At 69.3% G+C, this 56,315-nt stretch carries 53 protein-coding genes (2 of these 53 running past the window's edge); 25 read left to right on the top strand and 28 right to left on the bottom strand.

The genetic code is table 11. The features are described 5' to 3' along the window. The 4 genes from AB0L64_RS35120 to AB0L64_RS35135 form a co-directional block, all read right to left on the bottom strand. On the bottom strand, positions 1-627 hold the 5' portion of the coding sequence (locus AB0L64_RS35120; protein ID WP_363717310.1) for a glycoside hydrolase family 172 protein. Its footprint begins 399 nt before the window's first position; the window shows 627 of its 1,026 coding nt (coding positions 1-627); its start codon is at positions 625-627; the stop codon falls past the left edge of the window. A 9-nt stretch (positions 628-636) separates the two neighbouring features. Next, on the bottom strand, positions 637-1,434 hold the full coding sequence (locus AB0L64_RS35125; RefSeq protein WP_363717311.1) for a carbohydrate ABC transporter permease: 798 nt from the start codon (positions 1,432-1,434) through the stop codon (positions 637-639). Beyond that, positions 1,424-2,311, bottom strand: a complete 888-nt coding sequence (locus tag AB0L64_RS35130) for a sugar ABC transporter permease (protein ID WP_363717312.1) — start codon at positions 2,309-2,311, stop codon at positions 1,424-1,426. Before AB0L64_RS35130 ends, AB0L64_RS35125 begins: the two co-directional genes overlap by 11 nt. Positions 2,312-2,376: 65 nt before the next feature. Continuing rightward, on the bottom strand, positions 2,377-3,738 hold the full coding sequence (locus tag AB0L64_RS35135) for a sugar ABC transporter substrate-binding protein (protein ID WP_363717313.1): 1,362 nt from the start codon (positions 3,736-3,738) through the stop codon (positions 2,377-2,379). A 231-nt stretch (positions 3,739-3,969) separates the two neighbouring features. Between AB0L64_RS35135 and AB0L64_RS35140 the strand changes: the two genes are divergently transcribed. The 3 genes from AB0L64_RS35140 (at position 3,970) to AB0L64_RS35150 (ending at position 6,635) form a co-directional block, all read left to right on the top strand. Beyond that, positions 3,970-4,632, top strand: coding sequence for an SIS domain-containing protein (locus tag AB0L64_RS35140; RefSeq protein WP_363717314.1), 663 nt, complete (start codon positions 3,970-3,972; stop codon positions 4,630-4,632). Continuing rightward, positions 4,629-5,567, top strand: a complete 939-nt coding sequence (locus AB0L64_RS35145) for a ribokinase (RefSeq protein ID WP_363717315.1) — start codon at positions 4,629-4,631, stop codon at positions 5,565-5,567. Before AB0L64_RS35140 ends, AB0L64_RS35145 begins: the two co-directional genes overlap by 4 nt. A gap of 69 nt (positions 5,568-5,636) precedes the next feature. Further along, entirely contained in the window at positions 5,637-6,635 is a 999-nt protein-coding gene (locus tag AB0L64_RS35150; RefSeq protein WP_363717316.1) for a LacI family DNA-binding transcriptional regulator, read from the top strand. A 21-nt stretch (positions 6,636-6,656) separates the two neighbouring features. Here AB0L64_RS35150 and AB0L64_RS35155 read toward each other — a convergent pair whose 3' ends face one another. The 3 genes from AB0L64_RS35155 to AB0L64_RS35165 form a co-directional block, all read right to left on the bottom strand. After that, positions 6,657-9,677: a GH92 family glycosyl hydrolase gene (locus AB0L64_RS35155; RefSeq protein ID WP_363717317.1), complete on the bottom strand. Its 3,021-nt coding sequence runs from the start codon at positions 9,675-9,677 to the stop codon at positions 6,657-6,659. 79 nt (positions 9,678-9,756) lie between these two features. Next, positions 9,757-10,650: an NAD-dependent dehydratase gene (locus AB0L64_RS35160; protein ID WP_363717318.1), complete on the bottom strand. Its 894-nt coding sequence runs from the start codon at positions 10,648-10,650 to the stop codon at positions 9,757-9,759. Further along, positions 10,647-11,477 carry a phosphotransferase gene (locus tag AB0L64_RS35165; RefSeq protein WP_363717319.1) on the bottom strand — a complete coding sequence of 277 codons (831 nt, stop codon included), beginning with the start codon at positions 11,475-11,477 and terminating at the stop codon, positions 10,647-10,649. Before AB0L64_RS35165 ends, AB0L64_RS35160 begins: the two co-directional genes overlap by 4 nt. 54 nt (positions 11,478-11,531) lie before the next feature. On the opposite strand from AB0L64_RS35165, the gene dapD reads away from it, so the two are divergent. Both dapD and AB0L64_RS35175 read left to right on the top strand, forming a co-directional pair. Continuing rightward, complete coding sequence (gene dapD / locus AB0L64_RS35170) at positions 11,532-12,470, top strand: 2,3,4,5-tetrahydropyridine-2,6-dicarboxylate N-succinyltransferase (protein WP_359926122.1); 939 nt, start codon at positions 11,532-11,534, stop codon at positions 12,468-12,470. A gap of 100 nt (positions 12,471-12,570) precedes the next feature. Further along, positions 12,571-13,548 (top strand): hypothetical protein, encoded by a 978-nt coding sequence (locus AB0L64_RS35175; RefSeq protein WP_363717320.1) that lies wholly within the window; start codon positions 12,571-12,573, stop codon positions 13,546-13,548. Between the two features lie 45 nt (positions 13,549-13,593). Here the strand turns inward: AB0L64_RS35175 and fdxA are convergent, their stop codons facing one another. After that, positions 13,594-13,920: a ferredoxin gene (fdxA, locus tag AB0L64_RS35180; RefSeq protein ID WP_012923087.1), complete on the bottom strand. Its 327-nt coding sequence runs from the start codon at positions 13,918-13,920 to the stop codon at positions 13,594-13,596. Positions 13,921-14,047: 127 nt separating this feature from the next. Between fdxA and AB0L64_RS35185 the strand changes: the two genes are divergently transcribed. Beyond that, a complete protein-coding gene (locus AB0L64_RS35185) occupies positions 14,048-14,974 on the top strand; it encodes a GNAT family N-acetyltransferase (protein ID WP_363717322.1) in 927 nt (308 codons plus the stop codon). Here the strand turns inward: AB0L64_RS35185 and AB0L64_RS35190 are convergent. Then, positions 14,956-16,320, bottom strand: a complete 1,365-nt coding sequence (locus AB0L64_RS35190; RefSeq protein ID WP_363717323.1) for an MFS transporter — start codon at positions 16,318-16,320, stop codon at positions 14,956-14,958. The genes AB0L64_RS35185 and AB0L64_RS35190 overlap by 19 nt on opposite strands. Before the next feature lie 54 nt (positions 16,321-16,374). Here AB0L64_RS35190 and AB0L64_RS35195 point away from each other — a divergent pair, with 54 nt between their 5' ends. Next, on the top strand, positions 16,375-16,812 hold the full coding sequence (locus tag AB0L64_RS35195) for a type II toxin-antitoxin system PemK/MazF family toxin (RefSeq protein WP_363717324.1): 438 nt from the start codon (positions 16,375-16,377) through the stop codon (positions 16,810-16,812). 16 nt (positions 16,813-16,828) lie between these two features. Here the strand turns inward: AB0L64_RS35195 and AB0L64_RS35200 are convergent, their stop codons facing one another. Further along, positions 16,829-18,613 carry a VanW family protein gene (locus AB0L64_RS35200; RefSeq protein ID WP_363717325.1) on the bottom strand — a complete coding sequence of 595 codons (1,785 nt, stop codon included), beginning with the start codon at positions 18,611-18,613 and terminating at the stop codon, positions 16,829-16,831. Positions 18,614-18,725: 112 nt separating this feature from the next. Then, positions 18,726-19,244 carry a flavin reductase family protein gene (locus AB0L64_RS35205; RefSeq protein WP_363717326.1) on the bottom strand — a complete coding sequence of 173 codons (519 nt, stop codon included), beginning with the start codon at positions 19,242-19,244 and terminating at the stop codon, positions 18,726-18,728. A 102-nt stretch (positions 19,245-19,346) separates the two neighbouring features. On the opposite strand from AB0L64_RS35205, the gene AB0L64_RS35210 reads away from it, so the two are divergent. Continuing rightward, positions 19,347-20,291 carry a DMT family transporter gene (locus tag AB0L64_RS35210; RefSeq protein WP_363717327.1) on the top strand — a complete coding sequence of 315 codons (945 nt, stop codon included), beginning with the start codon at positions 19,347-19,349 and terminating at the stop codon, positions 20,289-20,291. Here AB0L64_RS35210 and mshB read toward each other — a convergent pair. From mshB to AB0L64_RS35250, 8 genes are all read right to left on the bottom strand, one after another. Continuing rightward, a complete protein-coding gene (gene mshB / locus AB0L64_RS35215; protein WP_363717328.1) occupies positions 20,230-21,141 on the bottom strand; it encodes an N-acetyl-1-D-myo-inositol-2-amino-2-deoxy-alpha-D-glucopyranoside deacetylase in 912 nt (303 codons plus the stop codon). The genes AB0L64_RS35210 and mshB overlap by 62 nt on opposite strands. A 58-nt stretch (positions 21,142-21,199) precedes the next feature. Beyond that, the gene (locus AB0L64_RS35220; RefSeq protein WP_363717329.1) at positions 21,200-21,487 is read right to left on the bottom strand and encodes a LuxR C-terminal-related transcriptional regulator; all 288 of its coding nucleotides are present in this window, start codon (positions 21,485-21,487) and stop codon (positions 21,200-21,202) included. A gap of 164 nt (positions 21,488-21,651) precedes the next feature. After that, positions 21,652-23,325 (bottom strand): ABC transporter substrate-binding protein, encoded by a 1,674-nt coding sequence (locus AB0L64_RS35225; RefSeq protein WP_363717330.1) that lies wholly within the window; start codon positions 23,323-23,325, stop codon positions 21,652-21,654. A 211-nt stretch (positions 23,326-23,536) separates the two neighbouring features. Beyond that, the gene (locus AB0L64_RS35230; protein WP_363717331.1) at positions 23,537-24,580 is read right to left on the bottom strand and encodes a dipeptide ABC transporter ATP-binding protein; all 1,044 of its coding nucleotides are present in this window, start codon (positions 24,578-24,580) and stop codon (positions 23,537-23,539) included. Between the two features lie 16 nt (positions 24,581-24,596). Further along, positions 24,597-25,667 carry an ABC transporter ATP-binding protein gene (locus AB0L64_RS35235; protein WP_363717332.1) on the bottom strand — a complete coding sequence of 357 codons (1,071 nt, stop codon included), beginning with the start codon at positions 25,665-25,667 and terminating at the stop codon, positions 24,597-24,599. Between the two features lie 13 nt (positions 25,668-25,680). Continuing rightward, complete coding sequence (locus tag AB0L64_RS35240; RefSeq protein ID WP_363717333.1) at positions 25,681-26,685, bottom strand: ABC transporter permease; 1,005 nt, start codon at positions 26,683-26,685, stop codon at positions 25,681-25,683. 3 nt (positions 26,686-26,688) lie between these two features. Beyond that, complete coding sequence (locus AB0L64_RS35245) at positions 26,689-27,735, bottom strand: ABC transporter permease (protein WP_363717334.1); 1,047 nt, start codon at positions 27,733-27,735, stop codon at positions 26,689-26,691. A 146-nt stretch (positions 27,736-27,881) separates the two neighbouring features. Then, positions 27,882-28,250, bottom strand: coding sequence for a (deoxy)nucleoside triphosphate pyrophosphohydrolase (locus AB0L64_RS35250; protein WP_363717335.1), 369 nt, complete (start codon positions 28,248-28,250; stop codon positions 27,882-27,884). A gap of 17 nt (positions 28,251-28,267) precedes the next feature. On the opposite strand from AB0L64_RS35250, the gene AB0L64_RS35255 reads away from it, so the two are divergent. The 9 genes from AB0L64_RS35255 (at position 28,268) to AB0L64_RS35295 (ending at position 38,159) form a co-directional block, all read left to right on the top strand. Beyond that, positions 28,268-28,882, top strand: coding sequence for a hypothetical protein (locus AB0L64_RS35255; RefSeq protein WP_363717336.1), 615 nt, complete (start codon positions 28,268-28,270; stop codon positions 28,880-28,882). A gap of 102 nt (positions 28,883-28,984) precedes the next feature. Continuing rightward, complete coding sequence (locus AB0L64_RS35260; RefSeq protein ID WP_131285659.1) at positions 28,985-29,287, top strand: hypothetical protein; 303 nt, start codon at positions 28,985-28,987, stop codon at positions 29,285-29,287. Positions 29,288-29,363: 76 nt separating this feature from the next. Continuing rightward, on the top strand, positions 29,364-30,164 hold the full coding sequence (locus AB0L64_RS35265; RefSeq protein ID WP_359926166.1) for a hypothetical protein: 801 nt from the start codon (positions 29,364-29,366) through the stop codon (positions 30,162-30,164). 18 nt (positions 30,165-30,182) lie between these two features. After that, positions 30,183-32,060, top strand: coding sequence for a fumarate reductase/succinate dehydrogenase flavoprotein subunit (locus tag AB0L64_RS35270; RefSeq protein WP_363717337.1), 1,878 nt, complete (start codon positions 30,183-30,185; stop codon positions 32,058-32,060). Continuing rightward, positions 32,057-32,809: a succinate dehydrogenase/fumarate reductase iron-sulfur subunit gene (locus AB0L64_RS35275; RefSeq protein ID WP_355701204.1), complete on the top strand. Its 753-nt coding sequence runs from the start codon at positions 32,057-32,059 to the stop codon at positions 32,807-32,809. Before AB0L64_RS35270 ends, AB0L64_RS35275 begins: the two co-directional genes overlap by 4 nt. A 205-nt stretch (positions 32,810-33,014) precedes the next feature. Continuing rightward, on the top strand, positions 33,015-34,991 hold the full coding sequence (locus tag AB0L64_RS35280) for an AarF/UbiB family protein (RefSeq protein ID WP_363717338.1): 1,977 nt from the start codon (positions 33,015-33,017) through the stop codon (positions 34,989-34,991). A gap of 34 nt (positions 34,992-35,025) precedes the next feature. Further along, on the top strand, positions 35,026-36,411 hold the full coding sequence (locus tag AB0L64_RS35285) for an MFS transporter (RefSeq protein ID WP_363717339.1): 1,386 nt from the start codon (positions 35,026-35,028) through the stop codon (positions 36,409-36,411). 313 nt (positions 36,412-36,724) lie between these two features. Further along, positions 36,725-37,012, top strand: a complete 288-nt coding sequence (locus tag AB0L64_RS35290; protein ID WP_359926180.1) for a 4a-hydroxytetrahydrobiopterin dehydratase — start codon at positions 36,725-36,727, stop codon at positions 37,010-37,012. 76 nt (positions 37,013-37,088) lie between these two features. Then, positions 37,089-38,159 (top strand): hypothetical protein, encoded by a 1,071-nt coding sequence (locus tag AB0L64_RS35295; protein ID WP_363717340.1) that lies wholly within the window; start codon positions 37,089-37,091, stop codon positions 38,157-38,159. Between the two features lie 940 nt (positions 38,160-39,099). Here the strand turns inward: AB0L64_RS35295 and AB0L64_RS35300 are convergent. Continuing rightward, positions 39,100-41,022, bottom strand: coding sequence for a DUF222 domain-containing protein (locus tag AB0L64_RS35300; RefSeq protein ID WP_363717341.1), 1,923 nt, complete (start codon positions 41,020-41,022; stop codon positions 39,100-39,102). A 535-nt stretch (positions 41,023-41,557) separates the two neighbouring features. On the opposite strand from AB0L64_RS35300, the gene AB0L64_RS35305 reads away from it, so the two are divergent. Next, positions 41,558-42,382 carry an acyltransferase domain-containing protein gene (locus AB0L64_RS35305; protein WP_363717342.1) on the top strand — a complete coding sequence of 275 codons (825 nt, stop codon included), beginning with the start codon at positions 41,558-41,560 and terminating at the stop codon, positions 42,380-42,382. On the opposite strand, the gene AB0L64_RS35310 is transcribed toward AB0L64_RS35305, so the two are convergent. The 4 genes from AB0L64_RS35310 to AB0L64_RS35325 all read right to left on the bottom strand — a co-directional run bounded on the left by AB0L64_RS35310 (position 42,377) and on the right by AB0L64_RS35325 (position 48,332). Continuing rightward, a complete protein-coding gene (locus AB0L64_RS35310; RefSeq protein WP_363717343.1) occupies positions 42,377-43,582 on the bottom strand; it encodes a hypothetical protein in 1,206 nt (401 codons plus the stop codon). The two genes, AB0L64_RS35305 and AB0L64_RS35310, sit on opposite strands and share 6 nt — an antisense overlap. A 141-nt stretch (positions 43,583-43,723) precedes the next feature. Then, on the bottom strand, positions 43,724-44,353 hold the full coding sequence (locus AB0L64_RS35315) for a DedA family protein (protein ID WP_363717344.1): 630 nt from the start codon (positions 44,351-44,353) through the stop codon (positions 43,724-43,726). A 97-nt stretch (positions 44,354-44,450) separates the two neighbouring features. Further along, positions 44,451-45,632: a cytochrome P450 gene (locus tag AB0L64_RS35320; RefSeq protein WP_363717345.1), complete on the bottom strand. Its 1,182-nt coding sequence runs from the start codon at positions 45,630-45,632 to the stop codon at positions 44,451-44,453. 9 nt (positions 45,633-45,641) lie between these two features. Next, complete coding sequence (locus tag AB0L64_RS35325) at positions 45,642-48,332, bottom strand: AAA family ATPase (RefSeq protein ID WP_363717346.1); 2,691 nt, start codon at positions 48,330-48,332, stop codon at positions 45,642-45,644. 94 nt (positions 48,333-48,426) lie between these two features. Here AB0L64_RS35325 and AB0L64_RS35330 point away from each other — a divergent pair, with 94 nt between their 5' ends. The 3 genes from AB0L64_RS35330 to AB0L64_RS35340 are packed head-to-tail and all read left to right on the top strand — an operon-like array spanning position 48,427 to position 50,247. Next, positions 48,427-49,491, top strand: a complete 1,065-nt coding sequence (locus AB0L64_RS35330; RefSeq protein WP_363717347.1) for a class I SAM-dependent methyltransferase — start codon at positions 48,427-48,429, stop codon at positions 49,489-49,491. A gap of 32 nt (positions 49,492-49,523) precedes the next feature. Next, complete coding sequence (locus AB0L64_RS35335) at positions 49,524-49,841, top strand: metalloregulator ArsR/SmtB family transcription factor (RefSeq protein WP_363717349.1); 318 nt, start codon at positions 49,524-49,526, stop codon at positions 49,839-49,841. Further along, a complete protein-coding gene (locus AB0L64_RS35340; protein ID WP_363717350.1) occupies positions 49,831-50,247 on the top strand; it encodes an SRPBCC domain-containing protein in 417 nt (138 codons plus the stop codon). The genes AB0L64_RS35335 and AB0L64_RS35340 overlap by 11 nt, the downstream gene beginning before the upstream one ends. Before the next feature lie 64 nt (positions 50,248-50,311). Here the strand turns inward: AB0L64_RS35340 and AB0L64_RS35345 are convergent, their stop codons facing one another. Next, a complete protein-coding gene (locus AB0L64_RS35345; protein WP_359926208.1) occupies positions 50,312-50,488 on the bottom strand; it encodes a DUF5302 domain-containing protein in 177 nt (58 codons plus the stop codon). Between the two features lie 145 nt (positions 50,489-50,633). On the opposite strand from AB0L64_RS35345, the gene AB0L64_RS35350 reads away from it, so the two are divergent. From AB0L64_RS35350 to AB0L64_RS35360, 3 genes are read left to right on the top strand one after another with little or no spacing between them, the layout of a single operon-like run. After that, positions 50,634-51,284, top strand: a complete 651-nt coding sequence (locus tag AB0L64_RS35350) for a LysE family translocator (protein ID WP_363717351.1) — start codon at positions 50,634-50,636, stop codon at positions 51,282-51,284. A gap of 33 nt (positions 51,285-51,317) precedes the next feature. After that, entirely contained in the window at positions 51,318-51,983 is a 666-nt protein-coding gene (locus tag AB0L64_RS35355; RefSeq protein WP_363717352.1) for a hypothetical protein, read from the top strand. A gap of 44 nt (positions 51,984-52,027) precedes the next feature. After that, entirely contained in the window at positions 52,028-52,921 is an 894-nt protein-coding gene (locus tag AB0L64_RS35360) for an aminoglycoside phosphotransferase family protein (protein ID WP_363717444.1), read from the top strand. Between the two features lie 100 nt (positions 52,922-53,021). On the opposite strand, the gene AB0L64_RS35365 is transcribed toward AB0L64_RS35360, so the two are convergent. From AB0L64_RS35365 to AB0L64_RS35375, 3 genes are read right to left on the bottom strand one after another with little or no spacing between them, the layout of a single operon-like run. Then, positions 53,022-53,807, bottom strand: a complete 786-nt coding sequence (locus AB0L64_RS35365; protein ID WP_363717353.1) for an ABC-2 family transporter protein — start codon at positions 53,805-53,807, stop codon at positions 53,022-53,024. Further along, on the bottom strand, positions 53,804-54,559 hold the full coding sequence (locus tag AB0L64_RS35370; protein ID WP_363717354.1) for an ABC-2 family transporter protein: 756 nt from the start codon (positions 54,557-54,559) through the stop codon (positions 53,804-53,806). Before AB0L64_RS35370 ends, AB0L64_RS35365 begins: the two co-directional genes overlap by 4 nt. Next, on the bottom strand, positions 54,556-55,524 hold the full coding sequence (locus AB0L64_RS35375) for an ATP-binding cassette domain-containing protein (RefSeq protein WP_363717355.1): 969 nt from the start codon (positions 55,522-55,524) through the stop codon (positions 54,556-54,558). Before AB0L64_RS35375 ends, AB0L64_RS35370 begins: the two co-directional genes overlap by 4 nt. Before the next feature lie 62 nt (positions 55,525-55,586). Between AB0L64_RS35375 and AB0L64_RS35380 the strand changes: the two genes are divergently transcribed. Then, positions 55,587-56,315, top strand: partial view of a WYL domain-containing protein gene (locus tag AB0L64_RS35380; protein WP_363717357.1) — the 5' portion only. It continues 261 nt past the right edge of the window; only the first 729 of its 990 coding nucleotides appear in the window; the start codon lies at positions 55,587-55,589; its stop codon lies off the right edge, out of view.

The following is a 56,315-nucleotide window of genomic DNA, read 5'->3' on the forward strand; positions in this document are numbered from 1 at the left end:
GTTCCCGTCGCCGGTGAGGTTGGTGCCTTCCACCTGGTACTGCCGCAGCGTCTCGGAGCCCTGCAGTACGCCGTCGGTCGGGTGCTGCCGGTTGTACGACGCATGGAAGTACCCGAGCCCGTCCTGCGCGCCGTCGAACAGCTCGTAGTCGACGTAGTAGTAGAAGAACACCGGCGCCGCGGACAGCTCGGACACGATCTCCAGACGTGCACGGGACGCGAACGGCATGTGGAACCAGCAGTTGAAGCCCTTCCCGTCCTGCGGGCTCATCTGCAGCGGCGCGCTCACGAAGTTGACGGTCTTCCCGTGCCCGACCCCGAAGAAGTCGCCGAGCGGCACGAGCACACTCGGCTGGTCGGAGTCCTCCCAGGTGATGCGCAGGATCAACTTCCGCAGGTAGTCGCCGTCCATCTCGTCCGGCCCCCACGGGCTGTCCCGTGCGACGGTGCACCAGATGTGGTTGATCGATCCCGGTCCCTCGAGGTCCGCGAGTACGGCGGTCTCACCGGGGCGGATAGTCAGCCGGTCGTCGTTCCCACCGGTCCGGTCCCAGCTGGACGCCCTGCGGCGCTTGGAGTCCCGCAATCGAGGCAGATCACGCAGACTGCTCCCGTAGTCGCCGTACATGTGAGCCTTTCACTTGAGGCCGGTTGTCTTCATCGCGTCGACCAGCCGGCGCTGGCCCGCGACGAACACCACGACCGTCGGGACGGCCGCGATCACCGCGGCCGCGAGAATGAGGTTCCACGCGGAGGCGTACTGCCCCTGCATGCCGGAGACGCCGAGCTGGATCACTCGCAGGTCCGGGTTGCGGGTGATGGTCAGCGGCCAGAGGAACGCGTTCCAGTTGGCCAGGAAGAACAGCACCGACAGCGACGCGAGAACCGGGCGGCTGAGCGGCAGGATGACGCTCCAGTACCGCCGCCAGTACCCGCAGCCGTCCAGGTCGGCCGCTTCCTCGAGCTCCCGTGGGATGTTCAGGTAGTACTGCCGGAGCAGGAAGATCCCGAACGCGTGGAAGATGCTCGGCACGATCAGGCCGGCGTAACTGTCCAGCAGGCCGAGCTGCTTGGCCACCAGGAACAGCGGCACCAGGATCACCGGCAGCGACACCAGCAGCGTCGACATGATCCCGGAGAAGATGATCCCGCGTCCCGGGAACCGCAGCCGGGCCAGCGCGTACGCCGCCATCGAATGGAAGAACAGCGCGATCACGGTAACCGCCACGGACACGATCGCCGAGTTCAGCATGAACCGCGGCATCGGGATCTTCAGCAGGACGTACTGCAGGTTGTCCAGCGTCCAGTGCGCCGGCCACCCGAAGTCGAACACGTCCTCGGCCGGTTTCAGCGCACTGATCAGGATCCACAGCAGCGGCAGGATCGCGATCACCGCGAGAACGTGCGCGACAATCGGCAGGACTCTAATCCTCATCGAAGCGACCTCCTCGGGTGAAGCCGAACATCAGGCCGGTGCAGACGACGAGGATCGCGACGACCACGGTGGTCAGCGCGGCGGCGTACCCCATGTTGTTGAAGGTGAAGGCCTGCTCGTAGATGTAGAGCACGACCGTGCTGGTCGCCCGCGCCGGACCGCCCTTGGTCAGCACGAAGACCAGGTCGAACGCCTGCAGGCCGGTGACCGCGCCGATCGTCGAGTTCACCACGACGAAGAAGCTGGTCGGGCGCAGCAGCGGCCAGATCACGTACCGGAATCGCTGCCAGGGGCCCGCACCGTCGATGGCCGCGGCGTCCTCGAGCTCCTTCGGCACGTCCTTCAGGCCGGCCAGGAACACCAGCATCTGGTAGCCCATCAGGAACCAGACGCTGATCACGACGTACGTGCCGAGCGCGAGCGACGGCGTCCCGAGAAACGACACGTCGCCGAGGCCGAGCGGCGCCAGGAGCTTGGACAGCGCGCCGCGCTTGTCGACGAGCAGGAACTGCCAGATCAGGCCGACCACGACCAGGCTGACCACGTTCGGCAGGAAGAACGCCGACCGGACCCAGCCGATGCCCTTGAAGTGGTTGCGGACCAGCATGGCCAGCGCGAAGCTCACCACGAACGCGATCGGCACGAACGTCACCACATACGTCGCGGTGACCTTCAACGACGCCCACAGCTGGTCGTCGCCCGCCATCAGCTTGTAGTTGGCCAGACCGACGTACTGGTAGTTGCCGAAGCCGTCGACCTTGAAGAACGCGACGCCGAAGGCGAGCACCATCGGGATCGCGACGAAGATCAGCAGGCCGAGGGTGTCCGGCGCGAGGAAGGCGTACGCCGCCAGCGCCTCGCGCCGTTTCCTCGTCATCCCCGCCTTCGGCAACGCCCGCACGCGAGCCCTGGGTTCGGACGGAGGAGCGGTTGTGGTCACCATCAGCTGATCGGCGCGCCCTGGTAGGTCTTCAGGAACGTGTCGATCTTCTCGGCCGCGTCGGCCGCCGCCTTGGCCGGATCGGCCGCGTTCAGCTGGCAGGCCTGGATCGCGTCCGCGATCGGCTGGTACACCTCCGGTGGGAACCGCGGCTCCGGCTTGCCGGTCGGCGCGATCTCGCTGACGAACTTCTTCAGCACGCCCTCGCCGAACGCGCCCTTGGCGTCGGCGGCGTCCTGCACGGACTTGCGCGGCGGCACGTTGGTCTTGACGACCGTGTTCCACTGCCGCTGCCGCTCGACACCGGCCGCGTCGGTCGAGCCGAGCGCCCAGGCGATGAACTTCGCCGCGGCCTCCGGGTTCTTGCCCTTGGAGTTCGCGACGAACGCCCAGCCGCCGAGGTCGGTGGCCGGCTTGCCGCCGTCCGGCGTCGGGTGCGGGATGATGCCGTACTTGAAGTTCTTCGCCTTCGCACGCAGGTCGGCGACCGCCCAGATTCCGCTCTGCTGCATCGCCGCCGCACCCGAGCCGAGGTTCGACACCACGTCGCCGCCGCCGTCGCCGAGCGCCTTGCGCGGAGCCACCTTGTTCTTGATCGTCTCGCCCCAGAACTGCAGCGCCTGCACGGCGGCGGGCGAGTCGAAGGCTGCCTTGCCGTCCTTGATCGCGTTGCCGTCGCCCTGCCACAGGAACGGGTACCAGGTGAAGTTCTGGTAGTAGCCGGGCAGCGTCTCGAACATCACGCCGTACCGCTTGCTGTTGGTCAGCTTCTGCGCGACGGCGAGGGTCTGGTCCCAGGTCTTCGGCAGGTCCGCCTCGGACAGGCCGGCGCTCTCGAACGCGGCCTCGCTGTAGTACAGCGCGAGCGGCTCGATCTCCATCGGCAGGCCGTAGACCTTGCCGTCCACGCTGCGGGCCTCGAGCAGGCCGGGCAGGTAGTCCTTCTTGGACTCCTCCGGCAGCGCGGACCCGAGGTCCTGCAGGACGCCGCCGTTGTAGTAGCGCAGGAAGTCGCCGGGGCTGATCAGGAAGATGTCCGGACCCTGTCCCGATTGGAACGCGGTCTGCAGCGTGGTCCCGTTCAGGTAGTCCTTGCCAGGGATGTAGCGCAGCTTGACCTTGACGTCGTTGTTCTTGTTCCACTCCGCGACGGTGTCGACGAACCACTTGCTCTGCGGACCTTGGTCGTCGGACGGTCCGTAGAAGTTCCAGAACGACATCTCCTTGGCGTCGCCGCCGGAGGAGTTGCCGCCGCAGGCGGACAGCAACGGGACGCCGGTCGCGGACGCGGCGAGGGCGCCGAGCCCGCCGCGCAGGACGGACCGGCGGCTGAACTGCCTGGCAGGGGACGGTGTTGCGGCCATCAGTGCTCCAGGGGGTGTCTCGAACGGTCGAGCCGTATTTTCGAGGGCAATCGATTTCTCGCAATTTACGAGTAGCCGCCATGCCGGTCAAGGGGCGACGGGGTGCCGATGTGGTCAACTCGCCGGATTCCCGCCTGCACACAAGGGATTCGACCTGCGCGCAGACGTTGACACGTCCCGGCCCCGCTGCCTAATCTGCGGAAATCGATTTCTGAGATGAGAGGCGCTGGGATGCCAGTTGTGCCGAACCGTGCGTCCGCCCACCGCACGGCCGACGAGCTGTCCAGGGACCTGGTGGCACGGGGACTGCAAGCGGCGCGGGACGCCATCGAGACCGAGGCCGCGGCCGTGTCGGCGCTCGCCGACCGGCTGGACGGGGTCTTCCTGGAGGTCCTGACCGCGGTCGCCCGCTGTGAAGGTCACCTGGTGGTGACCGGCCTCGGTAAGTCCGGCCTCGTCGGCCGCAAGATCGCCGCGACGCTGGCGAGTACGGGGACGCCGGCGACGTTCATCCACTCCGGCGACGCGTTGCACGGGGACTCCGGGGCGGTCACGACACGCGACCTCGTCCTGGCCTTGTCGGCGTCCGGCGAGACGGCCGAGGTGTGCGCGTTCGTGCGGATGCTGCGGCAGCGGGACATCCCGGTGATCGCGATGACCGGCCGCGAGGAGTCGACCCTGGCGCAGCTGGCGACGTACACGCTGGACACCATGGTGCTCCGTGAGGCGGACCCGTTGAACCTGGCGCCGACCGCGTCGACCACGGCCTCCCTGGCGATGGGCGACGCGCTGGCCTGCGCTCTTGTCGTCCTGCGGGAGTTCAGTCAGCACGACTTCGCGCGCTTCCACCCGTCCGGTGCCCTGGGCAAGCGTCTGCTGGAGGACCAGGCATGACGGAGGTGTGCGTGCTCGGATCGTTCATGAAGGATCTGGTCGCGTCGGCGGAGCGGCGGCCGTTGCCGGGCGAGACGCTGCACGGCACCGGCTTCGCGGAGTTCCTCGGCGGCAAGGGCGTCAACCAGGCGATCGCGGCGGCCCGGATGGGCGCCCGGACCGCGATCGTCGGGACGATCGGCGAGGACCGGTACGGCGAGGAGTTCCTCGAACTGCTGGCGGCGAACGCGGTCGACACCTCGTGGGTCGTGCGGCACCCGTCGCTGGGGACCGGCGTGGGACTGCCGCTGGTGCTGCCCGACGGCGGCAACTCGATCATCATCGTGTCCCGCGCGAACGCGGCGATCACCGCTCCGGATGTCGAGGCCGCGCGCGAGGTGCTGACGTCGAGCAAGGTGCTGAGCGTGCAGCTCGAGCTCCCGGTCGAGGCCAGCCAGACCGCCCTCCGGCTCGCCTCGGCCGCAGGCGTCACGACGATCCTCACCCCGGCCCCCGTCGGCCCGGTCGACCCGACACTGGCCGGGTGCGTCGACATCCTGGTGCCGAACGAGGTGGAGGCGGCGGCCCTCACCGGGCTGAACTGCGACGACGAGTCGCTGGTGCCGATGATCGCCCGCAAGCTCGCCGAGGACTGGGACCTGCGCGCCTGCGTGGTGACGCTGGGGTCCCGGGGTGCTTACGTACTGGACCGGGCCGGCGGGTTCGAGGAACGGATCGCCGCCCACGACGTCGACACGATCGACACGGTCGGTGCCGGGGACGCGTTCTGCGGATCGCTGGCCGCGTCCCTCGCACACGGGGCCGGCCTGGTGGACGCCGTACGGCTGGCGAACGCGGCCGGTGCCCTGTCGACCACTGTGAACGGCGCCGCGGACTCGGCGCCTTCCCACGCGGCAGCGCTGGCACTGCTGGACGGCGCAACCTCCGCCTCATGAGATCCTTTCGGTCGGATCGGAGTTAGAGTGCGATCCAGACGACCATCGGATCTCCAGCGGGGAGCGGGTATGACGACGATCTACGACGTCGCGCGTAGGTCGGGCGTGTCACCGGCGACGGTGTCCCGGGTGCTGAGCGGCCGGCGGAACGTGGATCCCGAGCTGTCCGAGAAGGTCCGGGCCGCGGTCGCGGAGCTCGGCTACCGGCCGAACGGCGTCGCGCGGAACCTGCGGAAGTCGTCGACGAACCTGTGGGCCGTGGTCATCTCCGACATCGAGAACCCGTTCTTCACCTCGCTGGTCCGCGGGCTCGAGGACGTGGCGCAGACCGAGGGGTACCACGTCGTGCTCTGCAACTCCGACGAGGACGCCGCGAAGGAGGCGGCGTACGCGTCGGCGGTGCTGACCGACCAGATGGCGGGGGTGGTGATCTCCCCGACGTCGACCGCCGAGGGCGTGCATCTGCTCGCCGACGCGAAGATCCCGATGGTGATGATCGACCGCCGCGTCGAGGGCGTCGAGGCCGACACGGTGCTGGTCGACAACGAGCACGGCGCCTTCGAGGGCGTCAAACACCTGATCGACGGCGGCTATCGGCGGATCGCCTGTATCACCGGCCCGCGCAAGGTCTCGACGGCGATGGACCGGCTCGCCGGGTACCGCTCGGCGTTGCGGGCGGCCGGGATCCGCTACGACAAGGACCTGGTCCGGCACGCCGACTTCCGCGAGGCCGGCGGGTACGCCGCGATGGAGAGCCTGCTCGAGCTGGCCGATCCGCCCGAGGCGCTGTTCGCGACCAACAACCTGATGACTGTCGGTGCTTTGGAATGCCTGGCGCGCAAGGGTTTGCGGGCACCCGACGACATCGCGATCGTCGGCTTCGACGACATCCCGTGGGCGGATCTGGTCGTCCCCAGCCTGACCACGGTCGCCCAGCCGACGTACGAACTCGGCCGCACCGCCGGCCTGCTGCTGAAGGACCGGACCGCCTCCCCCGGCCGCCCGCCGTCCACCGTCACCCTGCGCACCGAGCTCCACATCCGGGCCACTTCCGCCCCCAAGAAGTAGCTACCCATCGGCCTGCCCGCGTCATGGGAGAAGTTCGAGCTGAGCGAGGGTGGTCGCGGTCGGCGTGGTCAGCCGGTAGTGCTGGTACTCGCCGGAGGTCCTGATGGTGAAGGGGCGAGTCTGGCGGTGCCAGCGGAAGGTCTGGCCGGCGCGTTCGTCGAGAGTGGTCCAACTGGTGCCGTCGGTGGAGCCCTCCAAGCGCCACTCGGCCGGAGCCGCCTCGGCGCGGGCCGAGGTGAGTGTGTACATCGTGGCGGCCGCGGGAGCCGGCAGGGACCACGTGGTGACGGGCCCCAGGGCGGCTTCCGTGGCGGACGTGTCGTCGAAGAGCGGGTTGCCGGGGTCGAGCGGGATGAGGTCGACCAGAGGGCTCGCGACGGCGTCGCCGGTGGTCAGGCCCGGCGGTGACTCGAGGGTCGCCCAGTCGGACGGCTCGGCTCCCAGCGTGAAGTCGAGCCGGCCGGCCGTCGTCAGTGCCTCGTGGGTGATCGACGCTACGGCCAGCTGCTTGCCGTCTGCCTGGACCTCTTGCACATAAGGGTGTTCGGCACCGGTCGCGGTGATCGTCAGCGGTGCGCCGCCGATCGGCGCCACGACCGTCCGCCGGAACAGCGGCGAGCCGATCGCGTACTCGGGCGCGCCGACGCGCAGCGGGTAGAGGCCGAGGGCGGCGAACAGGTACCAGGCGGACATCTCGCCGTTGTCCTCGTCGCCCGGGTACCCCTGCCCGATCTGCTCGCCGACGTACAGCCGGTCGAGGACCTCGCGGACGATCGCCTGCGTCTTGGCCGGGGCGCCGGCGTAGTTGTACATCCAGGCGATGTGGTGCGCGGGCTGGTTCGAGAAGCCGAACTGGCCCATCCGGACCGCCTGCGCCTCGAGCATCTCGTGGATGACGATCGAGTAGGTGCCCTTCTTCGTCGCGAGCTCCGGCGTCGCGAAGAACGCGTCGAGCTTGGCCTCCAGGCCGCGCGGACCGCCGTACAGGTTGGCCAGGCCGCGCGGGTCGTGAGCGACGTGGAAGGCGAAGTTCCAGCCGCAGGTCTCGGTGAAGTCGCCGCCCCACTCCTCCGGGTCGAAGCTCTCCGGGCTCTTCGCGAAGGTCCCGTCCGGCCGGCGGCCCTGGAAGAAGTCGATGTCCTGGTCGAACAGCAGCACGTAGTTGAGCGACCGGCGGCGCAGGTACTCCGCTTCGACCAGGAGCTGCGCGCGACGCTCGGGATGGACGTCGGCCAGACGGGTGGCCATCTCGGCGAGGGCGAAGTCGTTCAGGTACGCCTCGAGCGACCAGGACACGCTCTCCTCGGTGTCCGTGCTCACATAGCCGGCGAAGAACCCGGTCTCGACGCCCTTCCGCCCGACCTCGGTCGCCTCCGGCGCGACGGTCGCGTTCCGCAGTCCGGCGTCGTACGTCGCCAGCGGGTCCGGCAAGGCCACGCCCTTGAGGTACGCGTCCGCGAAGGACACGTCGGAGCTCGTCCCGGTCATGCAGTCCGCGTAGCCCGGCGACGACCAGCGGGCGATCCAGCCGCCGTCGCGGTACTGCTGCACGAACCCGTCCACCAGCTCGGCGGCCAGGGCCGGGTAGAAGAACGCGTATGCCGGCCAGGCGGTCCGGTACGTGTCCCAGAACCCGCTGTTCACGTACATCTTGCCGGGCCTGACCACTGCGTTCGTGACCTGGTCGGTGGCCTCGCCCTCGGTGGGCAGGACCGGGCTCGCGTACCGATGGTCCGGGTTCTCCGCGCTCGCCACGTTCTCGAAGTGCGAGTTCGGATAGAGGTTGAGCCGGTAGAGGTTCCCGTACACGGTCCGCAGCTGCGGCGGCGTCGCGCCCTCGGGGCGGATCACCTGCAGCCGCTCGTTCCAAATCGCGTTGGCGGCGGCCTGGAGCTGCTCGAACGAGCGGCCTTCGAGCTCGAGCTCCAGGTTGTGCCGCGCCTGGTCGACCCCGATGAACGACGTCGCGATCCGCAACGTCACCTCGGAGGCGTCGAAGCTCGCGGCGCGGGCGTTGCCGCGGCCGCCCGACGTGGCGCCGAAGGCCGTCGGCGCACTCGAGAACACGCCGTAGCAGAACATCCGGGTGCGGCCGAACTCCGAGCCGTTCTCGACCCAGCCGGTGACGGCGTTCCCGTCGTACGCGAAGGCGCCGTGCTCGTCGATGGTGTCGAAGACCAGGTGCCGTCCGGGCGCGCCGGCCGGGAACGTGAAGCGGAAGATCGCGCCGTGGTCGGTCGGGGCGAGCTCCGCGCGGACGCCGTTCGCGAGCGCGACCGCGTACAGGTCGGGGCGGGCGGTCTCGTCGTCGTGGCTGAACGCGGCGGCGCGCTCGGCCGGATCGCCCAGCGGCTCGGCGGCGGCGACCGGCATGATCGTCAGCTGATCGCGGTCGCCCATCCACGGGCTCGGCTGGTGCGAGAACGTGAGGCCCTGCAGCTCGGGCCGGTTGCCGGCGTTGTTGGCACGCTGGTACTCGTACGGCCAGCGGTGCGTCGAGGCGTTCGTGACCGGGGTGAGGAAGTTGAACCCGTTCGGCCAGGCGGTGATCGGGAGCGTGTTGCCGCGGGAGAAGTCGTGGCCGGCGTTGGTCCCGCGCCGGGTGTCGACGTACGCCGCGAGGTCCGAGCCGTCGGGCTCCGCCGGCGCCGGGCCGATCTCGACGTCGTCGATCCAGCCCGCGAACTCGTGCCCGGCCTGCGGCGCGTCGACCACGAGAAGCACCTGCGCGATCGTCCGGCCGGCGGCCGCGGTCAGGTCGACCTGTACGTCGTTCCACTGGTCGGCGTACAGGATCTTCGCCGCGCCCTGGCCCGCCGCGTCGGCCGCCTTCCCGTACTGGTCCCGGGCGCCGTCCAGCCGGGTCCCGTCGGCGAACACCAGCTCGACGGCCGCGTACGTCGCGGCGTAGGTCAGCGCGGCGTCCAGCTCCGGATAGATCTTGTACCGCAGCCGATCCCCAGTGGCGACCACTCCCCCTGCGCCCGGCAGTTCGGCCTCCTGCCGCCCGCCGGAAACCCCCGAGTAGCGCGTTCCGTCCACGCTCCCGAATCCACCCCGAGAACTCGTCGGCCCGCCTGGTCCACCACCGGTCGCAATGATCACGCCGCAATGTTACGTATCAGTGCGCCGGCTCGGGAGGAACGTTTCCATCGTGGACCCAGGCGACATAGTCGCGGGCGGTTTCTGCGGCCGGGCGAAGCCGGAGGCCCGCGGTCAGAGCGCGGGTGTTGTCGAGTTGGAAGGTGCCGTCGTTGGAGCCGTCGTGCGGGAGGTGGAAGCGATCCACGGCGGGTGACCAGTCGACCGGCTTCGGGTCGGGTACGACGGTCTGCCAGACGGCGGCGAGGTCCGCGAGCGTGTGGGTCGGGCCGACCGCGTTGAACGGGCCCGGGACGCGGCGGGTCGTGAGGTGCAGCAGGAAGGCGGCGAGGTCGCGGGCGTCGATGTACTGGACCGGCTGGCCGGGGCGGGCGGCACATTCCATCGGGAGGCCGTGCGCCAGCGCCCAGCCCCAGTTGCCGAAGTCCGGGTTGTAGGGGCCGACGACGAAGCCGGAGCGTACGGCGGCGGCGCGGTCGCCGAAGGTGGCGGTGAGCAACGATTCGTTGCGGACCTTCGACGGGCCGTAGAGGTCCATCGTGAAATGGTCCTCGGGGGCGCCGTCCGGCCACGGCAGCAGCGGCGCGGTCTCCGTCATCCCCGGGGTGATCCGGTCGGCGTACACGGCGATCGAGGACATGTAGGTGTAGTGCTCGCAGCGGTCGCGCAGGACGGCCGCGGTCAGCGCGACGTCGCGGACCAGGAAGCCGGACATGTCGATCACGCCGTCCCACTCACCGGTCGCGAGGGCCTCGGGCGCGGCGCGGTCGCCCACGATCCGGCGTACCGACGGAAACAGTGCGGGATTCGTCCGGCCGCGGTTGAACAGCGTCACCTCGTGGCCGTCCGCGAGCGCGGCCTCGACGACGTGCCGCCCGAGGTTCTTCGTGCCGCCGAGGACGAGAAGCCTCACGACAGCTGCTCCACCAGATCCGCCAGCTCGGCCAGCAGCGGATCGATCCAGCCCTCCGACTCCGGGATCGTCCGCACCCCCTCCTCGACCACGAACGTCAGCGCGAGCAGGCAGAAGCAGGCGCCGCCGACGAGCAGCTGCCGATCGACCAGGAACGAGTCCGCCCCGGCGGCCTCGACGTACCGCGCCACGATCGGCCCGCGCTCGTAGCCGAAGGCAACGGCATCGCGCACCAGCGTGTAGAGGTCGCTCAGGTGCGGGGCGACGTACGCCAGCGGCCAGTCGACCGCGGTCCACCGGGTCCCGTCGGTGACGAGGTTCTTCGGTACGAAGTCGCCGTGCACGACACTCAACGGTGCCTGCCGGTGCAGCGCCGCCAGCGCATCGGTCAGCGGCCCGATGTCGAACGACACCCGGCCGATCCGGCCGGCCAGCTCCTTCACACGCTCCGGCGGGAAACCGCTCGGCCCCGGCACCGCCCGGCCGCGGATGCGGGCGAGCAGGTCGGCGGCGGCGAGGAAACCGTCCTCGGTCGGCTCCTGCTCCAGCGTCACCCGGCCGACGTCCTCGAGCACGATCACGCCGTCACCGCCGTACAGCAGGCGGGGCGCCGGCAGCTCCAGCGGTACGACGAACCGCTCGTACGCCGCGTCCTCGCCGAACTGCGTGTCGGTCCCGTGCTTCACGATCACGCTGCGCAGACCGTACGACAGCCGCCGCACCTCGGAGGAGCCCCACTGCCGCAACAGCTCGCCGTGCACCGCGTCCTCCGCCGGAGCACCCAGAGCCTCCAGAACCACCCGTCCCGGAACCCACGCAGGAAGCATCCGAAAAGTAGACCACGCGTCGTCGTCCGCCGCTGCCGAATTAGGGTGTGGGGTATGACGGAGAACGCCACGCACGCCTGGGGCTTCGGCCTCGCCACCGTTACGACCGCCGGGGACGTCCTCGACGTCTGGTACCCGGCGCCCGCGCTCGGGACGCGGCCGGACGACGCCAAGGCGCCGGCCGAGCTGGTCGCGGCGGAGGGCAACGACGAGCTCCGCCAGGTCCGGCGTGCGGTGGTGGCGACCGAGATCGCCCTGGCCGACGCCCCGAGCGGTACGGCGGACGCGTACCTGCGGCTGCACCTGCTGAGCCACCGGCTCGTCCGCCCGCACGGCGTGAACCTCGACGGCGTCTTCGGCGCCCTGCCGAACAACGCGTGGACGTCGCTCGGCCCGGTCCCGGTCGACGAGATCGAGAGCGTCCGGCTGCGCGCCCGTGCGGCGGGTAAGCACCTGAGCGTCACGAGCGTTGACAAGTTCCCGCGGATGACGGACTACGTCGTACCGTCCGGGGTCCGGATCGGCGACGCGGACCGGGTCCGGCTCGGCGCGCACCTGGCCGCGGGCACGACGGTCATGCACGAAGGGTTCGTGAACTTCAACGCCGGCACGCTCGGCACGTCGATGGTCGAGGGCCGGATCGTCGCCGGCGTCGTGGTCGACGACGGCAGCGACATCGGCGCGGGCGCGTCGATCATGGGCACGCTGTCCGGCGGCGGCAAGCAGGTGATCTCGATCGGCAAGCGCTGCCTGCTCGGCGCGAACGGCGGCACCGGCATCTCGCTCGGCGACGACTGCGTGGTCGAGGCGGGGCTGTACGTGACCGCGGGCACCAAGGTCACGCTCCCGGACGGCGCCGTGGTCAAGGCCCGGGAGCTGTCCGGGCAGCCCGGTCTGCTGTTCCTCCGCAACTCCGTCACCGGCGCCGTCGAGGCCCGCCCGCGCAAGGGCGAGGGCATCACGCTCAACGAGGCGCTGCACGCGAACGCCTGATCGTTCGAAAGTATGACTTCGCCAACCGGCGTGAGGCTTCGCACGTCAACCTGTCCGTGGGACAGGAACCTGTCACCCGCCCTTGGACGTTGGGAGCGGTATGGCGGTGAAGCGTGGTGCCCTGGTGGCCGTGGGGGCCATTGGCGTGCTCAGCCTCGTGGTGGGCGCCGGGATCGCCTGGCTCGGCGGTAAGCACGTCGGCAACCTGCTGCCGCCGACCGAGGAGTGCACTGCCACGGTCAACGGCCAGATGGTCGTGGTGGACTTCGAACAGGCCGAGTCCGCGGCGATCATCGCGGGCCTGGCCGTCCGCCGCGGGCTGCCGGCGCGGGCGGCGACGATCGCGCTCGCCACGGCGTACCAGGAGTCCGGCCTGCGCAACCTCGGCCACGGCGACCGGGACTCGCTCGGCCTGTTCCAGCAGCGGCCGTCACAGGGCTGGGGTACGGCGAAGCAGGTCCAGGACCCGTACTACGCGACCGGCAAGTTCTACGACGCGCTCGTGAAGATCAAGAACTACCAGAAGCTCGCGATCACGGTCGCCGCCGACAAGGTGCAGCGCAGCGCGTTCCCGAACGCGTACGCCGACCACGAGGCGGACGCCCGGGTGCTGGCGTCGGCGCTGACCGGGCAGTCGAAGAGCGTCTTCAGCTGCACCGTGAACACCGACTCGGTGCCGGCCGAGGTGATGGGCGCGAACGGGCTGACGCCGCGCGCGGAGGCCGTCCGCAAGGATCTGACCCGCACTTTCGGCACGGTGTCCACCGGCGGGTACGCCGTCGGCGGGGTGCGGACCGGGCACATGGAGGGGTCGGCGCACTACGACGGGCGGGCGGTGGACGTGTTCGTCCGGCCGATCTCGGCCGCCAACACCACGAAGGGCTGGGCGATGGCGCAGTACCTGGTCGCCCGGGCGGACCTGCTGAAGATCAAGACCGTCATCTTCAGCGACAAGATCTGGACCGCGGGTGGGCGCTCGGACTCCGGCTGGCGCGACTACACCCCGCCCGAGCGCTCCGGCGACCCGAAGATCCTCCGGCACCTGGACCACGTCCACGTCGACGTGCTCGAGCAATAAAAGGAGGGCGCCCCGAAGGACGCCCTACTCCGTGCAACCAACTGCTTACTCGTCGTGCTCCTGCGGCGGCAGCGCGGCGATGAACGGGTGGTCCTTGTCGATCTTGCCGAGCTTGGACGCGCCGCCGGGCGAGCCCAGGTCGTTGAAGAAGTCGACGTTCGCCGTGTAGTAGTCCTTCCACTGCTCCGGGGTGTCGTCCTCGTAGTAGATCGCTTCTACCGGGCAGACCGGCTCGCAGGCTCCGCAGTCGACGCACTCGTCGGGGTGGATGTACAGCATCCGGTTGCCCTCGTAGATGCAGTCGACGGGGCACTCCTCGACACAAGCGAGGTCCTTCAGGTCAACACACGGCTGCGCGATGACGTAGGTCACTGCTACTCCTCCTATGGCAGGCAAGCGCAGCGCTGGACTTGGGGTGCTGCGATGCGGTGGTGCTCAGTGTCTCTGGTGTCTCTAGTATCACGGTAGTACGTCGCCCACTCTGCCAGGAGTCCGGATCGTGTCAGGCCTCAGTGCCCGTGATATCGGCCACCGTGTCGTCGTCCGGCACCGGATACCGGGCGGTCTGACCGACGTCATCGGCGTCCTGCAGGCCCGGACCCCTGAATTGGTCGCGGTCCGGCACGCCGACGGCACGGTGCACGGGATCGCGGCCGCGGACGTGACGGCCGCGAAAACGATCCCCGAGATGCCGCTCCGCCCGGTGGACGTCGACCAGCTCTTCCTGACGACCGCACTGGGCCGCCCAGCCGTCGAGACGGCGTACGTCGGTCACTGGTTGCTGCGAGCATCCTCCGGCTGGACCGGCCGCGGCAACTCGCTGCTGCCCGCGGGCGACCCCGGCCTGTCGGTCGCCGACGCGCTGTCCGAGGCCGAGGACTTCTACCGGGAGCGTCACCTGCCGCCACAGGCCCTGGTCCGCGTCGACAGCCCGCAGGACAAGGAGATCCGTGCTCTCGGCTGGGTCGACGCCCGCCCGGAGCAGTCCGACGTACTCGTCATGCACACCACGCTGGATCACGTGAACGGGCTTCCCGGGTACGACGTCCAGCTGGCCGAACAGCCGGACGACGCGTGGTACGCGGCTGCTTTCGAGGGCCCGGTGCCGGACGTGGCGCCGAAGGTCCTCGAAGGGGCGCCGAAGGCGATGTTCGCGTCGGTCGTCGTGGACGGAGTCGTGGCCGCGGTCGGGCGGGGCTCTATGACCGGGCATTGGCTGGGTGTGGACGCGATCCGGGTGGCGGACAGTTATCGGCGCCGCGGGTTGGGTACGGCGATCGTGCAGGGGCTCGCGCGCTGGGCGGGACCCCACGGCGGCCGGCGTACGTACCTCGAGGTGCTGCTGGAGAACACGCCGGCCATCACGACGTACACGCGTCTCGGCTACCACGAGGCGTACCGGTACCGCTATCTGACCAGCCGTTGAGCCGCGGCCGCGCCGATCAGCGTCAGCACGAGAAACCCCGCTAGAACGACCGCCAAGGCCCCTCTGGGGTCGTCAGAGAGTGCGGCATAGGTCGAACCAGCCAGCGCCACGCCAAGCGCTCCAGACAGCTGTGCGTTGGTGGCGACGACACCCGACAGGTCAGCCGCGTACTGCGCCGGCAGGCTGGACGTGATGGCACCGATCAGTGTGTTGGCACTGATACCGAGCCCCAGCCCGCCGACACCGAGCAGAGCGAACAGAAGCGGGCCGCTGCGGCCGCCGAGCAGCAGATAGGCCAGGACGCTCAGGTAGCCGGCTCCCAGCACCAGACAGCCCACGACGGGCATCCAGTGCGCTCCCCTGCGCAGCCTGGGGATGACAGGTCCCGCCAGACCGAACGCAGCCACCCAGACGACCATGGCGAAGCCCGAGTACGCCGGGCCCTTGTGCAGGCCGTCCTGGAGGTACAACGCCAGGACGAACAGCAACGCGAAGTACGTCCCGCTGGTGCAGCCGTGGGCGAGCAGACCGGCGCGGACGGCCGGGTTCCGGATCACCTGGCGCGCTACGAGCGGGCGGCCGCCGCGGGCGGCTGTGCGGCGTTCGCCGTACTCGAAGAGCGCCAGCGACGGGACGCTGAGTAGGAGGCAGACCCAGGACCAGGCAGGCCAGCCGCGTTCGGAGCCGAGCAGGAGCGGCAGGACGACGAGCAGAACCGTTGCGGACAAGGCGAGTACGCCGCCGAGGTCCAAGCGGTCGCGGTGCCCCGGCGGATCGGCCGGGAGCAGACGACGGCCGGCGACCGCGAGCGCGATGCCGATCGGGACGTTGACGAGGAAGATCGGCCGCCAGCCGGTGCCGAACAGATCGGCCGCGATCAGGACGCCGCCGAGCAGCTGGCCGGCGACGGCGCCACCGGAGAGCGCGATCGAGAAGTAGCCGAGGGCCTTCAGACGGTCACGTCCCTCGAAGTGCAGCTGGATGCCGCTCAGAACCTGCGGAACCATCAACGCGGCGCCTGCCCCCTGGACGAACCGTGCGACCACCAGCGCGCCGATCCCGGGCGCGAGACCGCAGGCGAGCGAGGCAGCGGTGAACACGGCGAGTCCCAGCAGGAACGTCCTGCGGTAACCGAGCGACGCCCCGAGGCGGGCGCCGGTGATCAGCAGAACGGCGAACGCGACGACGTACCCGGAGACGACCATCCCGACCGCCCCCGGGGACGCCCCCAGGTCGGTCCCGATCGAGGGCCCAGCGATGTTGGCCACCGCCGTGTCGATGTTGGCCATGAACTGACCGATGAGCAGAACAGCGAGAACCGCACCGCGGTTACGAGTGAGCAGCACGCCGATGGAACGGTGTGAGACCGCTGAGATGTGAGGGCGCTACGCTGCCGTGCCATGGCGGATCACGTGGTGGAGCGGCCGGAGTACGCCGGGGACTTCGAGGGGACCGTGCGGGTGGAGTACACGCCGCACCCGGACGACGGGGTGGCGGATCCCGGCGAGGTCGTCTGGACCTGGGTGCCGTTCGAGGAGGACCACAGCCGCGGGAAGGACCGCCCGGTGCTCGTCGTCGGCTGGGACGACCCCTACCTGCTGGCGCTGATCCTGACCAGCAAGGACCACGACCGCGACGCCGCCGACGAGGCACGCTGGGGCCGGGTCTGGCTGGACATCGGCAGCGGCGCCTGGGACAACGAGCACCGGCCCAGTGAGGTCCGCCTGGACCGCGTCCTGCGCATCGACCCGCAGCAGGTCCGCCGCGAGGGCGCGGTCATCGACGAGCGCGTCTTCGACGAGGTCGCGGCCGGACTGCACAACCTGCACCGCGGCTGACCGGCCGGCTGATCGGTCAGCTGGCCGGGGGCGTGGTGTTCGTCGCGCTCGACGGCTTCCGGCCGGGCGGCGGCGTGATGCCGCCCGGCGGCGGCGTGACCGGGGTGCCCGGCTTCGGTCCGCAGCGGATGTCGTCGGCGGCGTTGTACTTCGTCGTGAACGACTCGGTCTTCTGCCGGACGCCGTTCTTCGCGAAGTACCGGTAAATGGTGATGTCGAAGCCCGGGGTCGGCGCCTGCGGCTCACACTTGGCGGCCGTGTTGTAGACGACGCTCGGCTGCCGGACGTTCGTCTTCGCCGACTGCCCGGCGGTGACGTCGACGAACTTCGTGCCCCAGATGATCACCCGGATGCTGCCCTTGCTGCCCGGCGTCGACGCCTTGAAGATCGTCTGCACCAGCAGGCCGTGCCCGGAGTCGTTCTGGAACCTCAGGTCCACCGACGGCCACGCCACGGTCGCCTCCCGGCCGATCGGGTAGCGGCTGATGTAGACGCTGTGCGCCTTGTGCTCGAGGATCTTCACGCCGGCGAAGAACGCGGCGTTGAAGGTCGTGGTCGCCGACTGCGAGACACCGCCGCCGAAGTCCTTCTCGAACTTGCCGCCGCTGATGATGTACCCCTCGGCGAACCCGTTCTCCTTGGTCCGCTCGCCGACGATCTTGTTCAGGCTGAAGATCTCGTTCGGCTTCAGCAGCGTCCCGTTGATCTTCGCCGCCGCGGTCCCGATGTTGGTGTTGCGGTACGGCGCGTGCGGGAACTCGGTCTTGAAGTCGCCGATGTTCTGCGTGATCCCGAGCGCGGTCGCCTGCTCGGTGGTGAACTTCGCCTTGGTCGCCGTCAGCGGTACGGCGGCGCGCCGCTCGCCGGTCGGCTTCGGCAGGATCGCCAGGATCGCCGCGCCGACCTTCGCCCGGTCCACCACCATGCCGTCGACCGCCGGGACCACCTTCGGGCCGGCGCCGACGATCTGCACCGTCGCGTCCTTCGGCAGCGTCTCCAGCGCCTTGAACCGCTCCTGGAACAGCGGCTCCAGCGCCTTCGTGCTCAGCGCCGGGATGACCTTGCCCTCCTGCACACTGACGGCCAGCGCCGGGGCCAGCTCGACCGGCTCCAGCTCGACCGACTTCGACCCGACGGTCAGCCGGATCGGGCCCGACATCGCCGGCTCGGCGAACTCCGTCATCGCCTTCTCGATCGCCTCGGGCGCGGCCTGCGGCTTGGTCACCTCGACCGGCAGGTCCTTCGGGGCGCCGTCCGCGGGGTACGCCGCGAACACCGCGCCGGCCGCCTTCGCGGTGTCGAGCTGCAGCCCGTCGGCCGGCTCGTGCTTGACCGGCTTGGTGCCCTTGAACGTGATCGTGCCCTCGGTGGCCTTGCGGTTCACCTGGCCGGCCAGCTTGTCGACGGCCGCCTTCAGCTTGGCGTCGTCCTTGGTGACGACCGGCTCGACCGCGTCGCCACCGGTCAGCGCGTGCCAGATCCGGCCCGGGGCGAGGCTGCGGCCCGCACCCGCGGCGGAGACGGTCTTGTCCACGTCCACGGTGAGTCCGGCGTCGGCCGGCGCCACCTGGAACGTCGACCCGCCCGCCGTCAGCGCGATCGGCGCGGCCGCGCGGTCCTGGAGACCGGCGGTCAGCTTGGCCTTCGCGTCCTTCTCGGAGAGCCCGCCGATCGGGATCCCGAGCACGGTGGTGTCACCCGGAATCTTGTCCCCGGCGAACGCGAACGCCGCGCCGTACCCCACGACGACTACACCGAGCCCGGCGGCGGCGATGATCCCCGCGAGCTGTTTTCTCCCCACCGGACAGAGTCCTCCTGCTCGAGCCTTGGTCAGGGCACAAGCGCACATCCTACGGGACGCTGCGGACCCTCCCGACCGTCGGGGCTGCCCCGCGATGCCCCGGGAGTAACGGTCAGTTTCCGGGCAGTTCCCGGTAGTGACTGGTGTGGTAGATCAGCGCGCTCGGGTCGCCCGGATCGCCCGATCCGAGGCTCAGCACCTCACCCACGACGATCGTGTGATCTCCCCCGTCGTACGTCGCCCAGGTGCGGCACTCGAGCCAGGAGAGGGCGCCGTCGACGGTCGGGCAGCCGGTCTTCGGGCCGGCCGTCGTCCCGATGCCGTCGAACTGGCTGTACAGGTCCCGCCCGGACCGCGCGAACCGGTCCGCGATCGGCCGCTGCGCCCCGGACAGCACCGACACCGCCCAGTAGCCGCAGTCCAGCACGGCCGCGTGCATCCGGACGGCCTTGTCGACGCAGACCAGCACCAGCGGCGGATCGAGCGAGACCGAGGTGAACGCGTTCGCGGTCATCGCGTGCGCGACACCGTCCTGGAGCGTGCTCATGATCGTGATCCCCGTCGCGAACTGCCCCAGGGCAGCCCGGAAGTCCGCAGGCGGGACACTCCCACTCGACTCGGAAGACGACACCTCAGCAGGTTATGCCCGGACCCGGGTTGATACCTCAACCCGGCGTGTGGGACCGATCACGCCACCCGAATCAACATCGCCGTCCGGGGTACCGGACCATCGATGGTTGGTGACCGGGAGCGTCTCCGGCACCGTGCGGGGCCGTCGGTCCGGCTCGGTGCCGGAGCGCTGTTCGTCTCGGTGTCGTCGGTGCTCATCGACCTCGCCGGGACGACGCCTGGGACCGCCGGCTTCTACCGTTGTGCGCTGTCGCTGCCGTTCCTCGCCGCCGCCGCGCGGGCCGAACGCCGACGGCACCCCGCACCGGACCGGACCGAGATCCTGCTCGGTCTGGTCGCCGGCGCCTTCTTCGCGGGCGACATGCTGCTCTGGACCCGCGCGATCGACGAGGTCGGCGCCGGTCTGTCGACCGTCGTCGTGAACGTCCAGGTGATCGGCGTACCACTGCTCGCCTGGGCGATCGACGGCGAGCGGGCCCCGCTGCGCTTCGTCCTCTGGGTCCCCGTGATGATCTTCGGTGTCGCCCTGACCGCAGGGCTGGTGGACGGCGGCGCCGCTGGTACGGACCCGGTGTGGGGGACGATCCATGCCGTCCTCGCCGCGGCCTGCTACTCGGTGTTCCTCTACCTGCTCCGGCGTACCGGGCAGGGCGGGCGGCCGGTGCAGAACTACTTCGTCGTGATCGCCTCGGCCGGCGTCGTCTCCCTCGCCGCCGGAGCGCTGTGGCGCGGCGTTGACCTCACGCCGGGCCTGCGGGTGATCGGGTGGCTGCTCGGCGTCGCCGTCGCCGGAACCGTCGTCGGGTGGCTGCTCGTGGCGACGTACTCACCTCAGCTCCCCAGCCACGTCGGGGCGGCGCTGCTGATGCTGACGCCGGTCGGCGCGCTCGTGCTCAGCGCTGTCGTGCTGCACGAGCGGCCGACCGTGCTTCAGCTGATCGGTGCGGTGCTGATCCTGGCCGGGGCCTACTTCTCCGCCAACCGGATCAGAGGCCGGCGAAGAGGTCGTGTTCGAGGCCGTCGGGGTCCGGGGCGGCGGTGCCCTTGACCAGGCGGTACGGCTCGGAGCTCCAGATCTGGTTGCCGAGGTTGTTGGACAGGGCGAAGAACGGGCCGTCGACGGTGATCTGGGTGGCGTGCGCCTTCATCGCGTTCATCTTCCGGTCGATGAACTCCTCGCCTTCGATCACGCAGTCGATCAGCCGGTCCGGCGTGACGAACGGACCGAGCGGGCCCTCGGGGTCCAGGCCCTCGAACGTGGTGGTGTCGCCGGACTCGCGCAGCAGCCGGAGCTGTTGGCGCATCCGCGACTCGGCCATCGCGGTCCAGTAGATCTTCGGGATCTCCCACGCCGGTCCGAGGTCCTCACGGTACGACCGGGCGGCGGCCAGGTCGGCGGCGTACGTCGCCACCCGGTGGGCCTTGATGTGGTCCGGGTGGCCGTAGTTGCCGTACTGGTCGTAGGTGACCAGGACCTGCGGGCGGACCTCGCGGATGATCGGGACCAGGTCGTCGGCCGCGCTCAGCAGGTCGGCCTGCCAGAAACTGTCCTTGCGGGTCTCCGGCGGGACGTCCGCGTTGCCCGCGTCGTTGTAGATCATCCCGGTGTCGCGGTACTTGCCCGGGCCGCCGAGGAAGCGGTGGTCGGTGACACCGAGCTCTGCCATCGCGTTCGCGAGCTCACCGATCCGGTGCTCGCCGAGGCCGTCGGTCTGATCGGCGGCCAGGTGCGACAGCTCGGGGACGAGGACCTCGCCCTCCTCGCCGAGGGTGCAGGTGACCAGGGTGACGTGGGCTCCCTCGGCGACATAGCGCGCCATCGTCACACCGTTGTTGATGGTTTCGTCGTCCGGGTGGGCGTGCACCAGCAGCAGCCGGCGCTCAGCAAGCTCAACCATGCCGAAAGCCTACGTCGGGCGGCGGACAGTTCGGGATACGGAATTTTCCCGACACCGGTCAGCCGAAGCGCCGGACCAGCAGGCACCCGGCCTGGAACCGTGACTTGGCGCCGAGACCGGCGATCAGCGCGCTGATCTCGGACCGGATGGTGCGCAGCGACAGGCCCAGCTCGTGCGCGATCGCCGCGTCCTTGGCCCCGGTCGCCATCATCCGGCCGATCGTCACCTGGCGGCTGGTCAGCTCGTTGACCGCGGACGGGTCCTGCCGGCGGGACCCGAGCTCGTACACCTCGCAGACGACGTCCGGCGCGAAGTCCTCTCTCCGCACCACCGGGTAGACCGACATACCCACTCCTCCCCAAGAGTTCAGGACAAGGATTCTCGTCGCCGGCCGAGAGCGGTCGCCAGGTACAACCCGTACAAACGACCCATACAGTTCCGGACAGCAGGAAGGGCGGCGCCGAACGGCGCCGCCCTTCACTGTTCAACTTCGTACTGCGGGTGCCGGGGTCAGCTGACCTTCTTCACACCGATCTGCGTCAGGTCGGGGATGCCACCGGTGTTCGGGTCGGCCACGACGTTGTCGAGGTTCGAGCCGACGACGTACACGTTGAGGTCCTGGACGGTCGGCACCAGTGGCGCCGTCTTCATGATCTCGGTGTACAGGTCGGACAGGTCGGTCTCGATCTTCTGCTTGTCGGTCTGCGACACGATCTGTTCCATCTTGTCCCAACCGGCCTGGCTGCGCGCGTAGTTGTTCTGCGCGGCCTTGCCCGCGGCGGTCGTGTCCGGCCCGAAGACCGACGGCACGATCGTCGTCAGGCTCGCCCAGTCGTAGCACCAGCCGGCGGTGATCAGGTCGGTCGCCGCGGAGTCCTGCTGCTGGGTCGAGTAGTAGTTGTCACCCGGGATCTTCTGGATCTCGACGTTGATCCCGACGGCCTTCCAGGAAGCCTGCGCGGCCTCGGCGGCCTTCACGGCCAGACCGGAGTCCGCGGTGCCCAGGACGAGCTTCTCGCCCTTGTAGCCCGCCTCGGTCAGCAGCTGCTTGGCCTTGGCCGGGTCACCCTGCTCCGGAGCCTTGAAGTTCTCCTCCGGCTTGTAGCCCTCCATGTCCTGCGGAATGATCGAGTCGACCACCTTGGCGAGCCGCTCGCCACCACGGCCGTCGCGGTAGCTGGTCCGGTCCAGGCCGTAGTACAGGGCCTCGCGCAGCTTCTGGTTCTTCAGCAGCGGCTTCTGCTCGTTGAACGCGATGTAGCGGCGGCAGATGTCGGTGCCCTCGACGACCCGGTCCTTGACGTTGGCCTGGTTCGTCTTGGCGATGTTCTCCGGCTGCACACCGGCGAAGCTCAGCGAGCTCTGGTCGGCCGCGCCGTTCGCGATCAGTCGCTGGTCGACGGTCGCCTCGGCGTCACCGAACTTGAAGATGAACTTGTCCGGACGCGCGTCGCGCAGCGGGTCGGTCTTCTGGTCCCACTGGTCGTTGCGGACCAGCACCAGCTGCTTCTTGCGGGTGTACGTCTCGATCTTGTACGGGCCGCTCGACACCGGGTGGTTGTCGTACTGCGTCTTGGTGTCCTTGGCCTTCGGGACCGGCGAGAAGACCTTCATGCTCGCCGTGCCGTCGAAGGAGGCGACCGGGCGGTTCAGCTTGAAGACGATCGTCTTCTCGTCCGGCACCTCGATGGCGGTGCAGCCCTTGCCGTTGTTGTTGTTCGCCACGTACGGGCCCTTGTAGCCCTTGCAGTCGAGGTACTCGTGCGCGTACGGCGCACCCTCGGCCATGTCGGCGGCGAACGACCGCTCGGCGTTGTACTTGATGTCAGCGGCAACGATCGGCGTGCCGTCCTCGTACTTGATGCCGTCCTTCAGCTTGAACGTCCAGGTCTTGAAGTCGGGGCTGGACTCGTAGCTGTCGGCGAGGTCCTTCTCGAGGATGATCTTCTTCGCCTTGGCGTCGTACCGGTAGTCCGTCAGCGTCCGGGTGATCAGCTTGCCGATCATGCCGGAGTCGGTGACGAAGTTCCGCGCCGGGTCGAGGTGCTCCACGTCGTTGACGTGGTACACGGTAACGGTGCCCCCCTTGGCACCGGCCGAGGCCTGCCCGCTCGGCGTATTGCTTTCTCCCCCGCCGCAGGCAACCGCGGTCAGGCTCAGACCGAACCCCACGGCGATTGCCACTCCGGTTCGTTTGAGGTGATCCATGGCCAGTGTTTCCTTCCTTGTGTTGACACTTGTCGCCGGGTCACGGCGGCATGAAGAAAGAGATCTACGTCATGTGGCGGTCATCAACTCACGTGTTCACAAACAGCGCAATGCGGATTCGCCCGCTTGACCAGATCGTGATCCCTTCAATGCCGTTGGTACACCGGAGCGAAGCTCTGTGTAGTCGTCAGACCACGTCCCGTTCCTCCGGGAAGTGGCACGCCGCTTGATGGCCCGGGGCGCCGATCTGGACCAGCGGCGGTTCTTCCGCGGCGCAGATCTCCTGCGCCTTCCAGCACCTGGTGCGGAAGCGGCACCCCGAGGGCGGGTTCAGTGGGCTCGGCACGTCGCCGGTCAGCCGGATCCGCTCGCGCCGCTCCTCGGCGTCCGGATCGGCCTCCGGGACCGCGGACAGCAACGCGTGCGTGTACGGGTGCCGGGCATGGTTGTAGAGCTCGTCCCGGTCGGCGGTCTCGACCACCTTGCCCAGGTACATCACCGCGACCCGGTCGGAGATGTGCCGGATCACCGACAGGTCGTGCGCGATGAACAGGTAGGCCAGGCCGAACTCGTTCTGCAGATCCTCCAGCAGGTTCACGATCTGGGCCTGGATCGACACGTCGAGCGCCGACACCGGCTCGTCGCAGACGATCAGCTTCGGGCGCAGCGCGAGCGCCCGCGCGACGCCGATCCGTTGCCGCTGGCCACCGGAGAACTCGTGCGGATAACGGTTGTAGTGCTCGGGGTTCAGCCCGACCGTCTCCATCAGCGCCTGGACGGCCTTCTTCGTACCGCCCTCGGGCTTGGCGCCCTGGATGTCGAAGGGCGCCGAGATGATCGTGCCGACCGTCTGCCGCGGGTTCAGCGACGAGAACGGGTCCTGGAAGATCATCTGGACGTCGCGCCGGAACGGCCGCATCTTCATCCGGTTCAGGTGCGTGATGTCCGAGCCCAGGAACGAGATCGATCCGCCGGTCGGCTCGTCCAGCCGGGTCACCAGCCGGCCCGTGGTGGTCTTCCCGCAGCCGGACTCACCGACCACCCCGAGCGTCTCGCCGGCGTGGATGCTGAGGTCGACACCGTCGACCGCCTTCACCGCGCCGGTCTGCTTCTGGAAGATGATCCCCCGGGTGACCGGGAAGTAGCGTTGCAGTCCGCGGGTCTCGAGCAGCAGCTCGCCGCGTGCGGATTCCTTGCCGGCCGTGTGCTCGGCTGCTGACGTCGTACTCACCGGCGCTCCTCGGCCATCACAGGTTCGGCTTGATCTGCTCGGTGAACAGCTTGCGGCGCTGCTCGGACCGGATGTGGCACCGCACCAGGTGCGGCTCCTGGCCGATCTGCAACAGCTCGGGCAGTTCGGTGGCGCAGTCCGCGCCCTCGACGTGACTCTGGTAGTCGCAGCGCGGCTGGAACGGGCATCCCTTGGGCAGGTTGATCAGCGACGGCGGCGTACCCCGGATCGACTTGAGCCGGCCGTCGCCGGAGCGGTTCACCCGCGGGATCGAACCGAGCAGACCCCACGTGTAAGGCATCTCGGGCCGGTAGAAGATGTCCCGGACGGCACCCGTCTCGACCACCCGGCCGCCGTACATCACGACCACGTTCTCGGTCATCTTGGCCACCACGCCGAGGTCGTGGGTGATCAGGATGATCGCGGAGTTGAACTCCTTCTGCAGATCCTGCATCAGGTCGAGGATCTGGGCCTGGACGGTGACGTCGAGTGCGGTGGTCGGCTCGTCCGCGATCAGCAGCGCCGGGTCGCACATCAGCGCCATCGCGATCATCGCGCGCTGCCGCATACCGCCGGAGAACTGGTGCGGATAGTCGTAGAAGCGCTTGTCCGGCGCCGGGATGCCGACCCGGTCGAGCAGGTCGATCGCGCGCTTCTTGGCCACCGCCTTCGGCGCGTCGTTGTGCACCAGGTAGGCCTCGGTGAGCTGGTCACCGACCCGGTAGAACGGGTGCATCGCCGACAACGGGTCCTGGAAGATCATCGCGACCTGCTGGCCGCGCAGCGTCCGCATCTCGGCCACGGACATCCCGACCAACTCGGCGCCGTCCAGCCAGATCTCGCCGGTCACCTGCGCCCGGCTGCCCTTGTGCAGGCCCATGATCGCCAGGCTCGACACGCTCTTGCCGGAGCCGGACTCGCCGACGATGCCGAGCGTCTTGCCGCGCTCCAAGGTGAAGCTCAGCCCGTTGACCGCCTTCACCAGGCCGTCGTCGGTCGGGAAGTGCACCTGCAGGTCCTTGACCTCCAGGAACGGCTTCCCCGCGCGGGGTTCCGCCGGCGTCGTACTGGTCACGGATTCGGTCACCACGCCACCTTCCTCAGGCCAGCCGCACGCGCGGGTCGATAAAGGCGTACAGGACGTCGACGACGATGTTCGCGAGCACCACGAAGATCGCCGCGAAGAGCACCACGCCCATGATCGCGGGCAGGTCGTTGCTGAGCACCGAGTCGATCGAGAACTTGCCGAGCCCGGTGATGCTGAAGATCTGCTCGGTGATCACCGCGCCGCCCAGCAGGCCGCCGACGTCCAGGCCGAAGATGGTCACGATCGGGGTCAGCGCGGACCGCAGCCCGTGCTTGAAGACCACCGTGCGTTCGTCCAGGCCCTTCGCCCGGGCGGTGCGGATGTAGTCCTCGTTCATCGTGTCGATCATGTTCGCCCTGGTCAGCCGGGTGTACAGCGCCGCGTAGACCAGCGCGAGCGTCATCCAGGGCAGGATGTAGAACTGCGCCCACTTCACCGGACCGACGCTGAACAAGGCGGCGTTCGCGGTGTCCGGGAACGGGATCCACTCCAACTTCACGATGAACAGGAACAGCAGCAGGTAGCCGAACACGATCGTCGGGAACGACACCCCGAACAACGCCAGGCCGACGCTGAACTTGTCGATGAACTTCCCCTTGCGCAGGGCGGCTATCAGGCCGAGCAGGACGCCGGCCACCAGCCAGAGGATCGCGGCTCCGACGGCCAGCCAGAGCGTCGACGGGAACGCGTCCTTGATCGAGTTCCAGACCGGGATGCCGTTCTGGTACGACTCCCCGAAGCACGGCCACGGGCAGTTGCGCTCGTTGCCCTCCGAGCCGATCATGCGGCCCCCCGGGCTCACCAGGCCCTGCATGTACTGCCCGTACTGCACGATCAGCGGCTTGTCGAAGCCGTACGTCGCGTTGACCTGGGCGACCGTCTCCGCGTTGCAGTTCTTGCCGCAGATCAGCAGCGCGGGATTGGCCGGCGTGGCCCAGAACAGGAAGAACGTGATCGCGCTGATCACGATCAGCACGAACACCGCCTGGATCAGGCGGCGGATGATGTAACGGCCCACCGGTCAGCTCCTTCCGGCGCGCGGGTCGAGGGCGTCCCGGACCGAGTCGCCGAGCAGGTTGAATGCCAGCACGGTGATGAACAGCGCCATCCCCGGGAAGAACAGGTACAACGGGTTGCTCTCGATCCAGGCCGACGCGTCGGCGATCATCCGGCCCCAGGACGCGGTCGGCTCCTTGATGCCGACACCCAGGAAGGACAGCGCCGCCTCGGCCGTGATGTTGGTCGGCAGCAGCAGCGTCGTGTAGACGAGCAGCGTCGGCAGCAGGTTCGGCAGCACCTGGCGGAAGATCACGTAGTTCGACCCGGCGCCGAGCGAACGGGCCGCCTCGACGAACTCCCGTTCACGCAGCGAGAGCGTCTGACCACGCACGATCCGGGCCAGATAGGCCCAGCCGAAGAACCCGAGGACGAACATCAGCACCCCCATTCGGAGGGTGTTGTTGTCCGGCATGCCGAACAGGTCCTGGGCCCGCGACGCGACCACCGGTGTCAGCGCCATCACGAACAGCAGCGCCGGGAAGCTCAGCATGATGTCCATCAACCGGCTGAGCAGCGTGTCGATCCAGCCGCCGAAGTACCCCGACACCATCCCGATCACCGTGCCGAGCACGACCGCGATGATGGTGCCGCCGAGCGCCACGAGCAGCGAGACCCGGGTCCCGTAGACCAGCCGGGAGAAGATGTCCCGGCCGTTCTGCGGTTCGACGCCGAGCCAGTGCTCCGAGCTCGTACCGCTGCCCCACAGGCCGCCGATCGGGATACCGCCGTCGCGGGTGTTCAGCAACGGGTTCCCGTTGGCGTCCAGCTTGTTGAACTGATCGGGTGGGAACCCGTTCAGTTTCACGATCAGCGGCGCGAAGATCGCCACCGCGACGATCAGCAGAATCACCACCGCACTGATGATCGCGACCTTGTCACGTCGCAGCCGCGCCCAGGCGATCTGGCCCAGTGAGCGGCCTTCGATCTCCTTCGCCTCGGCAGTCTCTGCCAGAGCATCTGCCGGCAGCCCCTCATCGGGGGACTGCGTCTCCGATACCCCCAGCGTCATCGCCCGTCACCCGTCCTTCTGGTGATGCACCCCGGACTCTCCGGCCCGGCTGGCCGGGTTTCCGGGAACCCTACGTATCTCGCAGTGTGGACGCCATGGGCAGCCGAAGCTAGTCACCGAATCGTGACCGGTGTGACTTCCGCCACTCAGAGCCGGATTCGGAGTGCCTGGACGAACGGCCGGTCGGGTACCAGCCAGTCACTTTCGTCCAGTTCGTCCCGCGCGAACCAGCGCAGCTCGGCGTGCTCACGCAGGACCGGATCGCCGGCCACGACCGTCGCCAGATACACGTGCAGGCGGTACGCCGCCGAGATGTCGACACCCGGCCCGAGCGACTCGCCGACCTTGATCTCCAGGTCCAGCTCCTCGCGGATCTCCCGGACCGCGGCCTGCTCGTCGGTCTCCCCCGGCTCGACCTTCCCGCCCGGGAACTCCCAGCCGCCGTCCGGCCCCGGCCGGTACGCCGCCAGCACCCGGTCGTCCCGCACCATTGCAACTCCCACCACGATCCGCATTCAGACATGATGCTGCCGTGCCGTTGCAGAACAGGGTTCTCCCCACGCAGGACATCGTCGCGGATCCGGGACGCGGTCTGCTGATGGGCAACCGCGGCTGCCTGCACGGCGCCGATCGCCGCCTGGGAACGACCCGTTGGCGGTCGAAAGCGTGGATCTCGTGCGTTCTCGACTTCCGGGGCCGGCGTCGCGATCCGATGCCGCCCGGGCGGTGGACCGCACTGTTCTTCTTCGACGAGGCGGTCGCTCTCGCGGCCGGCCATCGGCCGTGCGCCTACTGCCGGCGCAGGGACTTCCTGCTGTACGCCGACGCCTGGGGCCGGCATCTGAGAGCTCCGGAGATGGACGCGGTCCTGCACAGCCAGCGGGTCGAGTCGCGCACCCGACGGCAGCGCACGACGACCCGGAACCTCGCCGACCTGCCCGACGGGGCCATGGTGCGGCTCGACGGTTCCCCGGCGCTGGTGCTCGGCCGGCGGGTGCTGCCGTGGTCGTGGGAGGGGTACGGCGAACCGCTGCGACCGGCCGGCCCGATCGAGGTCGAGACCCTCACGCCGCCGGCGAATCTTCTTGTGCTGCAGGGCGGATACGCCCCATTACTCCACCCGTCGGCACGCTCGCAACTGAGGTAAGCCTAACTGGAAACACGCCGTACCGAGGGGTCTTCCGTTGGGCGCTCGGCAGGGGCAAAGTGTGCCCATACTGACAGCTACAAAACCATTACTGGAGTCGGCATGGGTGAGGGCAACAACAGCCCAGGCAACATCGCCGCGGTCGTCCGCGCGCTCGAAGGGTTACACGCTGCCGTCGGCAAACTCAGCCAGGAGTACGGTGACACCCTCGGCATCCGCCGGCTGGTGTCCGACGTGGCCCGGTTGAGCGACGACCTCGCAGAGCTGGGCCCGCCCGACCCCAGGCACAGGCCCGGACCAGTTCCGGAGGAACTCGAGGAGATTCCCGACGTGGAGTATGACGCGTCCATGTGGACCGACGCGGAACACGAAGGCTTCGGCGCGCCTGACAGGCATGCCCCATGAGCGAGCGTAGCGAGCAAATTCAACAGAGCGGCGTCCTGCCAGCAGAACCGCCCGCAGCGAAGCGAGGACGGTTCTGATGGCTACCGGAGTGAGCGCGCCAGGACGCGCGCAAATAGGTCTGAAGACCGCGAGAACGGATCGCTGGTGGCTCGCGCCGCTGCGCATCGGCGTGATCCTGCTGTTCTTCATCGTCTACGCGACGGTCCGGATCTTCATGAACAAGTGGTATTGGGTCGACGCGTACCACTACCTCACGCCGCTGTACTCGCCGTGCATCACGAGTAGCTGCGTCGAGGGCTCGAGTCACCTCGGCACCTGGTTCGGCGCCTTCCCGCGCTTCCTGCCGTTCAGCCTGATCACGTTCGTGATCCTGGCCGGCTTCCGCGGCACCTGCTACTACTACCGCAAGGCGGGCTACCGGTCGCTGTTCTTCGCGCCGGCCGCCTGCGCGGTGCCTGAGCCGCACAAGACCTACACCGGAGAGCGGAAGTTCCCGCTGGTCGCGCTGAACCTGCACCGCTACTTCTTCTACGGTGCGCTGGTCTTCGGTCTGCTGAACATCTACGACGGCATCCAGGCCTTCCACGGCAAGGACGGCGGCTTCGGTATCGGCCTCGGCACCCTGATCATCTGGATCAACCTGGTGTTCCTGTGGCTCTACACGCTCTCCTGCCACGCCTGCCGGCACATCGTCGGCGGCCGGCTGAAGAACTTCTCCAAGCACCCGATGCGCTACCGGTACTGGACCTTCGTGTCCAAGCTGAACCCGAGGCACGGCACCTTCGCGATGACGTCGCTGTTCACCGTGATCCTGACCGACTTCTACATCATGGCGCTCTCGGCCGGCTGGTTCTCCGACCTGCGCATCATCAACTGACACAGGACGTCCTTAGACATGACTGAGCTGGAACGACACTCGTACGACGTCGTCGTGATCGGGGCCGGCGGCGCCGGCCTGCGCGCGGCGATCGAGGCCCGCGAACAGGGCAAGAAGACCGCGATCATCTGCAAGTCGCTGTTCGGCAAGGCACACACCGTGATGGCCGAGGGCGGCTGCGCCGCCGCGATGGGCAACGCGAACTCCAACGACAACTGGCAGGTCCACTACCGCGACACGATGCGCGGCGGGAAGTTCCTGAACAACTGGCGGATGGCCGAACTGCACGCGCAGGAGGCGCCCGACCGGGTCTGGGAGCTGGAGACGTACGGCGCGCTGTTCGACCGCACGCCGGACGGCCGGATCAGCCAGCGCAACTTCGGCGGCCACACCTACCCGCGGCTCGCGCACGTCGGCGACCGCACCGGCCTGGAGCTGATCCGCACGCTGCAGCAGAAGATCGTCTCGCTGCAGCAGGAGGACTTCGAGTCCACCGGCGACTACGAGGCGAACCTCAAGGTGTACGCCGAGTGCACGATCACCGAGCTGCTGAAGGACGGCGACGCGATCTCCGGCGCCTTCGGCTACTGGCGGGAGTCGGGCCGGTTCGTGCTGTTCGAGGCGCCGGCCGTCGTGCTGGCCACCGGCGGCGTCGGCAAGTCCTTCAAGGTCACCTCGAACTCCTGGGAGTACACCGGTGACGGGCACGCGCTGGCGATGCGGGCCGGCGCGACGCTGATCAACATGGAGTTCATCCAGTTCCACCCGACCGGCATGGTTTGGCCGCCGTCGGTGAAGGGCATCCTGGTCACCGAGTCGGTCCGCGGTGACGGCGGCGTACTGAAGAACTCCGAGGGCAAGCGGTTCATGTTCGAGTACGTGCCGGACGTGTTCCGGGCGCAGTACGCCGAGACCGAGGACGAGGCGGACCGCTGGTACAAGGACCCGGACAACAACCGGCGCCCGCCGGAGCTGCTGCCCCGGGACGAGGTCGCCCGGGCGATCAACTCCGAGGTCAAGGCCGGCCGCGGTACCCCGCACGGCGGCGTGTTCCTGGACGTGTCGTCGCGGCTACCGGCCGAGGAGATCACCCGGCGGCTGCCGTCGATGCACCACCAGTTCAAGGAGCTGGCCGACGTCGACATCACCGCGGAGCCGATGGAGGTCGGCCCGACCTGTCACTACGTGATGGGCGGCGTCGAGGTCGACCCGGACACCGCGTCGTCCGTCGTACCGGGCCTGTTCGCCGCGGGTGAGGTGGCCGGCGGTATGCACGGCTCCAACCGGCTCGGCGGCAACTCGCTGTCCGACCTGCTCGTCTTCGGGCGGCGCGCGGGGATGGGTGCGGCGAGCTACGTCGACCAGCTGCGGGAGCGGCCGAAGATCGACGAGGCCGACGTCGACGCCGCGGCGGCGGAGGCGCTCGCCCCGTTCGAGCTCGAGGGCGGCGAGAACCCGTACACGATCCACCAGGAACTGCAGCAGGCGATGAACGACCTGGTCGGCATCATCCGCAAGGAAGAGGAGATGGAGCAGGCGCTCGGCCGCCTGTCCGAGTTCCGCAGCCGGATCGCGAAGATGACGGTGGAGGGTCACCGCCAGTTCAACCCGGGCTGGCACCTCGCGCTCGACCTGCGCAACATGCTGACCGTGTCGGAGTGTGTGGCCGGGGCGGCGCTGATGCGGCAGGAGTCGCGCGGCGGTCACACCCGCGACGACTACCCGACGATGTCGGCCGAGTGGCGCAAGAAGCTGCTGGTCTGCGCGCTCGACGCCGACGGCGGCGTGAACGTGACCGAGGAGCAGCAGATCCCGATGCGCGAGGACCTGCTGGAGCTGTTCGAGGTCGACGAGCTGAAGAAGTACCTCACCGAAGAGGAGCTGCCGACAGCATGAGCTACACAGGCAAATTCCGCGTCTGGCGTGGGGACGCCGAGGGCGGCGAGCTCAAGGACTACGAGGTCGAGGTGAACGAGGGCGAGGTCGTCCTCGACGTCATCCACCGGCTGCAGGCCACCCAGACGCCGGACATGGCGGTGCGCTGGAACTGCAAGGCCGGCAAGTGCGGCTCGTGCAGCGCCGAGATCAACGGCATGCCGAAGCTGATGTGCATGTGCCGGATGAACACGTTCGCCGAGGACGAGGTCGTCACGGTCACGCCGATGCGCACCTTCCCGGTGATCCGCGACCTGGTCACGGACGTGTCGTACAACTACCAGAAGGCGCGCGAGGTGCCGGCCTTCAAGCCGCCGGCGGACCTGAAGCCCGGCGAGTACCGGATGCAGCAGGTCGATGTCGAGCGGTCGCAGGAGTTCCGCAAGTGCATCGAGTGCTTCCTGTGCCAGGACACCTGTCACGTGATCCGGGACCACGAGGAGAACAAGGAGAGCTTCTCCGGTCCGCGGTTCCTGATGCGGATCGCCGAGCTGGACATGCACCCGCTCGACGCCGCCGACCGGCAAAAGGCCGCCCAGGAGCAGCACGGCCTGGGCTTCTGCAACATCACCAAGTGCTGCACCGAGGTGTGCCCCGAGCACATCAAGATCACCGACAACGCGTTGATCCCGATGAAGGAGCGCGTCGCCGACCGCAAGTACGACCCGCTGGTCTGGCTCGGCAACAAGATCCGCCGCCGCCCGGCCTGACACACCGCACTCGCGCCCCCTGGCCCCACCCCGGAGCCAGGGGCGCGCCCATTTGCCTGGCTGACCAGCGAAGTTGTGGGTTCTGCACTCGCATTCACGGTGTAGAACCCACAACCTGGCTGGCCGGCCAGGCAAATGGTGGTGGGGGGTGGTTCACCCGCGTTGGGGAGCCGTGGGCGGGGCGTGGGCGCCTAGGGTTCGGGGCATGGATGTTGTGGTGCTGCGGCTGGTGAACCTGGTCGTGTTCATGATGATCTTCGTGCCGATCTCGCAGCGGCTGCTCGGAGTCCGGTTCGGGCTCGGGCGGCTCGCGGTCGGCGCGCTGATCACGCTGAGCGTCTCCGGGCCGCTGGCGATCGCGATGATCGGTACGCCGCCGTGGACCGGGTCGAACGGCGCCGCGATCGCGTTCATGGTGCTGATCGTGCTCTGCTCGATGCTCGCCGGGCTGGTGTTCCTGGTGCTCGCCGAGGCACTGGTGCCGACCGGATCGTTGCCGCGGGCCCGCGATCTGCGGCGGGACCTGAGCGGGCGGATCGCCCGCGGCCGACGGTACCTGCAGATCCTCCGGATCGCGATCAAGCACGGCCTCGGGCCGTACTTGCGCGGCCGCCGCCGCCCGGGCCGGGAGAACGCCGCCGGCCAGGCCGAGCTGGCCAGGTCGCTGCGGCTCGCGCTCGACGAGGCCGGTGTCACGTTCGTGAAGCTCGGCCAGGTCCTGTCCACCCGCAGCGACGTCATCCCGGCCTCGGTCGCGGCCGAGCTCAGCCGCCTCCAGGACCAGGTCACTGCGGCGCCCTGGGCGCAGATCGAGGAGGTCCTCGCCGACGAGCTCGGCGGGCCGCCGGACCGGTTGTACGCCGCCTTCGACACGGAGCCGCTCGCCGCCGCCTCCGTCGCGCAGGTCTACACCGCCCGGCTCACCGACGGCACGGACGTGGTGGTGAAGGTCCAGCGGCCCGGGATCGCCGCCGTCGTCGACCGCGACCTCGACATCGTCCGCCGTCTCGCCCGGCTGCTCGAACGCAACACCGACTGGGGCCGCTCGATGGGGGTCCGGGCGCTCGCCGACGGTTTCGCGGACGCGATGCGCGAGGAGCTCGACTTCACTGTCGAGGCCGGCAACATGACCACCGTGGCGGCCGGCCAGTCCGTTGCTGCCAGCAAGGAACTCGTCGTACCGCGGCTCTACCCGGAGCGCTCGGCCCGCCGGGTGCTGACCATGCAACGGCTCGACGGGGTCGGCCTCGGCAACGCGAACCAGGCGATCGCGGACCGCGGGCTGGACCCGGAGCGCCTCGGCCGCGCGCTGTTCGAGTGCCTGCTCGGCCAGGTGGCGATCGACGGGGTCTTCCACGCCGATCCGCACCCGGGCAACTTCCTGCTGCTCACCGACGGCCGGATCGGCATGCTCGATCTCGGCTCGGTCGGCCGCCTCGACCCGGCCACCCGGGAGGCGCTGCAGCGGTTCCTGCTGGCGGTCGACCGCGGCGACCCGGTGGCCGCCACCGACGCGCTGCTGGAGATCGTCTACCGTCCCGACGTCGTCGACGAGCGCTCGCTCGAACGGGCCGTCGGTCAGTTCATGACCAAGCACCTCGCGGCCGGCGTCGCGCTCGGCCCGGCGATGTTCAACGACCTGTTCAAGATCATCACCTCGCACCAGCTCGGCGTACCGCCCGAGGTCGCCGCGGTGTTCCGTGCGCTCGCCACGATCGAGGGGACGATCTCCCGGATCTCCCCCGGCTTCGACCTGATGGCGGCGTCGCGCCAGTTCGCGACCGCGCACGTCACCGACCGCCTCGCGCCCGACGCGCTGCGCCGTACGGCGACCGAGGAGCTCGCCACGCTGCTGCCGATGCTGCGCCGACTGCCGCGCCGGATCGACCGGATCGCCGCGGCCGCGGAGAGCGGCCGGCTCGGGGTGAACGTGCGGCTGCTGGCCGACGAACGCGATCGCCGGCACTTCACCGGCCTGCTCCACCAGGCGTTGCTGGCGGTGCTCGGCGCGACCGCGGGCATCATGGCCGTCCTGCTGCTCGGGACGCCGGGCGGCCCGAAGGTCACGGACTCGATGACGCTGTTCCAGCTGCTCGGCTACAACCTGCTGGTGATCTGCGCGGTGCTCGTCCTGCGCGTGCTGGTGCTGATCTTCCGGCTGCCCGGCCATCGGGCGACTTGACTTCAACCTCACTTCACCTTTGACGATGGCGGGCATGACGATCACCGATCAGGCCCGCCCCCGACTGTTCACCGGACAGCACCTGCCCCTGGTGCTCGGCGTGATCGGTCTGGTCACGCTCGGCGCGTTCGAGAACCGCGCGGTCGGCACGGCGCTACCCACGATGGTGCGCGAGTTCGGTGCGCTCGGAAGCTTCGGCCTCGCGAACGCGGCGCCGAACGCGAGCTACCTGATCTCGCTCGCGATCGCCGGCCTCTGGTCGGACCGCCGCGGCCCGATCCCGACGCTGCGCGCGGGCGCGATCTCGTTCACGCTCGCACAGCTGCTGGTCGGCACGGCGACCGCGATGCCGATGGTGATCGCGGGACGGCTGCTCAGCGGCCTCGCCGAAGGGCTGCTCGACGTGTCGTTGATGGTGCTCGTCGCCCGCGCGCTCCCCGCCGTACTGCGGCCGCGGATGTTCTCGCTGTTCGCGGCGATGTGGATCCTGCCGTCGGTGCTCGGGCCGGTGCTGACCGGTGTGGTGACGGAACAGTTCGGCTGGCGCTGGGTGTTCCTCGGCGCACTCGTCCTGCTGGTGCCGAGCTGGCTGCTGCTCCGTCCGGCGATGCGTCAGTCGGCCGGCACCCCGGCACCGGAGCGGACGGCCGAGGACGCGGCCGAGCTCGAGGCGTGGCGGGCCGCGCTCCCCTGGGCTCTCGCCGCCTCCGTCGCGCTGTTCTCGATGACACTGGCCGGTGACCACCTGGAAGCGCATCCGTTCCTCGGCGGTACGGCGATCGTCGTGGCGCTGGCAGTGCTGGGACGTGCTGCCGTCCGCGTGATGCCCGCCGGTACGTTCACCGCGCGCCGGGGCTTTCCCGCGGTGGTCGCCGTCCGCGGACTCGGCGGTGCCGCATTCGCCGGCGTCGGCGCATATCTTCCGCTGCTGCTCACGCTGCAGCACGACTTCAGCCCGTCGCGGGCCGGGGTGACGCTGTCGATCACCGGCGTCTGCTGGGCCTTCGGGTCGTGGCTCCAGGGCCGTGAGCACGGGATCGACCGGGTCACCGTCCTGCGGACCGGGCTGGCGTTCATGACCTTGGGCCTGCTCGTGACGTCTCTGCTCGCGTGGACGGACGCGACGACCTGGCTCGGGCTGATCGGCTGGGGATTCGCGGGCATCGGCATGGGGCTGAGCTCGTCGAGTCTCTCGGTCCTCACCCTCGATCTGTCCGACCAGGGCAACTCCGGGCGCAACAGCAGCGCCGGCCAGATGGCGGCGACGATGAGCATCGCCACCGGTCTCGCGATCAGCGGCACCCTGCTCGCGTTCAACGCCGACGACCCGCGGCCGTGGGTCTTCGGCGTGATCGTCACCGCCGGCGCCGCGCTCGCGCTGCTCGGCTTCCTGGCGGCACCGCGGGCCCGCCGACACTGATCGAGACTGCGCAGGCGGCCGCGCCGCCCGGGGTGTTCCAGGACTTCGAGACTGACGGCGACCCGCGGGACGCGACCGCCACGCTGCCGCAGGCCGACCGGATCGAGCGCACCGCCGACCCCGACGCACGGCGGCTCCAGCCTGAAGTACACCGTTGGGCGGTCCAACACACCGGACGCGACCGCCTCGTCGGGACCATCTTGTCCTTAGGGCGCGCGCCGCCGAACTGCTCACCGAGGACCCCGGCCGCTATCGTTCCTGGCGCACCGACGTCATCGCGACGCTCTCCACCATCGGGGTCTAGAGTGAGCGCATGGCTGACCTCTTGACCGACGACCAGATCGACCTCGCGTTGCGCGACCACCTGCCGCACTGGAAGGTCGTCGACAACGAACTGGTCCGGAGCGTCAAGAGCGACACGTTCCTGGACGGCATCCGGCTGGTCGCCACCGTCGCGCAGCTCGCGGAGTCGATGAACCACCACCCGGACATCGACATCCGCTACACCACGATCACCTTCCGGGTCAGCAGCCACGACGCCGGCGGTATCACCGACGACGACCTGGTCCTGGCCCGGCACATCGACACTGCCGCCGGCTGACCTCTTCCCGTCATGGCGCTTGTCGGCCACGACAAGCGCTGGGTTGCAGTGCGGTCATGCCCTTAAACATAAGGGCATGACCTCACGCCCCTTTGTCCTCGCGGCCGCGGCCGTCGCCCTGCTCGGCGCCCTTCCCGTACCAGCTGGTGCGGCGACACCGACCCCGTCGTGGAACCGGCCGCACTGCGGAAAGGTGTACGGCGACGGCTCGGTGACGTTCACCGAGACCGACGGCCGAGTGCTCGCCGATACGACCGACAAGCTGCTGCCGGTGACCTACGCGAAGGTCGCGGCGCTGCAAGAAGTCAACACGCTCGTCAGCATCGGCAAGCAGACGATCCAGCGCTCCAGCGACGCCGGCTGCAGCTGGCAGTTGCTGGACAAGGTGCCGGACGACCTGAGCACGTACGACGTCCAGCCGGGGCCGGGCGATTCGGCGTACGTCTACAGCGTCAACGACCAGCCGATCCATCGCGTGCATGGCTCCAAGGTGACCACCGTTCTCGGTCCGGTTGTCGGTGGCGGGCTGGCCGCGCTGGACGCACGGCCCGGGCGTTTGCGCGCTGTGGCCGGTGACGGGCAGCTGTACGACTCCTCGGACGACGGGGTGACGTGGCAGCGTGTCGGCGTACCGGCGGCTGCCGATCTGTTCCTGTACGACGCCGTGGTGGATCCGCGGGACCCGGACCACGTGGTGATCGGGGTGATGTCGGACGGGGTGTACGTGACGTTCGACGGCGGGCGGACGTGGACGCGGTCGCGGCCGGTCGAACGGGTGAACGCGTTCAGCCTGGCGATCTCGCCGGCCGACCCGTCGAAGGTCTGGATGGAGGGCTACGACGAGGACCGGTCGACCCGGTTCATCTGGGAGTCGGCCGACGGCGGGCAGAAGTTCCGCGAGGTGCTCGACCAGACCCGCGCCGACCTCGTCAACGGCAACCACATGTGGGCCTCACCGGTCGACCCCGACCTGCTCTACTTCAGCTACGGCACGTCGTTCATGAACTTCGGCGCCGACCTCTACCGCTTCGTCCCCTCCACCGGCACCCTCACCAAACAACACAACCCCCACGACGGCATCCCGTCCCTGGCCTTCAACCCCACCAACCCCTCCATCCTCTACCTGGGCCTAGCCGAAGAACGCTGAGAAGAGGGCTGATGCCTGCCTGGGCTCGGCATGCCGGTGCCAGCGCTTGGACGACCATCCGGTTCGGCTGTACCGGCAGATCGTGCTGGTACAGCTGAACCTGCGGCAGAACGTCAGCCAGACGGTGCTCGCGGACCTGTTCGGCATCAGCCAACCAACCGTGTCGGGGCGCTCGATCGTGCAGCTGCTGCAACCGCGGGGTAGCTGTCGGCGGGTGGTTGGTGCCGACGGAAACTGCGCGGACAGCAGGCACAACCGGCGCGCCGGTTGTGCCTGCAACGGGGCGGAGGGCATGCAAACCGTGGGCCGGTCATCGGCGGCGGGCGCGCGGGTGGCGGGCTTTCGCAGGCGCCGTCGATTCATCTCCAGCATGGGTCGTACGGCTTGCTTGGGGAAGGTAGACAGCGGTAGCGGTTTGCCTCAGAGGGTTCCCGGTGGCCTGTACTCGGGCTCGGGGTGGACGAGCGGCGAGACTTGCGCGGGCGTCCCTGAACAAACTCGTCGTGCGTACGCAGGCTGAGGTGGGACCTGGATGACATGGCCCGGGCGAGTCGGATCGGCCGCGATTCGTCGGCGAGGTAACCATCCGCCAGGTCATGATCTCCAGACCTCCTGCCCCGAGCACAAGCCACCTGGCACTTCCTCCCCCCAGCATGCCGCCGATCGCCACCTACCAAGCCGCACCCCCGGCCTTGCTCGGACCACGCACCACCCAGATCATCAGCAGCCTGACGCGCCGCAGCACAACAACCTCCTGCCCTGAGCACAAGCCACCTGGCACTTCCTTGCCCCAGCCTGCCGCCGATCGGCACCTACCAAGCCGCACCCCCGGCCTTGCTCGGACCACGCACCACCCAGATCATCAGCAGCCTGACGCGCCGCAGCACAACAGCCTCCTGCCCGCGTGCCCGAGGGTAGAAGGCCGTTGTCCTGTCCGGCGTCAACCGGTCGCCGCGAACGCCGCGGCCTGCTGCAGAGCGGCCTCATCCGCCCGCCACCGCGAGGGGTTCCCGCCGGCCTCCCCACCAGCAACTGGATGGACGACCCGCAGTGCCCCACCGCCATGCTCGACGTCCGCCGATGCCGTACGACCTGGCTCAGCACCCGGCCCCGCCGTACCACCCGACGCACCACCCAGCCCACCCGACCCGCCCGGCTGAGCGTCCGGTGGCGCCGTGCGACGCGGCTCAGCACCCGGCCCCGCCGTACCACCCGGCACACCGCCCGGCCCCGCCGTCCCGCGTGGCTGAGCGTCCCGCGATGCCGTACTGAGTGGCTGAGTGTCCGGTGGCGCCGTGCGACGCGGCTCAGCACCCGGCCCCGCCGTACCACCCGGCACACCGCCCGGCCCCGCCGTCCCGCGTGGCTGAGTGTCCGGTGGCGCCGTACTGAGTGGCTGGGCGTCCGGCGGTCCCGATCGTCGTGCTGCGGGGGCGGCTGGCGGGGCCGTGGCCCAGGCCGGGCGGGTGACGTGGACGATGCCGCTGGTGATGCGGATATGCCAGTGGCCGCGGTGGACGTCGGTGTGGTGGCGGCGGCACAGCAGGGCGAGGTTCGAGACTTTGGTGTCGCCGCCGTCGATCCAGGAGATCAGGTGATGGGCGTCGCATATGATCGGCGGCGCTCCGCAGACCACGCAGCCGCGGTCGCGGGTGTCCAGGGCGCGGCGCATCGGCTTGGTGATCAGGCGTTCGCGGCGGCCGACGTCGAGCGGTTCGGAGTTCGAGCCGAGCACCAGCGGGATGATGTTCGCGTCACAGGCCAGCCGCCGGATCGTGGCCGCGGACAGCCCGCCACTGTAGACAGTGCGCCCGATCGCGTCCGCGGTCGCGGCCTTGAGGTCGTCCAGGTCGATCGTGACGGTGATGTTGGCCTTCGCGCCGTACCCGGCGACCCGACGATCCTTCCCCACGCTCCCGGCACTTTCCGCACTGCCAGCACTGCCCGCATTGCCGGCGCTACCCGCACCGCCCGCACTGCCGGCACTGCTCGCGACGGCTGTGGTCGCCGCAGCAGGTCCGGTAGGTCCGGCGGGCGCGGTGGGCGCGGTGGGCGCGGTGGGTCCCATGGTGTCCCATGCGGCAGCGGCGATGCTCAGGGCGCCGGACAAGGCGTCGGCCTGGCGCTTGTCGCGGGGGCGCGGGTCGTGTTCGCCGTCGACGGTCTTGTGCGGGCGGGCACCGGCGTGCACGACGGCGCGCAGGAGTTCGGCGTTCTCATTGGCCAAGAAGCCCTTGAACTTCACCCCGTTGTCCGCAGCCGACAGCGTCAAGGACTCCCGTTCATACGCCTTCAGCTCCTCCGGTTCGGGGCCGTCGGAGTCCAGCAGGTCGGCGATCTCCTTGGCGGCGGTGCGCAGCTCGCCCGGTGACAGGTGGCCGGCCAGCCCGACCAGCTGCTCCGCGGCCGCGTCCAAGTGCTCCACCTGCACCCGCGACCGAACCCGGTCCAGCCCGAACACGATCGCCGCCGCCTGCGCCGGCCGAAGCAACCAGCCGCCGTCGCCGCATCCGCTGTCGCCGGATCCGCTGTCGCCGGACCCGCTGTCGTCCGGTACGTCGGCGGTCGTGGCGGAGGAGGCGGTGCGGTCGAGGGCGGCGGCCACGGCCGGGTAGTGCGGGGCGGCCTGGGCGAGGCGGAGGGTGCGGCGGGCGGCCGGTGGGTCCAGGCGGTACCGGAAGCGCAGGAGTTCGGCGGTGTCGCGGGCGCCGAGCTCCTGCGCGTACCCGGTGGACTCGATGGCGGCGACCACGCTCAGCCGGTAGGACTCCAGGCGGGCGAGCTCGGCCTCCAGCGTGTCGAGAGTGGACAGCAGTTCGCCGCCACTCATCGACCACGCCGGCCGTTCGCCCAGGAGTTCCATGGCATTGACTCTAGACGGCGCCACCGACAGTTTCCGGGCCGGAATCCCCTTATTTTGTGGGCAATCCGGGGGCCCACACCAGCAAACACCCTCCGCCGCGTGCGGGAGCACCCGCTCGGTCGAAAGCACGATCCACAGATCGACCCAGTTCCACACCTGCGCCCAACTCTGGTCGGAGCTCGCACGGACGCCATCGAACGGACGCGCGCGCGACCACCCACTGCTCGCAGCAGTCACAACGAGGCCGGCGCTACAGGAGATTCGCTGTTCCTGTGGCAGCTGCCCGACGGCCCCGAACAGCAACCTCTGCCGACAGCCGAAGGCGGCGCCTGTAGACCCAACCCTCCCTGCACCCCAAATCCTCACTGCTCTTGTCTTGTGTCTTTCTTCCCTGCCTTCCCCCGGCACCTCCCCACCCTCAACTCACCCCTTTGTCCTCTCTCTTCTCCGCTTCCCTTCCTCCCCACCTGAGCCCAGGTCGTCCGGGGTTCAGGTGGTAAGTCTCTGGCTCGGCTGGATCGGTTACCGTTGACGAGTGACGAGTGCTGAGGTGTATCGGCTGCTTGGGTTCGCCGACGTGGATCGGGAGGCGGCTGAGGCGTTCTCGCCGGATCAGGTGGCGGTGAAGGAGCTCGCGGACCAGATCCGGGGAGCGATCGGGAAGCTCGGCAGCGAGCCGGAGTTCCGGATGCCGGAGGACCCGCGGAACTCGATCCAGGCGTTCCTCGAGACCGTCCCGGACATCCGCCGGTACCACGCCGAGCGCGGCATCCCGGACGACATCAGCTGGGCGACCCTTGCCGACCTCGGGCAGCAGATCAAGGTGAACCGGCGGACTCACGGCGACTACGGCCTGGAGACGCACTGGTGGATGACGATCCACTGGACCGGTCAGATCTACGCGCTCGGCCGGCTGCAGTACCTGCTGCACCAGGTCCCCGCCGACAAGCCGGTCCCCGGCACCGAGCCCGGCGAGTGGATCATCGGCGTGCACATCCCCGAGACCGGTCCGCTCACGCCAGAGCTCGTCGACGACAGCCTCCAGCAGGCGCGCGAGTTCTTCCCGCGCTACTTCCCGGAGTACCCGGTACGGACCGCGAACCTGTGGTCCTGGCTGATCGACCCGTACCTGCTGGACCATCTCCCGCAGGACTCGAACACGGTGAAGTTCGGCCGCCGCTTCACGCCGTACGGCACCCCGAACGACAGCCAGGACAGCGCGATCTTCTTCACCTTCCGCACCCACGGCACCGACCACCTGGACGACCTCCCCCAGGACACCCGCCTGCAGCGCCTCGTCGTCGAACGCATCAAGAACGGCGGCACCTGGCAAAGTGGCTACGGCTACCTGCGGCTATGACGGCTGGCGAGGGCCGCGGGGTACGCCGTACTTCGTGAGCCAGCTCGCCAGCTCCATGTTCGACACGCACTGTACGTCGGGTTGTTTGCACGTCTCCAGGACGAAGGTGGTCAGCGCGTCGGAGTAGACGCTGTTGTTCCAGCGGTTGAAGTGGTTACCGAGGAACAGGGGCGGGTTGCCGCTCGCGCGTGACTTCGCCAGTGCCTGCCGGTACGTCGCGAGCACCTGGGCCTTCAACGCCGGTGCCTGGGCGAGCGGGGCCTTGCGGGCCTGGGTCTGCGCGAACCACAGGTTGTAGTCCATCGTCAGGGTCTTCTTGCTGGTGCCGGCCAGTGTCACGGACTGCAGCGGGAAGTTCCACAGTCCGTTCGCCTTCTTCGGCCAGGCGATGTACCCGGGCGCGGACGCGTCGTACAGCATGCCGCGCTGCGCCATCGCGAGCCGGTACGCGGACCGGTCGCCCTCCAGGCACGGTGTCCGCATGCCCTTCACCGTGGCGGGGTCGAACGGCGGCGCGACGGTCTTGCCGGCTGCCAGTGACGGCCCGGTCCGCACCATCCGGTCGAACGCGCCCAGTTCGGCGATCCACTGCGCGGTGGTCCAGCGGCCGATGCCGTTCGTGCCGCAGAAGTGCCCGTTCGCGTGGGTGCCGATCTCGTGGCCCTCGGCGATCGCCTCGCGTAGCACCTTGGTCCGCCCGAGGATGCCGGCCGTGTCACCCCAGCCGATGTCCGAGGCGCCCGGCTTCTTGTACGGCGGCGTGTAGTCGCTCCGCCGGTCGCCCGGGTACAGATACGGGCCGGAGAGGAAGAACGTCATCCGCGCGTCGACCTGCTTCGCGACGGCGCGCCAGCGCGACCAGAGCATCAGATCGCCCGCGCCATCGAACGAGACGACGACGAACAGCGGCGGCTTGCCGTCCGGCAGCCGGCCCGGGAAAGAACGCGTCACCGGCGCGGCGGCGAGCAGGTTCCCGGCCGCAGGCGGCATCGACGCTGTGGCCGCCGGCGTCGACGGCTTCGGCGATGAGGGCGGCATGCTGGGCCCAGGCGACGACTTGGGCGTCAGCTTGGAGGTCGGCTTGCCCGTCGGCTTCGACGTCGGCTTGCCAGTGGGCTCCGCCGAGGTCGGCACACCGGGAGTGGGAGCGCCTTCCAGCGGTACGTCGGCACATCCGGCCAGGACCGCCGCGACGACCACCGCAGCGGCCGCGAGGTTCGCCCCAGGTCGTGTCGGAGCCCTCGGACACGACCTCAGCCTCACCACGGGTCTACTGACGCACGAGAGCCTTCAGAGGTTGGATCGGGACACGCGGCCGCGGGGAAACCCGGGCCGGGATCGTTAAGCGGCCGTGATCTTCGCGGCGCGGCGCCGGACCGCGATCCGGCGGGAGGTCTCGACGACCAGACCGATCACCGCGGCGAGGCTCAGGCTGAACACGAGCCCCTTCAGCTGGTCGTGCGCGAACGCGTCGCCGCCGAGATACCCGAGCAGGGCGACATACGTGTACGCAACCGTCACGCCCGCGAACGTGAAGACGATGAACTTCTTGAACGAGTACCGCGTCGCGCCCGCCGTCAGCGTCGCGACCATCCGGGCGCCGGGGATGTAGCGCACCGTCATCAGGATCAGGCCGCCGCGCGAGTGCAGCGCGGCCGAGACCTTCTCGTAGAGCTGCTGGCGGCGCTCCTGGCGTTTCATCCACCGGTGCAGCGCCGGGCCGGAACCGCGGCCCAGGAAGTAGCAGACTGATTCGCCGATCACGGACCCGACCATCGCGACCGTGATCACGAGCAGCAGGTTCTGGTGACCGGCGGCCGCGGCCATGCCGGCCGTGATCACCATGCCTTCGCTGGGGACCACCGGGAACACCGCGTCGATCGCCGCGGCGGCGAACAGGATGAGCAGCAGCCAATGCGAGGCCATAGCGATCCCGAGCAGGTGCCTGGCGACCTCCATGAACCCTGTCACCCCGGCAGTGTGCCATCCATCGGCAAAAGTGCCGCAATCCCATCGGTGTGATTCAGCTGCGCTTCATCCGATGTTCAAGCTGCGCCACCCACTGCGGTCAGAGCAGCACGGGGAGTTCGCTGATCGCGTTCATCAGCAGACTCGGGTGCCGCGGCGGATCCTGCGCGGGTACGGCGAGCCGCAGCCGCGGGAATCGCTCGAACAGCATGCCGAGCGCGATCCGGCCCTCCAAACGAGCCAGCGGAGCGCCGAGGCAGTGGTGGATACCGTGCCCGAACGCGAGGTGTGCGGTGTCCGCCCGGGTGATGTCCAGCTCGTCCGGCCGCTCCACCTTGCGGAGGTCGCGGTTGGCCGGGAGGAGCGCGAACACGATCACCTCGCCGGCCTCGATCCGGGTCCCGGCGATGTCGATCGGGGCGCTGGCGATGTACGGGATCGCGGCCTGCAACGGGCCGTCGTACCGCAGCAGTTCCTCGACGGCCGCGGGCAGCCGCTCCGGCTCGGCCGCGAGCAGCTCGAGCTGGTCGGGATGCCGGAGCAGAGCGTGGACTCCGTTCGTGATCAGGCTGACCGTCGTCTCGTGGCCGGCGGCGAGCAGCAGGAACACCATCGAGGTCAGCTCGTCCTCGCTGAGCTTGTCGCCGCCGTCGCGGACCGCGATCAGGCCGGACAGCAGGTCGCCGGTCGGCGCCTGCTGCTTCTGGACGATCAGCTCGTGGACGAATCCGAGCATCGACGTGACCGCGTCGACGTACTCCTCCGCGGTGTACACGGCCGCGTTCACGAACACCGACGACCAGCGGCGGAAGTCGTCGCGCCGGACCGCGGGGATGCCGATCAGCTCGCAGATCACGGTGATCGGCAGCGGGTAGCTGTACGCGTTCACCAGGTCGACCGGCCCGGTCGCGGCTGCCATCTCGTCGAGCAGACCGGACGCGATCTCGCGGATCCGTGGCTCGAGGGCCTCGATCCGGCGCCGGGTGAAGGCGGCGGTGACGAGTTTGCGCAGCCGGGTGTGGTCGGGCGGGTTGGCGCCGAGCATGTGCTGCTCGGTGCGCGCGATCAGGTCGTCCATGACCGTGTCGCGGTGCGGGCCGTCCATCGGCGAGCGCACCACGTCCGGATGCGCGAGCAGCTCGCGTGTCTCGGCGTACCCGGTGACGAGCTGGACCGGTACGCCGGTGAACAACATCATCCGCTGCACGGGTCCCGTGGCCGCCAGGTCCTCGAAGCCCCAGTGCCGGGCGATTCCGCTGGTTTCCGTGAACGGCTGCCGCATGCGGCCAGCCTACGGTCGGCCGAGGTGCTCGGTCAGTTCGGTGCGGGAGTGGATGCCGAGCTTCGCGTAGACCTTGCGCAGGTGGTACTCGACAGTCTTCGGGCTCAGGAACAACCGGGCCGCCGCCTCCCGGATGCTGTTCCCGTCCACGAGCAGTACGGCGATCTGGCGCTCCTGCGGCGTCAACTCGTCGGCTGTGCTCGGCACACGACGCCGCGCGGTCTCCCCCGTCGCCCTGAGCTCGGCCGCTGCCTGATCGGCCCACCTCAGCGCACCGAGTGCGTCGAAACCCTCCACTGCGAGTCGCAGCTGGGTGCGGGCGTCCACGCGTCGCCGTACCCGCCGCAGCCACGCGCCGTACGCCAGCCGGGTCCTGGCCAGCTCGAAGGCGTCCAGTGTCTCCTCATGCCACCCGAGCGCCAGCACGAAGTCGGACTCACTGTCTCCGACCACGCCCCGCGCCCTGGCCGCCCGAGCCAACGACCATGGCTGTCCTTTGGCTTCAGCCAGCGCCGAGTGCTTGAGCACCGCTCGCTGTGCGTCTTCCACTCGCCCCAACCGCAGGTACACCTCAACCAGCTCCGGTGCAGGCGAGAGGTCCGGGTCCTTCAGCTCGTACTCGGCCAGTACGTCGACCAGACGCTCGTACTGCGGTAGCGCCGCGGCCGGATCACCACGGCCCAACTCAAGGTCCCCCAGCGCGAACAACGACCACACGGTGCCGAGATGGATCTCTTGTGCCGCACAGATCCGTAGACACTCCTCGGCGAGTTCCTGGCACTCGACTCGGCCCTGGTGCGACATCAGCCACGCCAGTCCGGCCAGGTTCATCGCCAGTTCAGTCGTTTGACCGGTCTCCCGCGACAGCCGGATCCCCTCGTCGTACGACGCCTCGGCGTCGGCCCAGCGATCGGTAGTCGCATCGTCGCGCGCCAGCACGAACAGCAGGCCGGGCAACGTCCCCAGGGCGACCTGCTCACGCCGCTCGAGCATCGCGTGCTGCAAGAGCGTGCGACCGGTCCCTGTCTCCCGCAGGAACAGCGCGGCCAGCACCATCCACACCTGGCGACGGCGGTCCCGGTCCAGCTCGTCGGACGGCGCCAGCGCGATCGCCGCGCGGATCTGGTCCGTGCCACCGCTTCCGGCGAGCACCTTGGCGACTCCGCTCGCCAGCAGGCCGATGATGCGCGGACCGGGCCGATCGACGGCCGGCAGCAGACTGTCGAGGCGATAGGCCACCTCCAGCCCGGCGGTCGCGTCACACAACCGGAAGCAGGCACCGACCGCATCGGCGAGCAGTACGATCGCAACGGCGGGGTCGGTGGACTCCGCGGCGGCCGCGACCAGGATGTCGCGGGCGCGGCGCGGCGATCCGCACTTCACCTCGATGTCGCCCCGAACCTCCTGCGCGCGAATCCGCACCGGCGACGGCGGACGGAGGGTCAGCGCGTCACCCAGCAACGTCTCGGCCCACTCCGCGAGCCCCGCCGACCAGGCCGCTTCACCGGCCGCGACCAGTCTGATCGCACGGTCGGGAGGCCGCTGGCTCAGCCGTCCAGCACGCTCGTACGCCGTCGCAGCGACCGCGTGTGCACCACGAGCCGCCGCGTGCTCGGCCGCAACGTCCAGTCCGGCCGCCACCTCGTCATCAGCGCCGAGGACCGTCTCGGACAGGTGCCAGGCCCGTCGGTCCGGGTCCGGTGTGGCCACAGCCACCGCGCGGTGCGCCGTACGACGTTCTGCCGGGTCGGCGCTCGCGTAGATCGCGGAGCGGACCAGCGGATGCCGCCACTGGACCTCACCGTCACGAATGGCGACCAGACCGGCAGCTTCGGCCTCCTCCAGTGCTGCCACGTCCACGCCGAGCTCGGCGCAACCGCGGGACACCGCTGCGAGTTCGCAGTCGTCCAGTGCCGCGACGAGCAGCGCCGTACGGGCAGCCGCGCTCAGCCGGTTCGCCCTGCTGGCAAAGGCTTCGGCGAGCATCGTCGGTACCGGGAACGGCACCCCGGGCGGTATCCGCTGCAAGCGGTCCGGATCGTCAGCGAGCTCCAGCAACGCCAGCGGGTTGCCTGCCACTGTTTGATGCAGCTGCTCGATCAGATCGCCCGGCAGATGCTGCACGACCTGCCGCGCGGCATCCAGCCCGATCCCCTGCAGGTGCAGCCGTGGCAGATCAGCCTCGAACGGGTGCGGCTCGCCCAGACGAGCCGCGATCAGCAGGACGATCGGATCGGCCACCAGACGGCGCGCTGCGAACAACAGGGCCTCTGCCGACGGACGGTCGAGCAGATGCGCGTCGTCGATGAGCAGTGCGAGCGGCGCGCTCTCGGCGTACCGGCAGATCAGGCTGAGCGTCGCGGCTCCGACAGCGAATCGGTCCGCAGGGCGCGCCGCGTCAGGTCCGAGCGCCAGCGCCGAGGCGAGAGCTGATCGCTGCGGTCCCGGGATGCGGTCGAGGCCGCCCAGTGCCGGACGCAGGAGCTGGAGCAGGGCGGCGAACGGCACCTCGCGTTCGGCCTCGGTGCCGCGGGCGCGCAGGATCCGCAGCCCGTGGGCCACGGCGGCAGTTTCGTTCAGCAGGGCGGTTTTGCCGATACCGGGCTCGCCGGTGACGAGCAGTACGCCTGCGGCTCCGACCCGCGCCCCCGCGACCAGCTGCTCGATCACCCGGCGCTCCGCGTCCCGCCCGATGAGCATGTCTCGCAGTGTGCACCAGGTGCCCCACCTGATGCGATGGTCCGGCTCCGCTCCCTAGGTTCGCGGGTACCGAACAGCTAGGGGGAGAAAGAGCATGACTGTTGCAATCGACGTCGACAAGCTGATGGGGCTGGTCTACAAGGCCGTCGACGAGGTGGGGGCGACGCTGAACGCGGCCCTGGTCGTGATGGGCGACCGGCTCGGCTACTACCAGGCACTGGCCGACCACGGCGCGGCCACGCCGGCCGAGCTCGCCGAGCGGACGAGTACCGACGAGCACTACACGCGGGAGTGGCTGAACGCCCAGGCGGCCGGCGGGTTGGTCGAGTACGACGCCAGTACCGGGCGCTTCACGTTGCCGCCGGAGCAGACCGTGGCGCTGACCGATCCGACGAGCCCGGCGTACCTGCCCGGCTTCTTCCAGATCGCGCTCGGCACCGTGCAGCACACCACGGAGACGATCGAGGCGGCTCGCAGCGGCGCCGGCGTGGGCTGGCACGAGCACACCTCCGACGTACATGTCGGGTGCGAGCGGTTCTTCCGGCCGTCGTACAACGCCAACCTGCTGCCCAGTTGGCTGCCCGCTCTCGACGGAGTGGTGGACAAGCTGCAGCGCGGCGCGAAGGTGGCCGACATCGGCTGCGGGCACGGCGCGTCCACGATCTTGATGGCCGAGGCGTTCTCGCGGTCCACGTTCGTCGGCTCGGACTACCACCAGGAGTCGATCGAGACGGCCCGGCAGCACGCGGCCGAGGCCGGAGTATCCGACCGGGCGACCTTCGAGGTCGCGGCCGCGGACCGGTTCAGCGGATCGGGGTTCGACCTGGTGACCACGTTCGACGCCCTGCACGACATGGGCGACCCGGTCGGCGCGGCCCGGCACGTTCGTGAGGCGCTCGCACCGGACGGCGCGTGGATGCTGGTCGAGCCGATGGCCGGCGACCGCGTCGAGGACAACCTCAACCCGGTCGGCCGGGCTTACTACGGCTTCTCCACGCTGCTGTGCACGCCGGCCTCGCTGTCGCAGCCGGTGGGTCTGGCACTGGGTACCCAGGCCGGCCCGGCCCGGATCCAGGACGTCACCAAGGCGGCCGGGTTCAGCCGGTTCCGCATCGTCGCGCAGACGCCGTTCAACCTGGTCTTCGAGGTCCGCCCTTGACAGAACAGTTCACCAGTTGGTGAAGTAATGCGGTGCTGAGCAGAACCTTCGGAGCGCTTGCGGACCCGACCCGGCTGGCCGTCGTCGGCCGGCTGAGCCAGGGCGACGCCACGATGGGCGAGCTCGCCGAGCCGCACCGGCTCACCGCGCCGGCGATGACCAAGCACGTGGGAGTGCTGGTCGACGCGGGCCTGGTGAGCCGGAGGCGGGTCGGCCGGACCGTGGTGTGCTCGCTGCGGCCGGAGGCGTTCGCGGAGGTCGAGCAGTGGCTCGGCGACCTCACGACGTACTGGAACAGCACCGTTGACCGGCTGGAAGAGCTTCTGCGAGGGGATGGCGATGGACACTGAGATCCGGATCGAAAGAGTGCTCCCGGCAACGATCGGAAAGGTGTACGACGCCTGGACGCGGCCCGATCTGCTGGCCCGGTGGTACTGCCCGAACCCGAAGCTCGAGCTGAAGGTCGACGCCGACGTCCGGGCCGGCGGCTCGTACGTCGTGGAGATGGGCCCGCACGTGGTGCGGGGCACGTACCTCGAGGTGGATCCACCGCGCCGGCTGGTCTTCAGCTGGAAGTGGGACGGCACCGACGACGAGCCGACCCGGGTCGAGGTCGAGCTCGCCGAGGTCGCCGACGGCACCCGGATGCTGCTCAGCCACACCGGTTTCGCGACGGCCGAGGACGCCGCGAACCACCGGATGGGCTGGGACCCGCAGGTGGAGCGCCTGGCCGCGGTCCTCGGCGTCCGGGTCTGACAAGAGTCGAGCCCCGGGCGGCAACCCGGGGCTCATGCGGATGGATGGACAGTTTGGCGGTTACTCAGCTGCCGGACTTGCGCCGGAACTGGCGCTTCTGCTTGTCGTTGTGCGCTTCGCCGACGCCCGAGCCCCGGACCCCGCTGCCGGGGTGCGAGTGGTTCCCGGCGTTCTTCTTCTCGAGCGCCTCGCGAAACTTCTTCTGCAGATCGTCCGCCGGCTCGCTGGACTTGTCGCTCATACCGTCTCCTTCAAACCGTAGGCGTACGCACCCACGCTAACCGAGGGTGAGCGTGGGTGCGAGTGGAATACCAGTTCGCGGAAATCCCCCCGGGCGGCCCCGGCGGCGCTGTTAGGTTCGGAGGACGCCGAGGGAGGGACACGGAATGCTGGTCAGTAGTGAGGCACTGCTCGGGATCGCCCTGGTCGAGCTGGGCCTGGTGATCGTGCCCGGACCGAACATGATCTACCTGATCTCGCGCTCGATCGCGCAGGGCCGCCGCGCCGGGCTGATCTCGCTGGCCGGCGTCGGGCTCGGCTTCCTCACGTACTTGCTGGCGGCAAGCGCCGGCCTCGCCACGCTCTTCGCGCTGGTTCCCGAGATCTACGTGGTGCTGAAACTGGCCGGCGCGGCGTACCTGCTGTGGCTCGCCTGGCAGGCCTTCCGCCCGGGCGGTACGTCGGTGTTCGCGACCCAGGAGCTCGAGCCGGACCGCCCGCGCAAGCTGTTCGGCATGGGCCTGCTCACCTGCCTGCTGAACCCGAAGATCGCGATCCTCTACATCTCGCTGCTGCCCCAGTTCCTCGACCCGTCCCGCGGGCATCTCGGCCTGCAGAGTCTGATCCTCGGCCTCGGCCAGCTCACCGTCGGCGTGGTGATGAACGCCGTCTTCGTGATCACCGCCGGATCGGTCGCCGTCTTCCTGTCCCGCCGTCCGACCTGGATGCGCATCCACCGCTACCTGACCGGGACCGCTCTCGCGGTCTTCGCGGTCCGGCTGGCCACCGACCGCGCCCGCCCGCTGCCGACGCACTGAAAGTGTCCGGGCCGCTCGCTAGCGTGGCCCGGGATGAACGATTTCGTTGCCTCGTCACTCGATCGCCTCGTCGCAGCCTGGAACGCGCCGCCGGTCGCCGCCCTCGTGCGCGACCGCGGCCTGCCCGCGATCACCCGCGAGTACCTGCTCGACACGTTCTCCTGGCAACGCGCCGAGGACGCGACGCGTGTGCTGACCGAGCACTTCGCCGCGGCGCGCTTCGCCGACGAGGTCGAGTACGGCGTACTGCTCGTCCCGGACCCGTCGAGGCTCGACACCCGGCGGCCGCTGCCGCGCGAACTGACCGCACCTGACGTGTTCGACGAGCGCCTGCCCGCAGGCGTCGCGCTGCCAAACGACGGGCCGTGGCAGCTGGTCGTGAGCGTGATCGGTTCGTACGGACCGTCGCTGGGCAGCTACAACGACGTGATCGCGTCGGACCACTTCGTCGTGGACGGCCAGGACACGCGGCAGTGGATGACCCGTCAGCTCTGGGGCGCGCGGGTGCTGCAGTGCGGCGCGACACCGCCGGACTGGGAGCACAACGAGCGGTGGACGTTCACGCTGTTCCCCGGCGAGCAGCTCGTCGACGGCCAGGCCGAGTCCGGGACCGTGCTGAAGGGGAAGGTCCGGTTCCGGCTCGGCAAGCCGGACCGCGGCATCGGCTCGGCGCGGGTCGCCCCTGCAGTCCTGGTCTAAATCGTGTGCGGGGCTCGTGGGGCTCCCGGATACTTCTGGGCGTGATGCACGAGGGACAACTGGATGTGACGGTCGAGCTGGTCGAAGGGCTCGTCAAGGAGCAGTTCCCGGACTGGAGCGGCCTCGCGGTGCGCGCCGTTGTTTCGCACGGGACGGTCAACGCGGTGTTCCGGATCGGCGACGGGCTGGCGGCGCGGTTGCCGATCCAGCCCGGTGACGCGGCAGACGTCCGGCGAGAGCTCGAGGGCGAGGCCGAGGCCGCGCGGCGACTGCACGCGATGTCGCCGTACCCGACGCCGGAGCCGGTCGCGATCGGCGAACCCACCGCCGGGTACCCGCTGCCCTGGGCCGTGCAGACCTGGGTCGACGGCACCATCGCGTACGACGCCGACGTCGCCGGGTCGTCCGCCTTCGCCGAGGATCTCGCGCGGTTCGTGCTCGCGTTGCGGGCGCAGCCGACCGAGGGGCGAGTGTTCACGGGCGCGTGGCGCGGCGGGCTGCTGACGTCACAGGACGAGTGGGTCGCGGACTGCCTGGAGCGCAGTCGCGGGACGATCGACGTGGACGCGCTCACCAAGCTGTGGGCCGACCTGCGGACGACGCCGCGCACCGAACCGGACGCCTGGACGCACCGCGACCTGATGCCCGGCAACCTGCTCGCCGACAACGGCCGGCTGGCCGGAGTCATCGACGTCGGCATGTTCACGGTCTCGGATCCGGCGATGGATCTGCAGCCCGCCTGGAACCTCTTCGATCCCACCGCCCGCGCGGCGTTCCGCACGGCGCTCGGCAGCGGCGAGAACGAGTGGCGCCGTGGCATGGGCTGGTCGTTCGCCCAGGCCATCGGCTGCCTCTGGTACTACGTCGACACCAACCCCGTCATGTCCCGCACCGCCCACCACACCCTCACCGCCCTGCTCGAGGCGGCCCGACGCTAGAGCACTCTCGACAGGACGTACGTCTGTACGTATATCCGCCCGCACGCCTGAGCCGACGCCGAATCACCCCCGAATCGAGGCACACGTCCTGTCGAGAGCGTCACGACGTTGCGCCGGTATAGCGCCGCAGGCCTGCTTGCCAGGTCAGGAATGCCACCGCGCCGGTGCCGGCTGCAGCGGTGACGCCGGCGAGGATTGTCGAGGGTTGGGCGCCGTGGAGCAGTGCGGATGAGGGGACGCTCGCGATCAGCGCCATCGGGAAGACGTAGGTGAGGAGGACGCGGAGCGGGCGGGCGAAGACGTCTGTCGGGTAACGGCCGAGTTGCCAGGCCGAGTGGTAGAAGACGTCCAACTGCAGCTTCGGCGCCCAGAATGCCAGGCAGGCCAGCAGTACGCTCAACGCCCACGTCACCACCGTTCCCGCCACGACAAGCACCAACCAGCTCACCACACCGCCCGCGCTCGGCGGCCGATCAGCCACTCCGATCCCCCAACTCAGCACACCGACACCGAGCACGACCTGGATCAGTTGCAGCGGCGACGACTGCGACAGGCTGGACAGGAACAGACTCGACGCCGGCTGCACCAGATAGCCGTCCAGCTTCCCGTTGCGGATGCCGGACTCGGGGAACCACGACAGGTTCGGATCGATGAACGTCGTCCGCAGCCCGGTGATCAGCTGATACGTCCCGATCAGAACCAGGAACTCCGCCTTCGACCACCCCGCCAGCGTGTCGGCCCGGGTGAACACGATCAGCACGGCCGCGATCGCCGTACTCAGGCCGGTGAACGCCAGCAGCACGTCGAAGACGAGGTTGACGCGGAACGCCACGCTCCGGCGCAGCGACATCGAGAAGCCTGCCGCCAGCAGACGAAGGAGTTTCACGAGCCCACCGCCGTGTACCGCCGGACGCCGGCCCGCCACAGAACCGCGACCACGCCGACCAGGAGGACCACCCACGCCAGCTGGTAGAGCATCGATCCACCAGCTCGGGTTCCGGCGGCGATCTCCGCCGGAAGACCGATCATCCCGTAGAACGGCAGCACCTCCGCGACCCGGCGCAACCCGTCCGGCAGCAGCGCGATCGGCGCCGCCGTACCGCCGAACAAGAACACCAACTGGCTGCCGAACCCGACCACGGCATGCACCCGATCCGTCCAGAACGCGGTCAGCGACAACAGGAACGTTGAGAGGAAAACGAGGACCGCGGCGAGCACGAGGTACGGCGTACTCCGCAGCACGGCCGGCCACTCGAAGCCCACCTGCAAGGCGATCCCGGTGAGCAGCACGATCGGTGCGCCGAGCACCGTCAGCCAGGCGCGGATCGCGAGGTTCATCCCGATCACGCCGATCACCACCGGCTGCGGCCGGAGCAACTCGTGGCTGAGCGTGCCGTTGTAGATCCGTTCGGAAAACGTGTGCTGCTCGAACGACTCGGTCATCAGCGTCACCAGGATGACCGCGGTGTAGTACCGCCCGATCGCCGGATCGTCCGGAGAGACCGCCGACCAGACGAACAGCCCGATCAGCGGCGCGACCACCGCCTGCACGACGAGCGTCAGCAGGAACCACCACGCGCCGGACCACTCCAGCACCTCCTGGCGGAGCCGGAACCCCAGCAGTACGGCGGTTCTCATCGCAGCCCCTCCCGGTACGCCTGGTCGATGACCTTCTCCAGCGGCGGCTCCTCCACGGCGAGATCCACCACCTCCAGCGCCTGCAGCAACCGCGCCGTCGTGCCCGCGACCTCGTCCCGCAGCACACGCAGAACCCACTGGCCGTCGGCCTTCTCGACCACCTCCCCGAACGCCGACGGATCCTGCGCTGCGGAGATCCGGATCAGCTTGTACGGCGACAGGCGCGCGGACAGTTCCGCCAGCGGGCCGTCGTACTGGACCTGCCCGTGGTCGATCAGGATCAGACGCGGACACAGCGACGCGACGTCGGCCATGTAGTGGCTGGTCAGCAGGACAGTCGCGCCGGTCTGCTCGACGTACTCGCGCACGAACTCGCGGATCAGTCTCGCGGCGCTGACGTCGAGGCCGATCGTCGGCTCGTCGAGGAACAGCACCTCAGGGCGATAGATCAGCGCCATCGCGAGGCCGACGCGCATCCGCTCGCCGAGGCTGAGCGCGCGGAGTTGGCGCTCCAGCAGGGGCTCCAGGTCGAGCAGCGCTTCGAGTTCGGCGAGGGTACGGCGGAACGTCGCGCGCGGCACGTCGTACAGCAGGCGCTGGTACTCCAGGGAGTCCATCACGGTCAGCTCCTGCGAGCCGCCGACCGGCTGACTGCCGCGGACGAACGCGATCCGCTTCAGGAACGTGGAGCGGCGCTGCCACGGGACGTGGTCGAGGACCCGGACCTCGCCGCCGGTCGGGTAGAGGATCCCAGACAGGATCTTCATCGTCGTGGTCTTGCCCGCGCCGTTCGGCCCGATGAACCCGGCGACCTCACCCGGGGCGATCGTGAACGACACCTGATCGAGGGCCTGGACGGTCTTGTACTCACGGCTTACCAGCGATCCGAGGGCCGCGCGGAGCCCGCCTTTGCGCACCGGGGCCTTGTAGGACATCGAGAGGTTCTCCACCTCGACTGCACTCATGGGCCCGACCGTAGGAAGCAAAGACGACAGCTGATGGCTTGTTTTCCTGAGATAGTCGGAAGATGCGCGCCGAGCGGCTCCTCCGACTGCTGCTGCACCTGCAGACACGCGGCCGGTCGACGGTCGCGCAACTGGCCACCGCGCTCGAGGTGTCGCCACGGACGGTCCAGCGCGACCTGGACGCGCTCAGCCTCGCCGGGGTGCCGGTGTACTCGATCCGCGGCCGGGGCGGCGGGTGGACGATGCTGCCGGACTACCGCAGCCGGCTGACCGGGCTGACGCCGTCGGAGGTCATGTCGGTGTTCGTCGGCGCGACCGCACACGTCCTCGCCGACCTCGGCCTCGACGCCTCCAGCGAACTGGCCGTGACCAAGCTGATCGCGTCCCTGCCCGACGGCACCCGACGCGAGGCCGAGTACGCCCGCCAACGTCTCCTCATCGACCACGCCGGCTGGGACGACCGCCGCGAAACCCCCCGCTGGCTGGACCTCTGCCGCCAAGCCGTCTGGGAAGAACGCCACCTGCAGATCACGTACGGCGACACCACAGCGGCAGGCGACGGCGCGACGCCCGACCGCGATAGGCGGCGTCGTGGGCCGTTCGTCGTGGCGCCGCTCGGGCTGGTGGCGAAAGCGCGTACTTGGTACCTGGTCGCTGCCCGCACCGACGGCCGGCTGCGCACCTATCGCCTGTCGCGACTTACCTCGGCCGAGCTCACAGACGACACCTTCACGCGGCCGGCCGATTTCGACCTGGCGACGTACTGGGCCCGAGCGCAGCGCGAGTTCCAG

Source organism: Kribbella sp. NPDC051936 (assembly GCF_040680955.1).
Lineage (GTDB): Bacteria > Actinomycetota > Actinomycetes > Propionibacteriales > Kribbellaceae > Kribbella.

Excerpts from the sequence above, each read along its gene's own strand:
- AB0L64_RS35270 (WP_363717337.1), top strand. The coding sequence starts at position 30,183 with ATGACTGAGCTGGAACGACACTCGTACGACGTCGTCGTGATCGGGGCC.
- AB0L64_RS35260 (WP_131285659.1), top strand. The coding sequence starts at position 28,985 with ATGGGTGAGGGCAACAACAGCCCAGGCAACATCGCCGCGGTCGTCCGC.
- AB0L64_RS35265 (WP_359926166.1), top strand. The coding sequence starts at position 29,364 with ATGGCTACCGGAGTGAGCGCGCCAGGACGCGCGCAAATAGGTCTGAAG.
- mshB (WP_363717328.1), bottom strand. The coding sequence starts at position 21,141 with ATGGTTGAGCTTGCTGAGCGCCGGCTGCTGCTGGTGCACGCCCACCCG.
- AB0L64_RS35350 (WP_363717351.1), top strand. The coding sequence starts at position 50,634 with ATGCTGGTCAGTAGTGAGGCACTGCTCGGGATCGCCCTGGTCGAGCTG.
- AB0L64_RS35280 (WP_363717338.1), top strand. The coding sequence starts at position 33,015 with ATGGATGTTGTGGTGCTGCGGCTGGTGAACCTGGTCGTGTTCATGATG.
- AB0L64_RS35140 (WP_363717314.1), top strand. The coding sequence starts at position 3,970 with ATGCCAGTTGTGCCGAACCGTGCGTCCGCCCACCGCACGGCCGACGAG.
- AB0L64_RS35285 (WP_363717339.1), top strand. The coding sequence starts at position 35,026 with ATGACGATCACCGATCAGGCCCGCCCCCGACTGTTCACCGGACAGCAC.
- AB0L64_RS35375 (WP_363717355.1), bottom strand. The coding sequence starts at position 55,524 with ATGAGTGCAGTCGAGGTGGAGAACCTCTCGATGTCCTACAAGGCCCCG.
- AB0L64_RS35325 (WP_363717346.1), bottom strand. The coding sequence starts at position 48,332 with ATGCTCATCGGGCGGGACGCGGAGCGCCGGGTGATCGAGCAGCTGGTC.
- AB0L64_RS35290 (WP_359926180.1), top strand. The coding sequence starts at position 36,725 with ATGGCTGACCTCTTGACCGACGACCAGATCGACCTCGCGTTGCGCGAC.
- AB0L64_RS35360 (WP_363717444.1), top strand. The coding sequence starts at position 52,028 with ATGCACGAGGGACAACTGGATGTGACGGTCGAGCTGGTCGAAGGGCTC.
- AB0L64_RS35340 (WP_363717350.1), top strand. The coding sequence starts at position 49,831 with ATGGACACTGAGATCCGGATCGAAAGAGTGCTCCCGGCAACGATCGGA.
- AB0L64_RS35220 (WP_363717329.1), bottom strand. The coding sequence starts at position 21,487 with ATGTCGGTCTACCCGGTGGTGCGGAGAGAGGACTTCGCGCCGGACGTC.
- AB0L64_RS35125 (WP_363717311.1), bottom strand. The coding sequence starts at position 1,434 with ATGAGGATTAGAGTCCTGCCGATTGTCGCGCACGTTCTCGCGGTGATC.
- AB0L64_RS35275 (WP_355701204.1), top strand. The coding sequence starts at position 32,057 with ATGAGCTACACAGGCAAATTCCGCGTCTGGCGTGGGGACGCCGAGGGC.
- AB0L64_RS35370 (WP_363717354.1), bottom strand. The coding sequence starts at position 54,559 with ATGAGAACCGCCGTACTGCTGGGGTTCCGGCTCCGCCAGGAGGTGCTG.
- dapD (WP_359926122.1), top strand. The coding sequence starts at position 11,532 with ATGACGGAGAACGCCACGCACGCCTGGGGCTTCGGCCTCGCCACCGTT.
- AB0L64_RS35195 (WP_363717324.1), top strand. The coding sequence starts at position 16,375 with ATGGCGGATCACGTGGTGGAGCGGCCGGAGTACGCCGGGGACTTCGAG.
- AB0L64_RS35175 (WP_363717320.1), top strand. The coding sequence starts at position 12,571 with ATGGCGGTGAAGCGTGGTGCCCTGGTGGCCGTGGGGGCCATTGGCGTG.
- AB0L64_RS35320 (WP_363717345.1), bottom strand. The coding sequence starts at position 45,632 with ATGCGGCAGCCGTTCACGGAAACCAGCGGAATCGCCCGGCACTGGGGC.
- AB0L64_RS35210 (WP_363717327.1), top strand. The coding sequence starts at position 19,347 with ATGGTTGGTGACCGGGAGCGTCTCCGGCACCGTGCGGGGCCGTCGGTC.
- AB0L64_RS35345 (WP_359926208.1), bottom strand. The coding sequence starts at position 50,488 with ATGAGCGACAAGTCCAGCGAGCCGGCGGACGATCTGCAGAAGAAGTTT.
- AB0L64_RS35245 (WP_363717334.1), bottom strand. The coding sequence starts at position 27,735 with ATGACGCTGGGGGTATCGGAGACGCAGTCCCCCGATGAGGGGCTGCCG.
- AB0L64_RS35150 (WP_363717316.1), top strand. The coding sequence starts at position 5,637 with ATGACGACGATCTACGACGTCGCGCGTAGGTCGGGCGTGTCACCGGCG.
- AB0L64_RS35250 (WP_363717335.1), bottom strand. The coding sequence starts at position 28,250 with ATGCGGATCGTGGTGGGAGTTGCAATGGTGCGGGACGACCGGGTGCTG.
- AB0L64_RS35135 (WP_363717313.1), bottom strand. The coding sequence starts at position 3,738 with ATGGCCGCAACACCGTCCCCTGCCAGGCAGTTCAGCCGCCGGTCCGTC.
- AB0L64_RS35330 (WP_363717347.1), top strand. The coding sequence starts at position 48,427 with ATGACTGTTGCAATCGACGTCGACAAGCTGATGGGGCTGGTCTACAAG.
- AB0L64_RS35165 (WP_363717319.1), bottom strand. The coding sequence starts at position 11,477 with ATGCTTCCTGCGTGGGTTCCGGGACGGGTGGTTCTGGAGGCTCTGGGT.
- AB0L64_RS35130 (WP_363717312.1), bottom strand. The coding sequence starts at position 2,311 with ATGACGAGGAAACGGCGCGAGGCGCTGGCGGCGTACGCCTTCCTCGCG.
- AB0L64_RS35355 (WP_363717352.1), top strand. The coding sequence starts at position 51,318 with ATGAACGATTTCGTTGCCTCGTCACTCGATCGCCTCGTCGCAGCCTGG.
- AB0L64_RS35295 (WP_363717340.1), top strand. The coding sequence starts at position 37,089 with ATGACCTCACGCCCCTTTGTCCTCGCGGCCGCGGCCGTCGCCCTGCTC.
- AB0L64_RS35145 (WP_363717315.1), top strand. The coding sequence starts at position 4,629 with ATGACGGAGGTGTGCGTGCTCGGATCGTTCATGAAGGATCTGGTCGCG.
- AB0L64_RS35300 (WP_363717341.1), bottom strand. The coding sequence starts at position 41,022 with ATGGAACTCCTGGGCGAACGGCCGGCGTGGTCGATGAGTGGCGGCGAA.